Below are 56,188 nucleotides of genomic sequence, written 5' to 3' on the forward strand. Positions count from 1 at the left end.
CCGCCGAGGTGCGGCTGCGTGAGGCCCTCGAGGGCCGCCGGCGCGAGGAGTACCAGCTCGTCGCGCGCAACGGCCGTCACGGAGCGCTCCCCTTCGCCCCGGGCCCGGACACCTCCCGCGCCGGCCTCATGGCCGCGCTCGATGCGACGCTGGAGCGTCTTGGCACCGAGCACGTCGACCTGTGGCTCGTCGAAGGTGACGACGGCGTCACCCCGAGCGTCGAGGTCGCCTCGGCACTCGAGTGGGCCGTCACGACGGGCCGGGCGAGCGACGTCGGCCTGAGTGACGTGCCCGCCTGGCGCGCGGTCGACGTCAGTCACCTGCTCGCGGCGCGCGGCGTCCACCTCGTCGCGCACGCTGTGGAACATCACCTGCTGCGCGCCGACGCCACGGACGTCGTCGAAGCCGCCGCGGCGCGCGGCTACGGCGTCATCGCGGGCGCCGGGCTCGCGCGCGGCGTGCTGACGGGCAAGTACCGCCACGGCACGCCGGCCGATTCGCGTCGTGCCTCCGGCGATCTCGTGGCGAGCGGAGCCTCACGTGAGACGACGCGCGCCGTCGTCGAATCACTCGCGACGGCGGCCGACGGCCTCGGCGTCCACCCCGCCGAACTGGCCCTCGCCTGGTCGTTGCACGCGCCCGGCATCGACGCCGTCGTCGCGGGGTCTCGCACCGCGGCTCAACTGCGTGTCGCGCTGCGCGCCGGCGAGCTGAGTGTGCCGCGCGAGATCGTCGTGGCGCTCGACGAGGTCGCCGGCGCCTGACGGCGGGCGGCCTTGGTCGTCAGAACGCTCGGCCCCCGTGGCCGAGCGTTCGGCCCAATGGGGCGTTCGCCTCAGCCGCGGCCGCGCGCAGAGCGGTGCTTTTCGTCGCCGCTCGTCTCGTCGTCAGCATCGTCGAGGTCATCGTCGTCCTCGTCCTCGTCGTCGAAGTCGTCATCGAAATCGTCGTCGTCGAAGTCATCATCATCGAAATCGTCGTCGTCGAGCAGGACGAGCGGCGTCATCTCGTTGAACGCGTTGAGCAACGCGTCGTCGTAGGTCTCGAACGCGTCGGCCAGGGCGTCGGATGCCGCGATGACGGCGGGGTCGTCGTCACCGCGACGCGCTGAGCACGCCTCGAGGTGACGTTCGAAAGCGAGTGTGAGGGCTTCGAGGGCAGCGCGCGGGTCGGCGTTCATGTGGAAAACGCTACCCCGATCGCGCAAGAATGTGCAGATGGCCGAGTACGAATACCGCACGCTCACGTTCGCGCGTGACGCGAGCCGCAGCGACATCCGCCAGAGCCTCACCGACGAGGCCGAGTACGGGCACTGGGAGCTGGCCCGCACCCGCATCTACCTCGGTGGGGTCCGCCGCATCTGGTTGCGGCGCCGCATCATCCGCATGCGCCCGCAGGACAACGGCGGCTGGCTCTGATCAGCAGTCGGTGAGCAGACGCGCGAGCACCCGCTGCCCGAACTCGAGGCTTTCGACGGGCACGCGTTCGTCGATGCCGTGGAACATCGGCGCGAACAGCAGATCGGACGGCAGCCGCAACGGCGTGAAGCCGTAGCCGTTGATGCCGAGCTGCTTGAGTGCCTTGTTGTCGGTGCCCGCCGACAGGCAGTAGGGCAAGATCTCGCAGCCCGGGTCCTCGGTGCGCAGCGCGTCCTTCATCCGTTCTACGAGGTGGCCTTCGAACGGCGCGTCGAGCGCGATGTCGCGATGCAGCGTCTCGATCGTCACGTGTTCGCCGGCGAGTTCCGCGATGACGTCCATCAGCTCGTCCTCGTGCCCAGGCAGGAAGCGGCAGTCGACGTTGACCGACGCCGTCTGCGGGATGACGTTGTGCTTGTAGCCGGCGTCGAGCATCGTCGGGTTCGACACGTTCGCGAGGGCCCCCTCGACGAAGGTGCGCGCGCCGGGGATGTGCGCGAGCAGCGCGTCGGTGTCCTCGTCGGTGTAGGTCGTGCCCGTGATGTCCGCGAGACCGTCGAGCAGCTGGCGGACGCTCGCGACGTACTGGCGCGGCCAGACGTGGGCGTCGATGCGGCCGATCGCCGCGGCGAGGCGCGCGATGGCGTTCTCGTCGTTGGGGACGCTGCCGTGGCCGGCGCGGCCGTGGGCGGTGAGGCGGATCCAACGGATGCCCTTCTCCCCCGTCTGCAGCAGGTAGGCGCGCTGGTCGCCGCCGCCCTTCTTCGGCACGGTGACGGAGTAGCCGCCGACCTCGCTGATCGCCTCGGTGGCGCCCTCGAACAGTTCGGGACGGTGGTCGACGGCCCAGTGCGAACCCTTGACGCCGCCGGCCTCCTCATCGGCGAAGAACGCGACGACGAGGTCGCGCGGCGGAGTGACGCCGCGGCGGGCGAAGTCGCGGACGGTCGCGAGGATCATCGCGTCCATGTCCTTCATGTCGACGGCGCCGCGGCCCCAGACGCAGCCGTCCTCGACGTCGGCGGCGAACGGGTCGTGCGACCAATCGGCGGCGTCGGCTGGCACGACGTCGAGGTGGCCGTGGACGACGAGCGCGCCGCGTTCGCGGTCGGCCCCCGGGATGCGGACGACGACGTTCGCGCGCCCCGGCTCGCTCTCGAACAGTTCGGGTTCGAGGCCGACCTCCTGTAGCTGGCCCACGACGTACTCGGCCGCCTCACGCTCGCCGGGGCCCTCGGTGCCCGGGCCGTAGTTGCTCGTGTCGATGCGGATCAGATCGCGGCAGATGCGCAGGACGTCGGATTCGGAGGAGGTCTGAGAAGCCATGGCTCCACCTTTTCATTCCTGCGTGGGCAGCACGCAAGAACGCCCCGGTGGTATCTCACCGGGGCGTTCTCGTGAAGTGTGTCCGAGGGGGGACTTGAACCCCCACGTCCGATAAAGGACACTAGCACCTCAAGCTAGCGCGTCTGCCATTCCGCCACCCGGACAGGTGGTGTTTTCCGGCCGCTTTCGCGCCCTTCCAACGAGGAAGAACATTACCAGGCGTTCGCTTGGAGTGCACATCGGCTCGGCTCAGGCGTGGCCCGTCGGCTGCTCGCCGTCCTGCTCGGGGCGGTGCGGCAGACGGATCTGACGCTGCGGCTGCTGCTGGGTCTCGCGCGGAGCGTCGACCGGCTCGGGCTGCAGACCGGCGTCGGACCCGCTGGCGGGCCTCGTCTGCGCGCCGCGCGGCGCCTGCGGCATCGCCGATGCGCCGAGGGCGGGCACACCGTCGTCAGCGCCGGAAGGGTGCTGCGGGCGGGACGTCGAATCCTCCGCCTCGTTCGTTGCCTGGTCGACCTGGCCACGCGCGTTGGCGAGCGCGACCTGAGGGTCCTCGAGCTTCGTGTCGGCGAACGCGTTGTCGTCGTTCGTGCCGGGGTCGACCCATTCCTCGTCATCGTTGTCGCCCGGACGCCCGGCGTCGCCGCCGAGAGCGCTCGAGATGCCGCGCAGCGCGTCGGTGACCTCCGAGGGGATGACCCACATCTTGTTCGAATCGCCCTGCGCTAGCTGCGGCAGCGTCTGCAGGTACTGGTAGGCGAGCAGACGCTGCGTCGGCTTGCCGCGGTGGATGGCGTCGAACACCTGCTGGATGGCGCGCGCCTCACCCTGGGCCTTGAGGACGGCGGCCTGCGCCTCACCCTCGGCGCGCAGGATCTGGCTCTGCTTCTCACCCTCGGCCGTGAGGATCTGGCTCTGCTTGAAACCCTCGGCGTTCAGGATGGCTGCGCGGCGGTCACGCTCGGCGCGCATCTGCTTCTCCATCGAATCCTGCACCGACGCCGGCGGGTCGATCGCCTTGAGCTCCACACGATTCACGCGGATGCCCCAGCGGCCCGTCGCCTCGTCGAGCACGCCGCGCAGCTGCCCGTTGATCTGGTCACGCGAGGTGAGCGTCTGCTCGAGGTCGAGCGAACCGATGACGTTGCGCAGCGTCGTCACCGTCAGCTGCTCGATACCCTGGATGAAGTTCTCGATCTCGTAGACGGCCGACTTCGGATCCGTCACCGAGTAGTAGATGACGGTGTCGATGCTGACGACGAGGTTGTCGCTCGTGATGACGGGCTGCGGCGGGAACGTGACGACCTGCTCACGCAGATCGATGTTCGCGCGCACCCGGTCGATGAACGGCACGAGGATGTGCAGACCGTCCGTCAGCGTGCGGTTGTACGAGCCGAGACGCTCGACGATCTGAGCCGTCTGCTGCGGCACGATGCGGATCGTGCGCATGACGACGACGACCGCGAAGACCAGCAGCAGGATGACGACGATGAGTCCTGGGGACATGTTCCCTCCCTGTGGCCGGGCGAACCCGGCGTGATGCGCGGACGCTGGCGGGAGTGCTCGCTCAGCGCCGCTCGGTGGTGGTGGGGTCGACGAGCAGAGTCGCGCCCTGCAGGTCGATGACGTGGACGGGCGAACCGAGGGGCAGCGTCGTGCGCACGTCGGTGCGCGCGCTCCACAGGTCGCCGTGCACCTTGACGAGGCCCTGCGACTCGGAGACCGGCTCGACGACGAACCCCGTCTGACCGACGACCGAACGCGGCCCGATGTCGGTGTTGTCGCGCGTCGGGCGCAGACGGCGACGCAGCATCGGGCGCAGCGTGAACAACAACCCGACGGCGACGGCCACCGCGATCGGCGCACTGATGACGAAGTCCGCACCGAAGTACGACGCGATCGCGCCCGCGAGCGCGCCGAGCGCGAGCATGATGAACACGAAGTCGACCGTGACGGCCTCGACGGCGGCCATCGCGAGGGCGACGCCCAGCCACATCAGCCATGCACTGTTGTTCATGCTCGGTCCAGCTCCCCGCTTCGACGACTTCGTACCTGCAATCTACGTGGAACGCTCGTCCGGTTCGACCCGAGAACCTAACGATTACCTCACGGCGACGCGGCAGCGGCGTCGTCCCAGGCCGGCGGTTCGCCGGGCGTCAGCGCCGGATCGTCCACGGCGAAGGTACGCACCGGACCCTTCGGGGTGAGCGGGCCCTCGAACCGGACGGTGACGCGGCCACGCCCTGAACCCCACACCCAACCCGCGCCGAACTCGTCGTGATGCACGTCCATGCCGGGGCGCCACGACGGCGTCGTGCCGGGGCTGAAACGCGTCGTCAACTCCTGAGGCAGGGTCGACGGCGCCTCGTCGGCGTCGGGGTCAGCGTCGTCGCTGCTGGGGGTGGCGGCTGTCGACGACTCACCGACGGCCTCGGGAAAGGCCGGCGTGTCGACGGGAGCCTCGAGTTCGAACAGCCCCGACTGCGCGTGCGTGACGAAACCGCTGACGCCCACACCGATGAGACGCACACCCTGCGCGAGGTCGAGCCCGTCGAGCAGGCGCTGAGCCGTGCGGGCGATGACGTCGGCGTCACGGCTCGGGGTCGGTGATGTCGAGCTGCGCGTCAACGAACTGAAGTCAGGAAGGCGCACCTTGAGGTGCACGGTGCGCCCGAAGACTCCGGCCTTCTCGCAGCGAGCGGAGACGGCCTGCGCGATGCGCTCGATCTCGCGGCGCAGCACGGCGCGATCGTGGACGTCGCGTTCGAACGTCTCCTCGTGCGAGACGCTCTTCGCCTCGCGGGTGAGGGTGAGGTCCCGATCGTCGCGGGCGCGCGCCAGTTCGTGGAGGGAATGCCCGTGACGCTCACCGAAGATGCTGACGAGATCGACGTGCGTCATCGCGCGCAGCTGTTCGACCGTCTCGACACCGAAGGTGCGCAGCCGCGCCGCAGTCGCCGGGCCGACGCCGCTGATCGCGCGCACCGACATCGGCGCGAGGAACTCGAGCTCGCTGCCCGGTTCGACGACGGTGATGCCCGCCGGCTTGTTCAGGTCGGAGCCGATCTTCGCGAGCATCTTCGACGACGCCGCCCCCGCGCTGACGCTCAAACCGCCCGTTGCGTCGGCGACGTCACGGCGTAGGGTCTCGAGCACCTCGCGCACGTGCGCGGTGCTCGAGACCTCGAGGTCGGCGCCGCGCAGGTCGACGTACGCCTCATCGATCGAGACCTGCTCGACGAGCGGCGACAGCTCGCGCAGCACGGCCATGACGGCGAGCGACGACGCGCGGTACGCCTCGAACCGTGGCGAGAGGAACGCCGTGCCGGCCGGGCAGATGGCCCGTGCCTCGGCGGTGCTCATCGCACTGCGGGCGCCGAACGCTCGCGCCTCGTACGACGCCGTCGAGACGACGCCGCGCAGGCCGGTACCACCGACGATGACGGGGCGTCCACGTAGGCTCGGCTTGTCGCGCTGCTCGACCGAGGCGAAGAACGCGTCGAGGTCGACGTGGACGATGCTGGCGTCGTCTCTCACACCAGGTCGATGACCACCTTGACGTCGCCGTCGCGGCGCTCGAAGGCCTCGGCGAACTTCTCGAGCGGCACGCGTCGCGTGATGAGTCGCTCCAGCCAGGCGTTGTCGGCCTTCGCGAGCACCTCGGCCGCGCCCTGGTAGTGACGCAGGTTCGCGTTGACCGAGCCGACGACGACTCCGTTGTCGAGCACGAGGTCGCGGTTGATGTGGCCCAGGTCGACCTCTTGCTCCTTCGGCGCGGAGATGCCCGTCAGGCACACGATGCCGTAGGGCACGTTGTTGGCGAGCACGCCCGAGATGACGGGCACCGCGCCGGTGGCCTCGATGACGACGTCGGGGGCGATCTGCTGCATCTGTTCCACGACGTCGCCCGTGACGTAGGTGGCGCCGAGGTCGCGCACGAGCTCGGGCTTGAGACCGTCGGTGGGCCGGTCGAGGACGTAGACGTCGAGGCCCTTCTGGGCGCCGATGAGCGCGCCGAGCAGACCGATCGGCCCGGCACCGGTGACGAGTACCTTCTTCGGCGCGAACGTCGCGCGGGCGCCGATGCGCTCGACCTGCTCCCAGGCCTTCGTCACGACGGTCGTCGGCTCGAGCAGCACGCCGACCTTCTCCAGCGACGGGTCGAGCTTGACGGCGTGGTCGGCGGGGATGCTCCAGCGCTGCGAACCGAACCCGTGGATCTGCTTGATGCCGTGCTCGGTGTACTCGCCGTTGCGGCACATGTCCCACTCCCCCGCGGCGCACGCGACGCACGGCACGGTGTCGGGCATGCGGACGATGCCGACGACGAGGTCGCCCTCGGCGAAGTCGGAGCCCTCGGGAGCCTGCAGGACGCGCCCGAGCGACTCGTGGCCGAGGACGAGGCGCTCGGCGCCCTCGGGCGCCCAGCCGTAGGCACCGTCGGCGATCTCGTGGTCGGTGCCGCACACGCCGAGGGCGATGCCCTCGACGAGCAGGTCGCCGGGCCCGGGCGTCGGGTCGGGCATGTCGGTGACGGCGAGGGAATCCTTGCTCAGGGGCAGGACGGTGAGTGCGCGCATGACTCCAACTCTAGGCCCCGGGCAGGAGGTCATCCGACGCTTCGGTGGACCAGCAGCGGCAGGACGCAGACGGCGCCCGCCTCGCGTAGCGCGGCCGCGGCGACGGTGGGCTCCCACGTCGTCGACGAGGTGTCGACGACGAGCAGGACGCTCGCTCCCGCGACCTGCGGAGCGCTCCCGGCGAGGGCTTCGCGCCACGCGGTCGCCACCTCGGCGCCCGAGGCATCGCCGACGTTGGGCGGCACGACGTTCCACGTCGTGTGCGGCAGCTTGCCCGCGGCGCCGAGGTGCGCGGCCAGCGACTCGACCCGGGCGGTGCTGACCTCGCCCGAGCCGACCCGCGTCGGCAGCGCGACGATGCATGAGGGGCGCTGGCGCCACGTCTTCGACCAGGCCGCGAGCACGCGCACCGCGGATTCCTGCAGCGCCTGCGACGCCTCCTGCGTGCCCTGGGCGCGCCGATCCTCTCGCCGCTCGTCCTCCCACTCGGCTGCGTCGGCGTGGATGAGCACCCGCCCGGGGTCGGCGGCGAGGTTCGCGGGGATGCGCCCGCGGGTGCCGAACGCGCCACCGGGCCACATCTTGCGCGGTTCGAGGGTGATGGTCTCGGCGCGCAGCACCGCCGCGATGCGTTCGAGCGTCGCGGGGTTGATGTCCGTCGTCAGCGGCTCGGGCAGGTGGCCCAGGCAGACCGAGCACTGGCCGCAGTCGGCGGCCTCGGGGTCGTCGAGGGCCGTGCGCAGAAGCTTCATGAGGCACTGGGCGCCGGCGATGTAGCGGCGCATGATGTCGGCCTCGCGCTCCCGCGTCGCGATGACGCCCGCGTAGTGCTCCTCGTCGAAGCTCCACTCGACGCCGGTGGCACGCCAGCCGTCGGGGGTGCGCTCGACGACGCCGTCGACGGCGAGTTGCTTGAGCAGCAGCTCGACCCGGTTGCGTCGCAGGCCCGTCTCCGCGTCGAGGGCCACGACGCTCATCGGCTCGGCCGCGGCCTGCAGTGCGGTCAGGAGCGTCGCGACCTGCTCCTTCTTCGGGATCGTCGCCGTCGCGAAGTACTCCCAGATGTTCTCGTCGCCCGCGGCGGGCAGCAGCGCGACGACGGCAGAGTCGATGGCACGGCCCGCTCGCCCGATGTGCTGGTAGTACGACACCGGTGACGCCGGCGCGCCGAGGTGGACGACGAAACCGAGGTCGGGCTTGTCGTAGCCCATCCCGAGCGCTGACGTCGCGATCAGCGCCTTGACACGGTTGTGGCGCAGATCATCCTCGAGCTGTTCTCGCTGAGCCGCCTCGAGCTGACCGGTGTACGCAGCGACGGGCAGCTCGTCACCGTGCGCGGCCGTCACGGCCGCCGCGAGACGCTCGGCGTCCGCGACCGTCAGGGTGTAGACGATGCCACTGCCCGGCAGTGACGCGAGATGGTCGACGACCCACGCGTAGCGCTGCAACGCCGTCATCTCCGGCAGCACCGCGAGGTGCAGCGACGAGCGGGCGAGCGGCCCCCGCAGCACGAGGGAGGCCTCCCCCAGCTGCTGCGCCAGATCCTCGGTGACGCGCTCGTTGGCCGTCGCCGTCGTCGCGAGCACGGGTGTCGCCGGGTTGAGCGTCGTCAGGACGTCGGCGACGCGGCGGTAGTCGGGGCGGAAGTCGTGCCCCCAGTCGGACAGGGCGTGCGCCTCGTCGATGACGAGCAGCCCCAAATCACCCGCGAGCGAACGCATGACGCGTTCACCGAACGTCGGGTTCGCGAGGCGCTCTGGCGAGACGAGCAGCACGTCGAGCTGCCCGGCCGTCACGGCCTGCTCGATGGCGCCCCAGGCGTCGAGGTTGCCGGAGTGGATCGCAGCGGCCCGCAACCCCGCACGCTCGGCGGCGGCCACCTGGTCGCGCATGAGGCTGAGCAGTGGTGAGACGACCAGCGTCGGGCCCGCGCCGCGGCTGCGGGCGATCGCCGTCGCCACCCAGTAGACGGCCGACTTGCCCCACCCCGTCGCCTGGACGACGACGACGCGCGCGCCCGGCCGACCGAGCGCCTCGACCGCGACGCGCTGATCGTCGCGCAGGCGAGCGTCCGGCCCGGCCAGGGCGTGCAGCACGGAGGAGGCGACGGCGTCGAAGCCGGTGTCGTGTTCAGCGTTCATGGGACGAACTGTGGCACGAGACACCGACAACCCCAGAACGACGCGGATTCAGCCCTGCGACGAGGACGCCGCCGCAGCCTTCTCGGCACGCTTGCGACGCCGCTCGGCGGCGATGCGGGCGTCGTCGGCCTCGGCCTCCTCGAGCGTCGGCGCGGTGCCACCCATGGAGGCGGGCAGGAACTCGAGGTCGGCGCCGCTCAGCGTCGGGTAATTCGCGCGTGCCGCGTCGAGCAGCTTCTGCATCGCGTCCTTGACGCGCTGCGTGTTCTCCTCGGGGCTGAGCGTCTCGTCGTACGTCATCGGCTCACCGACGGCGACGGTGATCGGCGTGTTCGTGCGCCCGAGACGCTTCGGCTTGCCCTTCGTCCACACACGCTGCGAACCCCACAGGATCATCGGCACGATCGGCACCCCGGCCTCCTGCGCCATGCGCACGCCGCCGGTCTTGAAGGACTTGAGCTCGAATGAGCGGGAGATCGTCTCCTCCGGGAAGATGCCGACGAGCTCGCCGCGCTTCAGGGCAGCGACGGCGTCGCGGTAGCTCTGCGCGCCGTTGCCGCGCTCGACGGCGATGTGCTTCATGCCGCGCATGAGCGGGCCCGAGATCTTGTGGTCGAAGACCTCCTTCTTCGCCATGAATCGGATGACGCGGCGCTGCTTGATCGCCGGGAAGCCCGCGTACGTGAAGTCCATGTACGACAAGTGGTTCATCATGACGACGGCGCCACCGGAGCGCGGCAGGTTCTCGGAGCCGACGAGGGTGAACTTGAGCCCCTGCGCGGCGAAGAGGCTGCGCGCAATGGCGAGAACGGGAGGGTAGACGAGTTCCATGTCCACCAGCCTAATCCCGCTAGGCTGACGCGGTGCTGCAACAGATCGAGGCGACGCGCTTCGTCGTCCCCCTGCGTGAGGGCGGCTCGCTGCCCGGCGTCGTCGAGGGTTCCGACCTCGGCACGTGGGTCGTCAAGTTCCGCGGAGCCGGCCAGGGGCTCAAGGTGCTCGTCGCCGAGGTCGTCGTCGGCGAACTCGCCCGTGCGCTCGGCCTGCGGGTGCCCGAGCTCGAGCTCGTCGAGCTGCCGGAGGCCATCGCGAAGTACGAGGCCGACGAGGAGGTGCAAGATCTGCTGACGGCGAGCGTCGGGCTCAACCTCGGCGTCGACCTGCTGCCGGGCGCCTTCGCCTATGACGGCTCCATCCCGCCGCCCGCCGACGAGGCCGCCACGATCCTGTGGCTCGATGCGTTCACCGCGAACATCGACCGCACCCCGCACAACCCGAACCTCGTGCGCTGGCACGGGCAGACGTGGTGCATCGACCACGGTGCGGCGCTGTACTTCCACTACTCGTGGCCGTCGAAGGGCTCCCACCCGGAGCGTTTCGCGGCGCAGCGCTTCGATCTGGGCTCCCACATCATGGCCGGGGTGGTCGACCCCTCGCCCGCGGCCGCAGCGGCCGCACACGAGCGTCTTGCTGCGCTCGTCACCCCTGGCCTGTTGCGCGAGATCCTGACGCTCGTGCCCGACGAATGGCTCGAGACGAGTGAGTCGATGCCGCACGCCGACGACGTGCGCGCCGCCTACGTCGAGAACCTGCTCGCGCGCCTCGCCGCCCCGCAAGCATGGTCGCCGGCGTTCGCGGGTGAGATGCGATGAGCGTCGGCTACCAGTACGTCGTGCTGCGTCTCGTGCCGTCGATCGAGCGCGAGGAGTTCCTCAACGTCGGCGTCGCGCTCTACGCGCAGATGGCCGATTTCCTCGACGCCCGTTTCCACCTCGACGCAGCCCGCCTCGCCGCGTTCGCTCCGACGCTCGCCGCCGGAGACGTCGAGCAGTCGCTCGCCTCGCTGTGCGCCGATGTGCGCGGCGAGCCGTGCCCCGGGCGCCCTGACCTGCCGAAGCTGGGGCAACGCTTCGGCTGGATCAGCGCGCCGCGTTCGACGATCGTCCAGCCGGGCCCGATGCACGGCGGGGTCAGCAACGACCCGGGCGCCACCCTCGAACGTCTCGTCGGCCGGCTCGTGCGCTGAGCTGGCTCAGGCCCATACCCGCTCAATCCTGGTGCGCGGTCGGTAGGGTCGAACCATGAGCATCGAACGAGCCACTGCGCCCAACCCCTACGACCACCTGCCGGTGTTCCCGGCCCTCACCGTCACGAGCACGAGCTTCAGCGACGGCGGCGACCTCACCGAGGCGTATGTCTACGACGGCTGGGGCGTGAACGGGCAGAACGTCTCGCCGCAGCTGTCGTGGAGCGGTGCGCCGGAGACGACGACGTCGTACGTCGTCACCTGCTTCGACCCTGATGCGCCGACCCCGTCGGGCTTCTGGCACTGGGCGATCGCAGGCATCCCGGCGGACGTCACCGAACTCGCCGAGGGCGCCGGATCGGGTGACGCCGCGTTGCCCGAGGGCGCCTTCCACGTCGCCGGTGATGGCGGCGTCAAGGGCTGGATGGGGCCGTGCCCGCCCGGAGGTGACGGCAAGCACCGATACATGTTCGCGGTCCACGCGATCGAGGGTGACCCTCTCGCGATCGACGACTCGGTCACGCCCGCCGTCCTCAGCTTCAACGCCGTCTTCCAGACCGTCGCACGCGGCGTCACGACGGGCCTGTACGGTCACTGATCGTCCCGGCCACTGATCTCAGCGGCTGCCAGCCGACACAGCACGAGGCCCCGATGCCCACGAGTGGATGCTCGTCGACGTCGGGGCCTCGGCGCGCCCCGTCACACGCGTAGCGTGTACATCGCGACGGCGCTGGCGGCCGCGACGTTGAGCGAGTCGACGCCACCTGCCATTGGGATGCGGACGGTGACGTCGCACGCGGCGACCGTTCGCGTTCCGAGGCCGTCGCCCTCGGTGCCCATGACGAGCGCGAGGCGTTCGGGCTCACGCGCCGCGAGTTCGTCGAGCGTTACGGAATCGTCAGCCAGCGCCATCGCGGCGACCGTCCATCCGGCCTCCTGAAGTCGCGTCACCGAGCCGGGCCACGGGTCGATGCGCGTCCACGGCACCTGGAACACGGTGCCCATCGACACGCGCACCGAGCGGCGGTACAGCGGATCTGCGCAGCGCGGGGTGACGAGGACGGCGTCGACGCCGAGCGCCGCGGCCGATCGGAAGATGGCACCGACGTTCGTGTGATCGACGATGTCCTCGAGCACGACGACGCGCCGCGCGTCACGCAGCAGTTCTTCGGGCAAGGCCAGCGCGGGGCGGTTCATCGACGCGAGAGCCCCGCGGTGCAGATGGAAACCCGTCATCGACTCGATGACGTCGGCCTCCCCCACGTACACGGGGACGTCGGCGGCCTCGGCGTCCGCGACGATGTCGGCGAGGTCGTCGAGCCAGCGCTGGCCCATGAGGAAGCTGCGGGGACGGTCGCCGCGCGCGAGGGCGCGGCGGATGACCTTCTCGCTCTCGGCGATGTAGAGGCCGCGCTCGGTTTCGAGCTTCTTGCGCAGCGCGACGTCGGTGAGGCGGAAGTAGTCGGCGACGCGGTCGTCGTCGGGTGAGGTGATGCGGATCGGCACCGGCGATCAGGCCTGCGCGGCGCGGGCGCTCCAGCGCTCACCGTGACGATCGAGCTCGAGCGCGAGACCGAACGTCTCCGAGAGGTTCTCGGCCGTCAGTGTCGACTCGATCGGGCCGGCGGCGACGACGCGGCCCTCGCGCAGCATGAGGATGTCGGTGAAGCCCGGCGGGATCTCCTCGACGTGGTGGGTGACGAGCACGAGCGCCGGTGCGTCGACGTCCTCGGCGAGCGCGGTGAGGCGCTGCACGAGGTCTTCGCGGGCACCGAGGTCGAGCCCGGCGGCGGGCTCGTCGAGCAGCATGAGCTCGGGGTCGGTCATGAGGGCGCGGGCGATGAGGACGCGCTTGCGCTCCCCCTCGCTCAGCGTGCCGAAGCGACGCTCGGCGAGGTGCGCGGCGCCGAGTTCGTCGAGCAGTTCGCGTGCGCGTTCGTGGTCGAAGCTGTCGTACTTCTCACGCCAGCGTCCCACCATGCCGTAGCTCGCGGTGACGACGACGTCGGAGACCTTCTCACCGGCGGGGATGCGCTCGGCGAGGGCCGCCGTCGCGAGGCCGATGCGGGGGCGAAGCTCGAACACGTCGACGGCGCCGAGCACTTCGCCGAGGATGCCGGCGACGCCCGTCGAGGGATGCATGCGACCGGCGGCGACGTTGAGCAGTGTCGACTTGCCGGCGCCGTTGGGGCCGACGACGACCCAGCGCTCGCCTTCCTCCACCTCCCACGAGACGTCGTCGAGCAGCTTCTGCGCGCCGCGCGTGACACCGATCCCGGAGAAGGACAACACATCGCTCATACCCGTGACCCTACTGACTCGACGGGGTCGAATGCCACGCGACACGGCACGGATGACGTCGTGGACGCGCCTGGCGCCCAACCGACACGGGTGTAAGCTACAACTTGTATCTATGTTGCGTCGAACGCTTACCACCGTGGGCAGCAGATCGACCACCCGAACGAGGAGCGAGCATGAGCGAGCCGAAGATCTCCGCGGCCGACGCGGTCTACCGCGAGGTGAAGGGCCGCATCCTCGACGGCTCGATCGCCGGTGGTGCCCTCATCAGCGAGGGTGAGATCTCGGAACTGCTCGACGTCTCCCGCACCCCCGTGCGCGAGGCGTTCGTCCGGCTGCAGGCCGAGGGGTGGATGACGCTGTACCCCAAGCGCGGCGCGCTCGTGCGCGCCGTCGAACCGCGCGAGGTGCGTGACGTCGTCGAGGCGCGCATCGCGGTGGAGTCGCGTGCGGCGCGCAGCGTCGTCGAGGCGCAGGAGCACCGCGACGTCGCCATCGATCTCGGCGAGATCCTGCGCCGGCAGCGCCAGAGCCTCGAAACCGGCGACCACGACGACTTCACCGAGACCGACTGCGTGTTCCACACCCACCTCGTCGCGGCCGGTGGCAACGCCATCCTCACCGAGTTCTACGAGCGTCTCGGGGAACGTCAGCGCCGCATGGCCGCGCGCATCCTGTGGAAGGACGATCGCCGCTGCCGCGACGTCCTCACCGCCCACGCCCGTCTCGTCGACCTCGTCGCCGCGGGCGACGCGACCGGTTTCGAGCAGGAGCTGACGGCGCACCTGCACCACTCCTACGACGGGCTGCTCCCCTGAGCCTCTCGCCCACCCGAGTTCACCCCACTCACCCACACCCGACGAAAGGCCCCCGCGTGTCACTCGACACCCCGACCCGCACCACCAGCCACGAACGCGTCACGACGAGCGTCGACTCCCCCGAGCGCGCCGGCGCCGGGGGCGCGCGGGCCGCCTGGCTGCCGGTCGGGGCGGCGATGTTCACCGTCGCGTGGGGTGGCAACCAGTTCACGCCGCTGCTCGGGCTCTACCGTGACATCGACGCGCTCTCGACGGGCGCCGTCGACCTGCTGCTCGGTGCGTACGTGCTCGGCATCATGCCAGCGCTGCTGCTCGGCGGGCCGGCCTCCGACCGCTGGGGCCGTCGCCCGCTCATGCTGCCCGCGCCGATCCTCGCGATCATCGCGTCGGTGCTGCTCGCCGTCGGCTCCGGGTCGCCGGCCGTGCTCTTCGTCGGCCGCATCTTCTCCGGCCTGGCGCTCGGGCTCGCCATGGTTGTCGGCGGCTCGTGGATCAAAGAACTGTCGAGCCCGCCGTTCGACGCCGAGGCCGACGCCGCCGCGGGCGCGCGTCGCGCCTCCATCAGCCTGACGGCCGGATTCGCGCTCGGCGCCGCTACCGCCGCGGCGCTTGCCCAGTTCGCGCCGCTGCCCGCGGAGCTGTGCTACCTCGTCCACCTCGTCATCACGGCGGCGAGCTTCGTGCTCCTGACGCGCGCCCCCGAGACGCATGCCGCCCAAGAGATGCCGGGACGCTTCCTCGACGATCTGCGCGTGCCCGCTGCGGGCCACCGTCGCTTCCTGTTCGTCGTCCTACCGATGGCGCCGTGGGTGTTCGGCTGCGCGGGATGCGCCTATGCCGTGCTGCCCGCCGTCATGGGTGATCGCACCGGCTCGTTCGGCATCGCCTTCTCGGGCCTGCTGTGCCTCGTCGCGCTCGGCTGCGGGCTGTTCATCCAGCAGGTCGGCAAGCGCTTCGACGACGTCAGCTCCGCGCGCGCCATCATCATCGCCCTGACGATGACGCTGCCCGGCCTCGGCATCGCCGCACTTGCAGCGCGCCTCGTCAGCCCGTGGCTCGCGCTCGTCGCGGCCGCCGTCCTCGGTCTCGCCTACGGCATGCTGCTCGTCTCCGGCCTGCAGGAGGTGCAGCGCATCGCCGGTCCCGAGGACCTCGCGGGACTGACGGCTGTCTACTATTCGATCACCTACCTCGGCTTCTTCGTGCCCGCCGCGCTCGCCGTCGTCAGCCACTGGCTGAGCTACCCTGTGATGTTCATCGGTGGCGTCGTGCTCGCCGCGCTGAGCCTCGGTGTCGTCCTGATGTTCTCGCGCAAGCACCTTCCGTCGGCTCTGGCGCACTGACCTGTCGCCACTAGGCTGGGCGATCGTGTACGAACTGCCTGCCTCCGTGCGCCTCGCCCTGTGGGTCACGCACGCCATCGCCGCCGATCGCCCGCTCAGCGAGGCGCTCGGCGCCGCGCTGCCCGACGTCGACGCCGTCGAGGGTGGCCTGCCGCGCCTCGAACTGTGGCGAGACCTCGGCGAACGCATCGTCTGCGTCGACCTGCCCCGCCCGGGGCTCCACGGCGGTTTGCTGCCGCCCGGCGGACCCGCGACGCAGGCTGCGATAGAAGCCGGAGAATGCCTGTTCGTGCCGTCGCTCGGCGGGGTTCTCGTGCCGCGGCTGGAGTATTACGGGCCGGCCGGTGACGAGGGCCTCAAGCTCACGCTCGAACCGCACGACAGCGACCCGATTCCGATCCACCGCCTCGAGGCACTCGCCCTGGCCGACATCGACCGGCGCTTCCGCGAGGCGTTGCTGGCGCATGTCGGGGTGCTCGAATCCCTGCAGATCGCACCGTTCCTCGGCTCCTCGGCCCGCGAGCGCGTCGACGAACGCCTCGACGGCGCGCGCTGGGCGTTGCCACCGGGCCTGCACCCGCGGGCGCTGCGCATCATCACGACGGCCGGCCTCGTCGTCGCCGCCCTCGACGAGGCACTGACGACGAGCGGCGGCCTCGACGCGGGTAGCGTCGCAGCGCGCGAGCGCACGCTGCGCTCCCTGCTCGACGAGGCCGAACTCGCTCTCGCACAGGCCGCGACGGCGGCCGCCATCGGCCTCGCACACGACGCTGCCCGCCCTCGATGAGGACGGGCAGCGTTGATCGCGCGTTGCGGTGTGCTCAGAGCGGCGTGTCTCCGGCAATGACGTATCAGGCCGTACGGGAGCCTTCGAGCACCGTCGCGTAGACCTGCTGGGTGCGCTCGGCGATCGCGTCCCACCCGAAGTGCTCGACGGCGCGCTGACGCCCGGCTCGACCCCGTCGGCGGGCCTCTTCGACGTCGGAGGTCGCCTCGGTGAGGGCGCGCGCCAGATCGGCGACGAACGTATCGGGGTCGACGGGCGTACCCGTTCCGTCGTTCACCTGCTCGATCGGCACGAGCCAGCCCGTCTCGCCGTCGACGACGACCTCGGGGATGCCGCCCGTCGCGGTTGCGACGACGGCCGCTTCGCACGCCATCGCCTCGAGGTTCACGATGCCGAGGGGTTCGTACACCGACGGGCAGACGAACGTCGTGGCCTGCGACAGCAGCGCGACGACCTCCTCGCGCGGCAGCATGTCGGGAATCCACACGACGCCGTCGCGCTCTGCGCGCAGCTGGTCGATGAGGCCCTCGACCTCGGCGAGGATCTCAGGGGTGTCGGGCGCGCCCGCGCAGAACACGAGCTGCACGTTCGCAGGCACCTGACGCATCGCACGCAGCAGGAACGGCACGCCCTTCTGACGCGTGATGCGCCCGACGAACACGATGCTCGGACGCTCGGGGTCGACCCCATGACGGCGCGCGATCTCGAAGGCGGCGTCGCTGCGGTCGGGCGCCCAGGCCTGTGCGTCGATGCCGTTGTGGACGACATGGACCTTCGCCGGGTCGAGCTGCGGGTAGCTCGCGAGGACGTCCTTGCGCATGCCCTCGGAGACGGCGATGACGGCGGCCGCGCCCTCGTAGGCGGTGCGTTCGATGAAGGAGGAGATCGCGTAGCCGCCGCCGAGCTGTTCGGCCTTCCATGGCCGCATCGGCTCGAGGCTGTGCGCGCTCACGACGTGCGGGATGCCGTGGAGCATCGAGGCGAGGTGGCCGGCGAAGTTGGCGTACCAGGTGTGCGAGTGCACGACGTCAGCGCCGGCGACGGCGGGCACCATCGTCAGGTCGACGCCGAGGGTCTTGAGGGCGCCGTTCGCGTCGGCGAGTTCGGGAAGGTCGGGAAAGCCCTGCGTGCCCGGCTCGTCGATCGGTTCGCCGAATGCGCGGACCTGGGTGTCGATTCCGCTGCTGCGCAGCGCCTTGACGAGCTCGGCCACGTGCACGCCGGCCCCGCCGTAGATGTTGGGCGGATATTCCTTGGTCAGGATGTCGACTCTCACCCCATGAACGTTATCCGCGCCGGGGGGTGTGAGGGAAGCCACGTCGGGGCATATTGTCGTCACATGCCAAACCGTGGAGGCCCCAAGATTCTCGCCATCGTCCTCGCCGGCGGCGAGGGCAAACGTCTCATGCCGCTGACGGCGGACCGGGCCAAGCCCGCCGTGCCGTTCGGTGGCATCTACCGCCTCATCGACTTCGCGCTGAGCAACCTCGTCAACTCCAACTACCTGCACATCGTCGTGCTGACGCAGTACAAGTCGCACAGCCTCGATCGTCACGTCACCACGACGTGGCGCATGAGCTCCCTGCTCGGCAACTACGTGACGCCGGTGCCCGCGCAGCAGCGTGTCGGCAAGAACTGGTACCTCGGTTCGGCCGACGCGATCTTCCAGAGCCTCAACCTCGTCCACGACGAGAAGCCCGACTACGTCGTCGTCGTCGGTGCCGACCACGTCTACCGCATGGACTTCGCGGACATGGTTGATGCGCACATCGCCTCGGGTGCGAAGGCGAGCGTCGCCGCGATCCGTCAGCCGATCTCGCTCGCCGACCAGTTCGGCGTCATCGACGTCGACCCGCAGAACCCGGCGCGCATCCGCGCCTTCCTCGAAAAGCCCACCGACCCGCAGGGGCTGCCGGACAGCCCCGACGAGGTGCTCGCCTCGATGGGCAACTACGTCTTCTCCACCGACGCGCTCATCGAGGCGGTCACACGTGATGCCGACCTCGAGGACAGCAAGCATGACATGGGCGGCGACATCATCCCCGCCTTCGTCGAGCGGGGCGAGGCGTTCGTCTACGACTTCAAGGACAACGAGATCCCCGGCGCGGAGGATCGCGACCGCGGGTACTGGCGCGACGTCGGCACGATCGACTCCTACTTCGACGCCCACATGGACCTCGTCTCGATTCACCCGATCTTCAACCTCTACAACGACCGCTGGCCGATTCACACGACGTCCGGCATGAGCCTGCCGCCCGCGAAGTTCGTCCATGGCAGCCACGGGCGCACCGGCACCGCCGTCGACTCGATCGTCTCCCCCGGCTGCATCATCTCCGGCGCGACGGTCAGCCACTCGGTGCTCTCGCCCAACGTCGTCGTGCGCTCGTTCAGCGACATCGACTCCTCGATCCTGCTCGACGGCGTCAAGGTCGGACGCTCGTGCATCGTGCGCCGCGCCATCATCGACAAGGACGTGACGCTGCCCGAGGGCACCCACATCGGCATCGACCACGACGCCGACCGCGCCCGCGGCTTCACCGTCACCGACTCCGGCATCGTCGTCGTCGGCAAGGGCACCGTCGTGACCCCCTGATGGAGCTACGCCCCTGGGGGTGAGGCCGATTCGCGCTCGGGCGCGGGTCGGCCTCACGTCGTGAACACCGGATGCGAGCGCGGCGCCTTCACGCTATGAATGAGGGGTGAACAACGACGCGCGCCGCACCGACCTGTTGGGCCTGACGTTCCAGGGCACCGACTCCCCCGGGCTGTTCCACGAGCTCACCGACGCGATGACGAAGTTCGGCGTCGAGATCGTCGACGTCGGCCAGGCCGTCCTCGGCGGTGGCATCACGCTGTCGTTCCTCGTCACCGCAGCCGAACCCGACGAACTCGTCCTCGAGATGAAGCGCCTCGCCCGCCTGCGCTCGCTCGCCCTGACGCTCGCCGAGGGCATGAGCGACGACGTCGTGCGCCTGCCCGGACGCGCCGTCGTCACGCTGCTCGCACCGACGCTGCCCGCCGAGGCCCTCGCGGAGATCTCGGCCGAGGTCGTCCACCACGGCGGCAACATCGACCGCGTGCGCCGCCTCGCGCGCACGCCGGTCACCGCGATCGAGCTCGACGTCTCGGGCGTCGAGGTCGTCGAGCTTCGCCGCCGGGTGCTCGAGGCCTCGCACGAGACGGGGTGTGACGCGAGCGTCGCCGAGGCCGGGCTCGCGCGCCGTGGCCGCCGACTCGTCGTCCTCGACGTCGATTCGACGCTCATCCAGGACGAGGTCATCGAACTGCTCGCCGCCCGCGCGGGCCGCGAGGCCGAGGTGGCGGAGGTGACCGAGCGCGCCATGCGCGGCGAGATCGACTTCGCCGAATCGCTGCACGAACGCGTCGAGGCCCTCGCGGGGCTGCCCGCGAGCGTGCTCGACGAGGTGCGCGCCGAGATCCGCCTCACGCCCGGCGCCCGCACGCTCGTGCGCACCCTCAAGCGGCTCGGCTTCACCGTCGGCGTCGTCTCCGGCGGCTTCATCGAGGTCGTCGCGCCGCTCGCCGCCTCCCTCGGCATCGACCACGCGCGCGCCAACACCCTCGAGATCGTCGACGGCGCCCTGACCGGCCGCGTTCTCGGCGACGTCGTCGACCGCGAGGGCAAGGCACGTGCGCTCGCCGCGTTCGCCGAGGCCGAGCACCTGCCGCTGGAGCGCACCGTCGCGATCGGCGACGGCGCCAACGACCTCGACATGCTCGCCCTCGCGGGCCTCGGCATCGCGTTCAACGCCAAGCCCGTCGTGCGGGCGCAGGCGGACGCCTCTGTCAACGTCCCCTACCTCGACAGTGTCCTGTTCTTCCTCGGCATCAGCCGCGACGACATCGAGGAAGCCGACGACCTCGACGCGCTCGAGACGCCCGATGGAGCGACCGTCATGCTCGTCGCGACGGACGTGGACGCCGCTGCGGCGACGCAGCGTGACGCCTAACATATGGCGCATGCCTGAACGTAGCGACCCCCGACGCTCCCTGCTCATCATCGGCGGCGCCGAGGACAAGGTCGGCCGTGTGACCATCCTGCGCCGCTTCGTGCGCCTCGCCGGCGGCCGCAAGTCGAACATCGTCGTCATCCCGACGGCATCGTCGATGCCGGACGAGGTCATCGAGGTGTACTCGACCGTCTTCACACGCCTCGGCTGCCCGAGCGTGGGCAGCGTCGACCCGCAGTCGCGCGTCGACTCATCATCAGAAGAACTCGCCGAGCGCATCGACGCCGCGAGCGGCATCTTCATCTCCGGCGGCAACCAGCTCAAGCTGAGCCAGCTCATCGTCGGCACGCCCCTCGGCAAGGCCATCCTGCGCGCCCACGAGCGCGGCGCCGTCATCGCCGGCACGAGCGCCGGCGCGTCGATCATGAGCCAGTTCATGATCTCGATGGGCGAGGAGGGCGTGACGCCCCGTCAGCGCGCGAGCCAGCTGACGCAGGGCCTCGGCCTCGTGCCGGGCGTCATCATCGACCAGCACTTCGACCAGCGCTCGCGTTACGGGCGCCTGCTCTCCCTCGTCGCCGGCTCACCGAGCCTGCTCGGCATGGGCATCGACGAGGACACCGCCGCGGAGATCACGAACGGACGGGAGATGACGATCATCGGCTCCGGCGCCGTATTCGTCGTCGACGCGCGCATGGCGCAGACGGACGCGCACGAGGCACGCCGCGACGCGCCGCTGCTCGTCACCGGTGCCGTCGTGCACTCGCTGCCCTACGGGGCGACCTTCGACCTGGAGACGGCCACGCTGACCGACTTCGTCGAACGGCACGCCGACGTCGCGGTCACCGCGGCGAAGGACCAGCACGACACCGCGACCGCTGCCGCCGCGCTGCGTCACTGATCGCGTCCACGTCGTTTCGAGGGGAAGAACAGAACATGACCGTCATCGACATCCCGCAGGCACCGGGCCCCATCGAGCCGTCGCTGCGCATCGTCAGCACGCGCGTCTACCGCGGCCCGAACGTGTGGTCCTACGACCCCGCGATCCACCTCGTCGTCGATCTCGGTGTGCTCGAGTACTACCCGACGCACGCGATCCCCGGCTTCGCGGATCGCCTCGTCGAACTCTTCCCCGGCCTGCAGCACCACTCGTGCTCGCGCGGCAAGGAGGGCGGATTCGTCGAGCGCCTCCACGAGGGCACCTGGCTCGGCCACGTCGCCGAGCACCTCGCGCTGCAGCTGCAGCAGGAGGCCGGGCACGACGTGCGCCGCGGCAAGACGCGCGGAGTCAAGGGCGAGGAGGGGCGCTACAACGTCGTCTACGCCTACCTCGAGGAGAGCGTCGGCATTGCCGCCGGCCAGCTCGCCGTGCGCATCGTCAACCACGTCGTGCACCCCGAGGACGGCTTCGACGTCGAGGCCGCGCTCGAGACGTTCCACGCCCTCGTGCAGCGCCGCGCGTTCGGCCCGTCGACGCAGGCGATCATCGACGAGGCCGTCAGCCGCGACATCCCGTGGACGCGCCTCAACGGCGCCTCCCTCGTTCAGCTCGGCCAGGGCGTGCACGCCCAGCGCATCCGCGCGACGATGACGAGCCGCACGTCGGCGCTCGCCGTCGACATCGCGTGCGACAAGAGCCTGACGCTCGACCTGCTCGGCTCGGCCGGGCTGCCGGTGCCGAAGTCGGAGGTCGTGCGCACGCGTGAGGGCGCGATCCAGGCGGCGCGCGAAATCGGCTTCCCCGTCGTCGTCAAGCCGCTCGACGGCAACCACGGCCGCGGCGTGTGCCTCGACCTCACCGACGACGAGGCCGTCAGCGAGGCCTACGACATCGCGATGGCGCAGAGCCGACGCGGCGTGCTGCAGGTCGAGTCGTTCGTCACCGGCAAGGACTACCGCTGCCTCATCATCGACGGCAGGATGGCGGCCATCGCCGAACGCGTGCCCGCGCACGTCGTCGGTGACGGCGAGCACACCGTCGACGAGCTCATCGAACTGACGAACGCCGACCCGCGCCGCGGCTACGGGCACGAGAAGGTGCTGACGAAGATCAAGGTCGACGACGCCGCCCGCGAACTCGTCGCCGACCAGGGCTACGCGATGGACGCCGTCGTGCCCGAGGGCGAGACGGTGAAGCTCGCGCTGACGGGCAACATGTCGACCGGCGGCATCTCGATCGACCGCACCATGGACGCGCATCCCGACAATGTCGAGATCGCCGAGGAGGCCGCGCGCCTCATCGGCCTCGACGTCGCGGGCATCGACTTCATCTGCCCCGACATCACCGTCCCTGTGCGTGAGACCGGCGGCGCGATCTGCGAGGTCAACGCCGCGCCCGGTTTCCGCATGCACACCCACCCGACGGTCGGTGAGCCGCAGTTCATCGCCAAGCCGGTCGTCGACCTGCTGTTCCCGCCCGGCTCGCCTTCGCGTGTGCCGATCGTCGCCGTCACCGGCACGAACGGCAAGACGACGACGTCGAGGATGCTCGCGCACATCATGAAGGGCCTCGGCAAGAAGGTCGGCATGACCTCGACCGACGGCATCGTCATCGACGAACGCCTGCTCATCACGCGTGATGCCTCCGGCCCCAAGTCGGCGAAGATGGTGCTGCAGAACCCGCGCGTCGACTTCGCGGTGCTCGAGGTGGCACGCGGCGGCATCCTGCGCGAGGGCCTCGGCTACGACCGCAACGACATCGCCGTCGTCACCAACATCCAGAGCGACCACCTCGGCATGCGCGGCATCAACTCGCTCGAAGATCTCGCGAACGTCAAGCAGGTCATCGTCGAGGCCGTCCCGCGCGACGGGTTCGCCGTCCTCAACGCCGACGACGAGTACGTGCGCCGCATGCGACGCGTGTGCCGCGGCACGATCGTGTGGTTCTCGATGGAGGCGCCCGGTAGTCGCGTGCGCCAGTTCATCGACGAGCGCTGCGTGCGTGGCGACCGCGCCGTCGTGCTCGAGCCGACGGACAAGGGCGAGATGATCGTCCTCAAGCAGGGCCGACGCTCCATGCAGCTCGCGTGGACGCACCTGCTGCCGAGCACCTTCAACGGCGCCGCGCGCATGAACGTCGCCAACGCCCTCGCCGCGGCCGGCGCCGCGTTCGCCGCGGGCGCCCCGCTGCACGACATCCGCCAGGGGCTGCGCACGTTCACGACGAGCTACTACCTCTCCCCCGGCCGCCTCAACCGCATCGAGGTCGACCACGCCGAGGTGTTCGTCGACTACTGCCACAACCCGGCCGGCCTGCAGCTGCTCGGCGAGTTCGTCGACCGCTACGTCGCCGGCAAGAACAAGTCGACGCGCGTGCAGCGCATCGTCGTCGTCGGCGCCGCCGGGGATCGACGGGACCAGGACATCCGCGAGATGGGCGAACTGGCCGCGAAGTGGTTCGACCACGTCATCATCCGCGAGGACGACAACCTGCGGCGCCGCGCCCCCGGCGAGACCGCAGCCCTCGTTGCCGAAGGTGCCCAGCAGGCGATCGACTCGGGTGAGGCACGCGCCGCGAGCGTCGAGACCGTGCTCGACGAGCTCGAGGCGACGCAGGTGGCCATCGACTCAGCGCGCGCTGGCGACCTCGTCGTCATCTGCGCCGACAAGCACGCTCGCGTCATGGCCGCGCTCGAGGACCTGACGCACCTCGCGACGCCCGGCGCCCACGCCGACGAGGCCGCCCACCCCGGTGACCCCGACTTCAGCCGCGACGCCGTGTTCGAGTCGCCCGAGGACGACGTGATCGACGAACTCCTGCCCAACAGCTGACGCCGGCACACGACGAACCCCGGCCGCGATCCTGTGTGATCGCAGCCGGGGTTCGTCGTGTGGCGGGCGCTTGTCCGTGTTCCGGTCGCCCTAGGCAAGCGTGTCGTCAGGGCGACTCGAGCAGTGCCTTGAGGCTCGTCGCCATGTCGCCGAAGACACTCGGTGACGTGTCGTGCGACGCCGCTCGTTCGAGCGCGTCGATGGCGATACGGACGTCGTCGCGCGCCTCGTCGGGCACCGAATCGACGGGGGCGTCGCCGCTGCCGCGGGCGGCCCGCACCTTGCGGCGGATCTCGCGTGGGCCGTCCGTCGTCGCGCCGTGCTCGAGCAGCCACGCGTGCAGTTCGGCCTGGTGGCTGTGCGTCATGACGGCGACGACGTCACCGTCGTGGGCAACGTCGAGCAAGCCACGCAGACCGTCGAGTTCGGTCTCGTGGCTCGCCTCCGCGTGCGCGCCCACATGCGACAGTCCATCGCGCAGGTGCTTCTCGAGGTCCTCCATCGTGCGACCGCGCAGGTAGTGCTCCTTGTGCACGACGTGGACGACGTCGGCGCCGCGCCCGGCGAGTTCGCCGAGGGCGACGAGGATCTCGTCGCTGCGATCGCCTCCGGTGCCGAGGCCGAGCAGCAGCCGCGAGCCGGGCGCGACGAGGCCGCGGCCGACGTCGAGCAGGGCCTCGAGGCCACCTTCGTTGTGCGCCATGTCGATGATCACGCTCGCTTGCTGATCTGCCCCGAGCGGGAGGCTGTAGACGTTCATGCGCCCCGGGTTGAGCGTCGCGTCGGGCGCGAAGGTCTTGAGGCCCTGGACGACGGCGCTGCGCGGCAGGCCAAGCGCGAGCGCCCCCGCTGCTCCCGCGAGCGCGTTGGCGACGTTGTGGCGCGACAGCCCGGCGAGCGTCATCGGTACGTCGTCGAGGCTGACGAGCATGTCGATGCCGCCGTCCTCGATGCACGCGATGAAGCCGTCGATGACGGTGAACGCCTTGCCGCGCGCCGCGCGCACCTCGCGGATGCAGGGGGCGTTGAGGTCGAGAGTGAACGCGACGAGCTGGGCGGGGGTGCCGACGCGCATCGCCCACACGCGCGGGTCGTCCCCGTTGAGCACGCACCAGCCGGAGGGTCGCGTCACCTTCGTGATGATCGCCTTGACCTCGGCGAGCTGGTCGACGGTGTTGATGCCGCCGCTGCCGAGGTGGTCGGACGTGACGTTCGTGACGACGCTGACGTCGTTGTACGGCACGCCCATGCCGCGGTTGAGCAACCCGCCGCGCGCGGTCTCGAGCACCGCGACCTCGAGCCCCGGCGTCGCGAGGACGGCCTGCGCGCCGGCCGGGCCGGAGTAGTCGCCGTGCTCGATGTGCTCACCCATGACGAGGACGCCGTCCGTCGAGCTCCACGCCGTCGTGCGCCCGGCCGTCATCGCGATGTGCGCGACGAGGCGCGTCGTCGTCGTCTTGCCGTTCGTGCCGGTGATCGAGATGACGGGGACGCGCGGCCGCGGCAGCGTCTCGCGCGGTCCCTGCTCGGCGTCCCGCACGTCGGCGGCGGCGCGCACACAGGCGCCGTTCGCGCGCTCGGTGTCGAGCAGATCGTCGAGGGCACGCGCGATGGCGCGTCCCAGTGCACGGCCACGTTCGCGCCGATTCCACGGGAAGGCGACGACGTACTCGCCCGGCTCCTCCCCGTGGCGCACGCGCACGCCAAGACGGCCCGTGCCGCTCAGTTGAGCGATCTGACGCGTCACGACCTCCGCGAGGCGCATGACGCACCGCTCGCGCACGGGCCCGCCCGGTTCGCCGATCTTCGGGCGGCGGGAATCGAGGGCCCGAAACGCAGCGGAGACTGTCTCCTCGGGGGCCGCGCACCACGCCCCCAGGTCGAGGGTCGTCTTGATCGCCTGACGGGTGAAGTAGAGGTTGGGGCCATCGAGAACACGGTTACCGAGCAACTCGACTCGCGCGTGCGCCGGTTCAGGAGTCATGGGCGAAAGCGTAGGCGTCCGGCGAGCGGGGCGCACCCACGGGACACGGGTTGGACGAGGCCTGCCCCGGTGCTACTGCCCCATCGCGTGCACGCCGCCGTCGACGTGGACGATCTCGCCGGTGGTCGCCGGGAACCAGTCGGACAGTAGCGCCGCGCAGGCGCGCGCGGCGGGCACCGGGTCGCCGACGTTCCACCCGAGCGGCGCGCGCTCGTCCCAGGTCTGCTCGAACTGCTCGAAGCCCGGGATGGACTTCGCGGCGGTTGTACGAATCGGGCCGGCAGCGACGAGGTTGCTGCGCAGCCCCTTGGGGCCGAGGTCGCGCGCGAGGTAGCGGTTGGTCGACTCGAACGCCGCCTTGGCGACGCCCATCCAGTCGTAGACGGGCCAGGCGAACTTCGCGTCGAACGTCAGCCCGACGATCGCGCCCCCCGGCGACATGAGGGGTTCGCAGGCGGCGGCGAGGTCCTTGAGCGAGTACGCGGACGCGTGCAGCGCCGTCGAGACGTCCTCCCACGTCGCGCTCATGAAGTCGAACGCGCCCTGGGGCGCGAAGCCGATCGAGTGCAGCACGCCGTCGAGTTCGCCGACGAGGGGGCGCAGACGCTCGGCGAGCGTGTCGAGGTGCTCGCTGTTCGTCACGTCGAGTTCGACGACCTCGACGGGTTGCGGCAGGCGCCGACTGATCGTCTGGGTGATCTTCATCGTGCGACCGAAGCTCGTGAGGACGACGTGCGCGCCCTCCTCCTGCGCGATGCGCGCGACGTGGAACGCGATCGAGGAGTCCATGAGGACACCGGTGATGAGGAGCTTCTTGCCTTCGAGCAGACCCATGGCCGGCCTTTCGTGATGGTGCGGAAGTGGGGGCGTGCGTGCGCGGGTGACGGGCGGGTGGCCGCCGGTCAGTGACCCATGCCGAGGCCACCGTCGACGGGGATGACGGCGCCGTTGATGTAGGCCGAGTCGTCGGAGGCGAGGAACGCGACGGCCGCGGCGACCTCGTCGGGCTGCGCGAACCGACCCGCCGGGATCGTCGCCTTGTACGCCGCCTGACGCTCCTCGGGCAGTGCGGCCGTCATGTCGGTCTCGATGAAGCCGGGCGCGACGACGTTCGCGGTGATGCCGCGCCCGCCGAGCTCACGCGCGATGGAGCGGGCGAGGCCGACGAGCCCGGCCTTCGACGCGCTGTAGTTGGTCTGGCCCGCGGAGCCGAACAGGCCGACGACGCTGGAGACGAAGATGATGCGCCCGCCCTTGCGCCGGATCATGCCCGTCGACGCCGCACGAGCGCAGCGGAAGGCGCCGGCGAGGTTGGTGTCGACGACGTTCTCGAAGGAGGCGTCGCTCATGCGCATGAGCAGGCCGTCGTCGGCGATACCGGCGTTGGCGACGACGACCTCGATCGGCCCGCCGGCGATCTGCGCGGCCTTCGCGAACGCCGCGTCGACCGATTCGGAGTTCGTCACGTCACCCGTGACGGCCGGGATGCCCTCGACGTCCTCACCGGAGCGCGACATGATGACGACGGCGTCCCCCTGCGCCTGGAAGCGCCGCGCGATGGCGAGCCCGATGCCGCGGTTGCCCCCGGTGACGAGGACGGTGCGGCGGCGCGACGGGGCGCTGGTGGTCTCGGTCGAGGTGGTCATGCGGACCTTCCGGGATGGGGCGGTGTGTTCTTCGTCGCACGCTATCGACTACCCCTGGGTAGACCAATCCGGGGCGTTTCGGGCGAGCCGGGGGCCCTCGAATACAGTGAGGGCATGGCGGATCAGGGGCAGCGACGGCTCTCGGCCACGAGCCTGCCCGAATCGGCGCAGGACGATCAGCGCCGCCGCATTCGCGGCTATCTCATCTCGATGGGCATCAGGACGGTGTGCTTCATCGCCGCCGTCCTCACCTGGTCACCCCTTCGCCCTCTCAGCCTCGTGTTCTTCGCCCTCGCCGCGATCCTGCCGTACGTCGCCGTCGTCTTCGCGAACGCGACGGGCAAGCGTCGCATCGACACGATGGGCGCCGTCACACCACCACCGGTGCCACACAAGGAGATCCATGGATCTGCGCGCGAACCTCGCTGATTCCGCCCCCGGTGACGAACCCGGCACCGCATTTCCGGCGCTGCGCTGCAGCGCCAAGGGCTGCCGCGCCGAGGCAACTTGGGCGCTGCGTTGGAACAACCCGACGCTGCACACGCCCGAGCGGCGCAAGGTGTGGCTCGCCTGCGACGAGCACGAGCCGACACTGCGCGAGTTCCTGTCGATGCGCGGTTTCCACCGCGACACCGTGCGGCCGGCCGAGCTGCGCGCCACCGACGGCTGAGGCGGCCGCCCACGCGACGTTCAGCGCCCGTCGATAGGCTGGTGCGGTGCTGAGACTTCTCACGACCCGACGTTGGCTGACCTGGCTCCTCGTGGCCACGTTGTGGGCGACGTTGTGCGTCATTGCCGGGTTCTGGCAGTGGGGGCGCTGGGAGGACAAGAGCACGATCCAGAACCGCATCGACGCCAACTATGACGCGACCCCCACCCCGATGAGCCGCGAGCTGAGCACCTCGCGGGCGCCGGCGAAGTCGGACGAGTGGAAGCAGGTCACCGGGCGCGGCCACTACGTCGGCGAACCACTCTTGGTGCGCAACCGCCCCGGCCCCGGCGGCGATTTCGGCTACGAGACGCTCGGCGTGTTCGAGGTCGACGGGATGAAGGTCGTCGTCGACCGCGGGTGGGTCGCGAACGGCGAAACCGCGGCGCGTCCCGCGTCGATCCCGCAGGCACCGAAGGGCGAGGTGACGCTGACGGGCTGGGTCCGCCCGAGCGAGAAGTCGTTGGGCCGCGCCGAGGTGAACGGTCAGGTCTCGTCGATCTCCGTCGCGGACGTGCAACGTGCCACCGGCGCGACGCTCGCGCAGGGGTACGTCCGAATGCGTTCGGAGAAGCTGGCCGACGGCTCGACACCGCCGCGGCCCGCCGCGCTCGACCGGCCGTCGCAGGGTTCCGCGGCCGGCATCAACCTCAGCTACGCGCTGCAGTGGTGGCTCGGTGCGATCGCCGGGTATGCCTTCGTCCTGCTGCGTGCACGCCGTGAGTACCTGGACTCGCTGGATTTGGCGGACGAGGCACGGGTGGCGCATGACACCGAGGCAGGCGGTGACAGCGCCTCAGCGACAGGTTTGACAGAGACCGGATCCACGACACCCGTGCGCCCGACGAAGCCCGCGAAGAAACCCCGCCCGCGCAAGCAGCGCATCTGGGACGAGGAGGACGCCTGAGCGCGTCCCCCTCACGACGGGCGGGCGGCGTGTTCCGCACACGCGCCGGACGTGCCACGATGGTGACATGGATTGTGGACTGAACGGCCGTAGCTACATCGTCACGGGTGCCTCGTCGGGCCTGGGCTTCGCCAGCGCGCAGGCGCTGGCCGCTGACGGTGCCGACCTCGTCATCGCCTCCCGCGATCAGGAGCGCATCGACGACGCCGCCGCGCGGCTCGACTCGCCCGCGGGGGTGCGCGCCGTCGTCGCCGACCTCGCGGACGAGTCTGCTGCGCAGCGACTCGTCGCCACGGCGCAGGAAGCCTACGGACGCCTCGACGGCGCCGTCATCTCCGTCGGCGGCCCGCCCGCCGGCCGCGTCGAGGACACGAGCGAACAGCAGTGGCGTGACGCGTTCGAGAGCGTCTTCCTCGGAGGGCTGCGCATGGCCCGCGCCGTGCTCGACACGCCCTTCGACCCCGCCTCAGGCATGGCGGTGACGCTCGTGCTGTCGTCGTCAGTGAAGTCGCCCATCCCGGGCCTCGCCATCTCCAACGGGCTGCGTCCCGGCCTTGCGATGGCGGCCAAGACCCTCGCCGACGAGTACGGCCCGCGCGGCGGGCGCGTCAACGTCCTTTTGCCGGGGCGCATCGACACCGACCGCGTCAAGAGCCTCGACGCCGGTACGGGAGATGCGGAGGCGTCGAAGGCGAAGGCCGAGGCGGTCATCCCACTGGGGCGTTACGGCACGCCGGAGGAGTTCGGCCGCGTCGCCGCGTTCGTCACGAGCCCGGCCGCGTCCTACCTCACGGGCATCGCGATCCCCGTCGACGGCGGGGCGCTGCGCACGCTCTGAAGCGCGCTCAGTCCTCCTTGAACTGGGTCGCGTGCAGCTGGGCGTAGAGCCCACCGGCGGCGAGCAGCTCCCGGTGCGTGCCGGTCTGCACGACGCGGCCGGCCTCGAGGACCACGATGACGTCCGCGTCGCGCACGGTCGAGAGGCGGTGGGCGATGACGAACGACGTCCGCCCGACGAGCGCGTTCGCGAGTGCCGCCTGCACCGCGGCTTCTGACTCGCTGTCGAGGTGCGCGGTCGCCTCGTCGAGGATGACGACGTCGGGCGCCTTGAGCAGCAGCCGTGCGATGGCGAGGCGCTGCTTCTCCCCGCCGGAGAGGCGGTGTCCGCGATCGCCGACGACGGTGTCGAGCCCGAGCGGCAGCCGCTCGACGAGGCTCCACACGTGGGCGGCACGGAGGGCGCTTTCCAGGTCGTCGTCGGTGGCGTCGGGGCGGGCGTAGAGCAGGTTGGCGCGCACGGTGTCGTGGAACATGTGCGCCTCCTGCGTCACGACGCCGATGCGGTCGCGGACGGAGGCGAGGCTCGCCTCGCGCAGGTCGAGCCCGCCGACGCGCACGGCACCGGACGTGGGGTCGAACAGACGCGGCACGAGGTTCGTCAGCGTCGTCTTGCCTGCGCCACTGGGCCCGACGAGCGCGACGAGCGCCCCGGCGGGCACGTCGAGGTCGATGCCGCTCAGCACGTCCTCTCCCCCGCGTCTGTCCCCCGTCACGTTCGCCTCGAGTGATTCGAGCGAGACGACGTCGGCGTCCGGGTAGGCGAAGGTGACGTCGTCGAACCTCACGCCCAGTGGCCCGTCAGGAAGCGCCCGGGCGGAGGGTGATTCGCGCACGAGCGGTTCGAGATCGAGCACCTCGAAGACGCGCTCGAACGAGACCATCGCGGCCATGACGTCGACGCGGACGTTCGACAGCGCCGTCAGTGGTGCGTAGAGGCGCCCGAGCAGCGCTGCGAGCGCGAGCAGGGTGCCGACCGTCATCGCGCCGTCGACCGCGAGCACCCCGCCGAGGCCGTAGACGAGCGCGGTCGCGAGGGAGGCCATGAGGGTGAGCGCGACGAGGAACATGCTCCGCTGCGCGGCGATCGAGACACCGATGTCGCGCACGCGTGCGGCGCGGGCGTCGTACTGCGCCGATTCCTCCTCCGGGCGCCCGAAGAGCTTGACGAGCAGCGCACCCGCGACGTTGAACCGCTCCGTCATCCGCGCGCCGAGTTCGGCGTTCAACGTCATCTGCTCGCGCGTCAGACCCGCCAGACGGCGGCCGAGGAAGCGCGTCGGCAGCAGGAACAACGGCACGAGGACGAGGGCAGCCAGCGTCAGCTGCCATGACAAGGACGTCATCGCGACGAGCAGCACGACGAGGCTCACGGCATTGCTGACGACCGTCGACAACGTCGTCGTGAACGCCTGCTGCGCACCGACGACGTCAGAGTTGATGCGCGTGACGAGGGCACCCGTCTGCGCCCGCGTGAAGAACGCGATGGGTTGGGCGAGCACGTGGCGGAACACGTCGGCGCGCAGGTCGAAGATGAGACCCTCGCCGAGGCGCGCCGACAGCCAGCGCTGCGTGATCGTGACGCCCGCGCTGAGCACGGCGACGAGCGCGACGGCGAGTGAGAGCCACACGACGACGTCGCGATGTCGCGGCACGACACCGTCGTCGATGATGTGCTTGAGCAGCAGCGGTGACGCGACGACCATGACGGCGTCGAGCACGACGAGGACGAGGAACGCCGCGATCGTGCGGCGGTAGCCGCGGGCGTAGCCCGCCACGCGGCGCACCGTGCCGGGGGCGAGACGCTGATCCTTGACGCTCGAGTCGCGTGACATCGAGCGCATCATCTGCCAGCCGGCGCCCATGGACATGTGAGCTCCTCAGGCCAGCGAGATGAGGTCGGCGTAGTCGGGGCCCCACAGATCCTCGACGCCATCGGGCAGCAGCAGGATGCGTTCGGGTTCGAGAGCCTCGACGGCGCCGTCGTCGTGGCTGACGAGGACGACCGCGCCCTCGTAGCCGCGCAGCGCGCCCAGGATCTCCTCGCGGCTGGCCGGGTCGAGGTTGTTCGTCGGTTCGTCGAGCAGCAGGACGTTGGCCGCGGACACGACGAGCAGCGCGAGCGACAGACGCGTCTTCTCACCACCGGAGAGCACGCCGGCTGGCTTCTCGACGTCGTCGCCGGAGAACAGGAACGAGCCGAGCACCTTGCGCACCTCGGTCTCGCCGAGATCGGGCGCGGCGGACTTCATGTTGTCGAGGACGCTGCGCTCGACGTCGAGGTTCTCGTGCTCCTGCGCGTAGTAGCCGATCTTCAGCCCGTGGCCGGCGATGATCCGGCCCGTGTCGGGTGCGTCGACGCCGGCGAGCATCCGAAGCAGCGTCGTCTTGCCCGCACCGTTGAGACCGAGGACGACGACCTTCGAGCCGCGGTCGATGGCGAGGTCGACGTCGGTGAAGATCTCGAGCGATCCGTACGAGCGCGAGAGCCCCTCGGCCATGAGCGGCGTCTTGCCGCACGGCGACGGCTTCGGGAAGCGCAGCTTCGCGACCTTGTCCTGCTGACGCTCGCCCTCGAGGCTGCCGAGCAGGCGCTCGGCGCGCTTGGCCATGTTCTGCGCCGCGGTCGCCTTCGACGCCTTCGCGCGCATCTTGTCGGCCTGCGCCATGAGCGCTCCGGCCTTCTTCTCCGCGTTCTGACGCTCGCGCTTGCGACGCTTCTCGTCCTGCTCACGCGCCTGCAGGTAGGCCTTCCAGCCGACGTTGTACTGGTCGAGCTCGGCGCGGTTGGCGTCGAGGTGGAAGACCTTGGTGACCACGGCGTCGAGCAGTTCGACGTCGTGGCTGATGACGATGAGCCCGCCCTTGTACGCCTTGAGGTAGTCGCGCAGCCAGTGGATCGAGTCGGCGTCGAGGTGGTTGGTCGGTTCGTCGAGCAGCAGCGTCTGCGCGCCGGAGAACAGGATGCGCGCGAGTTCGATGCGGCGTCGCTGACCACCCGAGAGCGTGCGCAGCGGCTGGGTGAGGATGCGCTCGTCGAGGGCGAGGCTGCTCGCGATCGACGAGGCCTCCGACTCCGAGGCGTACCCGCCGGCGGCGGTGAACTCGGCGTCGAGGCGCGTGTAGCGCTTCATCGCCTTCTCGCGCACGGCGTCGTCCTCGGAGGCCATGTTCGTCTCGGCGGTGCGCAGGTCGCGCGCGATGGCGTCAAGGCCGCGCGCGGACAGGATGCGGTCGCGGGCGAGGACGTCGAGGTCGCCGGTGCGTGGATCCTGCGGCAGGTAACCGACCTCGCCGGAGGTGACGACGCGGCCCGCTGCAGGGATGCCGTCTCCGGCGAGCACCTTCGTCAGCGTCGTCTTGCCGGCACCGTTGCGCCCGACGAGGCCGACGCGGTCGCCCGGGGCGACACGGAACGTCGCGTTCTCGAGCAGGATGCGCGAGCCGGCGCGCAGTTCGATGCCTTCGGCGGTGATCACGGGTGAAATCGCTCCTTCAGGGGCGGCAGGTGCGTCGAGGTGGGCCGACGGCGGTGTGGGGCGGCGTCGGGACGCGCAGCGGCGAGGGCGCTGCGGCGGGGAGCCAACCCACGTATTCTACGAGAGATGGTGGGAGGCGGACGCAGCGTCCGCCTCGACAGACGGAGGCTCTCTTGACGTTCAACGACAACGCGCAGCTCGACACCTCGCAGGTGACCTCGGGCGGCTCAGGTGGCTTCGGTGGCGGTGGCATGGGCGGGGGCCCGGTCGTCGGCGGCATCGGAGGTCTCATCCTCATGCTCATCTTCGCCCTTTTCGGCGGAAACCTCACCGGCGGGTCGGACAGTTCGGGCGGCGGCAGCACCGGCGCATCGGGCAGTTCGTACGGCTCAGGCCTCAACGGCTACGCCCAGGACACGCAGGACGTGTCGGGTTCGAATGACTCCGTCGCGCAGGCGATCGAGCAGTGCAAGACGGGTGCGGACGCCAACCGTGACGACACCTGCCGCATCGTCGGCACCGTCAACGCGGTGCAGGACTACTGGGGCACCGCGCTGCCGCAGTTCACGAACGGCCGGACGCAGTACGAGAACGTCCCGACCGTGATCTTCAGCGGGCAGACGTCCTCGGGCTGCGGTACGGCGAGCTCGCAGATGGGCCCGTTCTACTGCCCGAGCGACCGCAAGGTCTACATCGACGCCGCCTTCTTCCAAGAACTGACGAACAAGTACGGTGCCGATGGCGGCGCCCTGGCGAAGGAGTACGTCGTGGCCCACGAGTACGGCCACCACGTGCAGGACCTGCTCGGTGCGCTCGGTCGCGCACAGCAGGATCCGAAGGGTGCCGAATCGGGTTCGGTGCGTACCGAACTGCAGGCCGACTGCTACGCCGGCATCTGGGTCGCCCACGCGACGGAGTCGAAGGACAGGAACGGCAACACGCTGCTCAAGCCGGTCACCGACGACGACATCAAGTCAGCGCTGTCGGCGGCGTCGGCCGTCGGTGACGACCGCATCCAGCAGAAGGCCCAGGGTCGCGTCACGCCGGAAAGCTGGACGCACGGTTCGTCGGAGGCTCGGCAGAAGTGGTTCATGACCGGCTACGAGACGGGCGACCTCAACTCGTGTGACACCTTCAACGTCGACAGCGTCGAGTGAGGTCGTGAAAACGCTCGGACGGGTCGGAAAATTGACGAAAAGTGATTGCACGCTCAATTTGTTCCGACCGTGAGCCGACGGTAATCTTGCAGGGTCGCACCGACGTCGGTGCGGCCCTGCTTCGTCGCTGAGTCCCGTCACGAAGGCCAGGTATCACCGCATTGCGCGGAGCGACGGGAGCGGTGCACCCAGCATCCGAGCCACCCTGGTGGCTCTTGGGGTGAAGCCGGCTCAGGCCGGCCGAGAATCTAGGATCTCGAACCCGACAGGTCATGCCTCGTAAGCGCTCCTGGAGAGATCCGACATGAAGAACATGTCCCGCCGCTCGTTCCTGGGCAACACGTCCAAGGTCGCCGTCGGCACCGCCCTCGCCACCTCCGCGCTGGGCGCGGTCTCGGTCGGCGCCGCCTCGTCCGCCAGCGCTTCCGTCACCTCGGCGAGCGCTCGCCGCGTCGTCTCCAGCGCCTCGTCCCGACGCGGCGCCCCCTACGTCTACGGTGCGGCCGGCCCGTGGCGCTTCGACTGCTCGGGTCTGACGAGCTGGAGCTACCGCCAGGTCGGTCGCTCGATCCCCCGCACCGCCAACCAGCAGTACCGTGCCTCGTACCGCGTCTCGCGCGCTTCGGCTCGCCCGGGTGACCTTGCGTTCCTCACCTCCGGTGGCTACGCCTACCACGCGGCCGTCTACGCCGGCAACGGCATGGTCTGGCACGCACCGCGACCCGGCTCTCGTGTGCAGCTCGCGCGCGCCGGTTCCTCCTACCGCTTCGGCCGCGTCTGATCCGTTCGACCCTGACGCACGCCGCACAGCGCGACGAAGCCCGCCACCTCCATCGAGGTGGCGGGCTTCGTCGTACGGTAGCGGTGGCTCAGACGTTGAATCCGAGGGCGCGAAGCTGCTCGCGGCCGTCGTCGGTGATCTTGTCCGGGCCCCACGGCGGCATCCAGACCCAGTTGAGGGAGTGGCCGGCGACGACGTCCATGAGCGCCGTCGCGACCTGCTCCTCGATGACGTCGGTCAGCGGGCACGCCGCGGACGTCAGGGTCATGTCGATGACGGCGTGCTTGGAGTCGTCGACGGTGATGCCGTAGACGAGGCCGAGGTCGACGACGTTGATGCCGAGCTCGGGGTCGACGACGTCGCGCAGGGCCTCCTTGACGTCCTCGACGTCCGACTCGACGGGCGGGGTGGTTGTCTCGCTCATGCCGTGATCTCCTTGTCGCTGCTGGCGGTGGTGTCGCTGTTCGTGCTGTTCGCGGCGCTCCCGGCGAGGTCGAGGCCGAGCTTGCCGAGCGAATCCTGCAGGGCCGACCACGACAGCAGCGCGCACTTGACGCGCGCCGGGTACTGCGAGACCCCGGCGAGCGCGATCGCGTCACCGATGACCTCTTCGTCGCCGGCGTCCTTGCCCTTGCTCGTCAGCATGCTGCGCGTCGCGCCGAAGACGTCCTGCGCCTCGCGCAGCGTGTGCCCGACGAGGTTGTCGGCGAGCATCGACGCGGACGCGACCGAGATCGAGCAACCGATCGAGTCGTAGCTGACGTCCTTGATGACGGCGTCGTCACCCTCGCCCTCGACGTCGACGCGCAGAGTGATCTCGTCGCCGCACGAGGTGTTGACGTGGTGGCTCTCTGCCCCGAACGGCTCGCGCAGCCCCGCGTGCTGCGGGTGCTTGGAGTGATCGAGGATGAGTTCCTGGTACAGATCCATCTCAGACCTCCAGTCCGAAGATGCTCGGCACGCGATCGAGCGCCGCGAAGAACGCGTCGATGTCCTCGCGGGTCGAGTACACGTTGAAGCTGATGCGGCTGCTCGCGACGGCCTTGAGACGCCGGTGCAGCGGCCACGCGCAGTGGTGGCCGGTGCGGATGGCGACCCCGGCGTCGTCGACGATCTGGCCGACGTCGTGCGGGTGCACCTCGTCGACGGTGAACGCGACGGCGCCCGTGCGGGAAGCGGCATCGAGGGGGCCGAGGACGGTGGTCCACGGCCGGGCCGCGAAGCCCTCGAGCGCGTAGGTGATGAGATCCTGCTCGTGCGCGAAGACGTTCGCCATCCCGAGCGCGTCGAGGTAGTCGCACGCTGCGGCGAGACCGATGGCCTGTGCCGCATTCGGCGTGCCCGCCTCGAAGCGCTGCGGTGCGGGCGCGTATGTCGAGCCTTCGAGCCGGACGATCTCGATCATCGAACCGCCGGTGAGGAACGGCGGCATGGCGTTGAGCGTCGTGTTCTTCGCCCACAGCACGCCGATGCCGGTGGGGCCGAGCATCTTGTGGCCGGAGAAGGCGAGGAAGTCGACGTCGAGCTCGCGCACGTCGACCGGCATGTGCGGCACCGACTGGCACGCGTCGAGCACGACCCACGCACCGACCTCACGGGCGATCGCGCTGATCTCGTCGACGGGGTTGATCGTGCCGAGCACGTTCGACACGTGCGAGAAGGCGACGATCTTCGTCTTCTCGCCGACGCTCGCCCGCATCGAGTCGAGGTCGATGCGGCCGTCGTCGGTGATCTCGCACCAGCGCAGCGTGGCGCCCGTGCGGCGCGCGAGCTCCTGCCACGGCACGAGGTTGGCGTGATGCTCCATCGGCGTGATGACGATCTCGTCACCCGGGCCGATGCGCAGCCGCTCGGCCAGCTCCGGGTCGACGCCGTCGAGCGCGCCGTCGAAACCTGCGTTGCTGAAGGCGTACGCGACGAGGTTGAGCGCCTCCGTCGCGTTCTTCGTGAACACGATCTCGTCCGCCTCACCACCGATGAAGCCGGAGATCGTGGCACGAGCCGCCTCGTAGGCATCCGTCGCCGCCTCCGACAACTGGTGCGCACCGCGGTGCACCGCGGCATTCACCGTCCGGTAGAAATCACCCTCGGCCGTGATGACGGCTTCGGGGCTCTGCGACGTCGCGCCGGAGTCGAGGTAGACCAGCGGCTTGCCGTCGCGGATGCGGCGCGCGAGCACGGGAAAATCCTCTCGCACGCGCGCCGCGTCGAACGAAACGTCAGTCATGATCAGGCCTTGACCTCGCTGCCGACCGCCGCGTTGACGTACCGGTCGTAGCCCTCGGCCTCGAGACGGTCGGCCAGCTCGGGGCCACCCTCCTCGGCGACGCGGCCGTTCACGAACACGTGCACGTGGTCGGGCTTGATGTAGCGCAGGATGCGCGTGTAGTGCGTGATGAGCAGGACGCCGCAGTTCGTCTCCGCCTTGGCGCGGTTCACGCCTTCGGAGACGATGCGCAGCGCGTCGACGTCGAGGCCGGAGTCGGTCTCGTCGAGGATCGCCATCTTCGGCTTGAGCAGCTCCATCTGAAGGATCTCGTGGCGCTTCTTCTCGCCACCGGAGAAGCCCTCGTTGACGTTGCGGTCGGCGAACGCCGGATCCATCTTGAGGTTGCCCATGGCGTCCTTGACGTCCTTGACCCACGTGCGCAGCTTCGGCGCCTCGCCGTCGACGGCTGTCTTCGCGGTGCGCAGGAAGTTGGAGACGGTGACGCCGGGAACCTCGACGGGGTACTGCATCGCGAGGAAGACGCCGGCGCGGGCGCGCTCGTCGACGCCCATCGCGAGAACGTCCTCGCCGTCGAGCGTCACGGTGCCGGAGGTGATCGTGTACTTCGGGTGACCCGCGATCGAGTACGCGAGGGTCGACTTGCCGGAGCCGTTCGGGCCCATGATGGCGTGCGTCTCCCCCGAGTTGATCGTCAGGTTGACGCCCTTGAGGATCTCCTTCGTCCCGTTCTCCGTCTCGACGGTGACGTGGAGGTCGCGAATCTCAAGCGTAGACATGGTGTTTCGTCCTTCGTTCGAAAAGTTGGTGGGTGCGCCGGCGCCAGGCTCAGGCGGGGATGCCGACGAACACGGCCGAGCCGTCGATCTTCGTCGGGTAGACGTTGACGGGCTGCATCGCGGGAAGGCTCATCGGCTTGCCCGTCTCATAGTTGAACTTCGAGCCGTGCAACCAGCACTCGATGCCGTCGTCGTCGACCTCACCCTCGGACAGGGACACGGCCGCGTGCGTGCACGTGTCATCGAGCGCGTGGATGACGCCGTTCGAGTCCTTCGCGAGGCAGATGACGAGGTCGTCGACGTCGACCTTGATCGCGCCGGGCTGCGGGATCTCCTCGACGCTCGCAAGGTTGACCCACTCGACGTTCTCACTCATGCCTGCTCCTCGACGATCTCCTGCGTCGCCGCGAGCTCGGCCTCGATGGCCTGCATGAGCGGGTCGACGACCTCGGGGACACCGATCTTGTTGATGATGTCCGCGAAGAAGCCACGCACGACGAGACGACGCGCCTCGGCCTCGGGGATACCGCGTGCTTGCAGGTAGAACAACTGCTCGTCGTCGAAACGGCCCGTCGAGCTCGCGTGGCCAGCGCCCTCGATCTCGCCGGTCTCGATCTCGAGGTTCGGCACGGAGTCGGCTCGGGCGCCGTCCGTCAGGACGAGGTTGCGGTTGAGCTCGTACGTCTCGATGCCCTCGGCCTCGGCGCGGATCAGCACGTCACCGACCCAGACGGTACGGGCCGTCTCGCCCTGCAGTGCGCCCTTGTACGTGACGAGGGAGGTGCAGCGCGGCGCGTTGTGGTCGACGAACGAGCGGTGCTCGAGGTGCTGACCGGCGTCGGAGAAGTAGACGCCGAGCAGCGTCGCCTCGCCGCCGGGGCCCGCGTAGCGGACGTTCGAGTTCATGCGGACGATGGCGCCACCGAGCGTCACCGCGATGTGGCGGTATGACGCGTCACGACCGACGAGGGCCGTGTGATCGGCGAGGTGCAGCGCGTCGTCGTCCCAGCGTTGGACGGAGACGAGCGTGAGATCGGCGCCGTCCTCGGTGATGATCTCGACGTTGGCCGTCACCTGCGCGGAGCCGGTGTGATCGAGGATGACGAGAGCCTTCGAGTGGTGCTTGGCCTCGATGACGACATGGCCGTTGGCGCGCTTGTCGGCGCCCTCACCGTGGATCGTCAGGCGCACCGGCTGCGTCAGCTCCGCCTCGGCGGGGATGACGAGGTGGCTCGCGTCCTGCGTCAGCGCGTGCGCGAGCACCGACGCGCGGTCGCCCGGCGTCAGGACGGTGCCGCGCGGGGCCTCGCCGATCGCGAGCGTGCCGGTCTCGAAACCCTCACCCTCGATCGTGACGGTGAGCGCGTCGTCGTCCGTGACCTTCTCGGCCAGCAGCGGCGAGAGGCGGTCGACGGGGGTGAAGCGCCACTCCTCCTCGCGCCCGCTCGGCACGCCGAAGTCGGCGACGTCGAACGACTTCTTGCGCTCGGCGCGCGACTGGTCCGGCACGAACCCGCCGTCGGTGTGCTGGCCTGCGAGGGTGGCCTGGGAGGTCTTGCCCAGTTCAGAGATCTCGGCGGTCATCAGCCGACGGCTCCTTCCATCTGGAGTTCGATGAGACGGTTGAGTTCGAGCGCGTATTCCATCGGCAGCTCGCGGGCGATCGGCTCGACGAAGCCGCGGACGATCATCGCCATCGCTTCTTCCTCGGACAGGCCGCGGCTGCGCAGGTAGAACAGCTGGTCCTCGGACACCTTCGAGACGGTCGCCTCGTGGCCCATCTGCACGTCGTCCTCACGGACGTCGACGTAGGGGTAGGTGTCGGAGCGGGAGATCTGGTCGACGAGCAGCGCGTCGCAGACGACGGAGCTCTTCGAGTGTTCGGCGCCCTCGAGCACCTGCACGAGACCGCGGTACGACGTACGGCCACCGCCACGGGCGACGGACTTCGACACGATCGTCGAGCTCGTGTTCGGGGCGGCGTGCACCATCTTGGCGCCGGCGTCCTGGTGCTGGCCCTCGCCGGCGAACGCGATCGACAGCGTCTCGCCGCGCGCGTGCTCGCCCATGAGGAAGACGGCCGGGTACTTCATCGTCACCTTGGAACCGATGTTGCCGTCGATCCACTCCATCGTCGCGCCCTCCTCGCAGGTGGCGCGCTTCGTGACGAGGTTGTAGACGTTGTTCGACCAGTTCTGGATCGTCGTGTAGCGCACGCGTGCGTTCTTCTTCACGACGATCTCGACGACGGCCGAGTGAAGCGAGTCGGTCTTGTAGATCGGCGCGGTGCAGCCCTCGACGTAGTGAACGTACGAGCCCTCGTCGGCGATGATGAGCGTGCGCTCGAACTGGCCCATGTTCTCCGTGTTGATGCGGAAGTAGGCCTGCAGCGGGATGTCGACGTGGACACCCTTCGGCACGTAGATGAACGAGCCACCCGACCACACGGCCGTGTTGAGCGCGGCGAACTTGTTGTCACCGGCGGGGATGACGGTGCCGAAGTACTCGCGGAAGAGTTCCTCGTGCTCACGCAGGCCCGTGTCGGTGTCGACGAAGATGACGCCCTTCTCCTCCAGGTCCTCACGGATCTGGTGGTAGACGACCTCAGACTCGTACTGCGCGGCGACGCCCGCGATGAGGCGCTGCTTCTCAGCCTCCGGGATGCCGAGCTTGTCGTACGTGTTCTTGATGTCCTCGGGAAGCTCGTCCCACGTCGTGGCCTGCTTCTCCGTCGACTTCACGAAGTACTTGATGTTCTGGAAGTCGATGCCCGTGAGGTCGCTGCCCCAGTTCGGCATCGGCTTCTTCTCGAAGAGGCCGAGCGACTTCATGCGCAGCTTCTTCATCCACTCCGGCTCGTTCTTGCGGTCCGAGATGTCCGCGACGATGTCGGGGTTGAGGCCACGCTTCGCGGATGCGCCGGCGGTGTCGGTGTCCGCCCATCCGTACTCGTAGCGGCCGAGGTCGGCAAGACCCGGGTTGAGCTCTTCGATGGTGCTCATCGCTGCTCCTTCTTCTGGTGGGCGTCGGTCTGGTCTGGGGTGTCGAGGTGGCGGCTTACGCCGGGCGCGGCGTGCGGTCCTGGCGGGCCGGCGTCCTGCGCTCGTGGCACGGCGGGCGTCGGGATGAACGTCGTGCAGACGTGGTCACCGTGCGCGAGGGAGGCCAGGCGCTGCACGTGCACGCCCAGGACCTCGGAGAACGCGGCACGCTCGGCCTCGCAGAACTCGGGGTGGCTCGCCGCGACGTGCTGCACCGGGCAGTGCCCCTGGCACAGCTGTACGCCGGCGAGCGGGGTTCCCTCCGCGACGGGACGCGTCGAGGCGGCAAAGCCCTGACGGGACAGGGCGCGTGCGAGGGCGTCGGCGCGGGCGTCGGGGTCGTCACCGGCGGCCTCGACGGCGGGACGGACGCTGTGGGCCAGCTCGCGGGCGCGTTCCTGGGCGACGGCGACGAGTGCCTGCTCTCCCCCGAGCTCGATGAGGTGCTCGATGACCTGCGAGGCGAGAGCGTCGTAGCCGTCGGGCATCGCGCCGTGGCCGGCTTCGGTGAGGACGTAGGCGCGCGCAGGGCGACCGCGCCGGCGTGCACCTGTCGTCGGGGCCCCGCGTTCGGCGATGAGGCCGTCAGCGAGCAGAGCGTCGAGGTGACGGCGCATGGCCGCGGGCGTGAGGTTCATCCGCTGCCCCAGCTCGGCCGCCGTCACGGGGCCGTGCTCGGAGACGGCCGTACGGACGCGTTCGCGGGTCGAGGTGGCCGGTGCCGTTGCGTTCGAGGCCGCCTGCTGCGTGCTCACGTTCGTGGGCGTGTTCATGGTCGACCTCCTTCGCGTGAACGGCTCACACCTAAATTAACAACACCAATGTTGCGTAATTCCCTCGGAGAGTGAAACTGAGGTTCACCTCACCTCGACGCGGGAGTCGACGCGCCCGGGCCCGGCGCCGGGTCGCGCGTAGACTTCACGGGTGCCGAAACTGCCCGCAAGCCCCGACGACGGCGCCGCGAGGGCTGCCGTCGACATCCGCGACGTCACGCACGCCTACTCCGGCAACCCCGCCCTGCGCGGGCTGTCGTGGAGCGCTCCCGCCGGTCGAGTGACGGCCGTCCTCGGCCGCAACGGCGCGGGCAAGACGAGCGTCATCGAGATGGCAGAGGGGCTGCGGCGCCCCGATTCGGGCAGCATCCAGGTGCTCGGGGTCGAACCGTGGAACGCCGATGCCGATCATCGCGCGCGCGTCGGTGTCATGCTGCAGGACGGCGGGCTGCCGATGGGAACCAAGCCGATGGCGCTGCTGCGTCACCTCGCGTCGTTCTACCGCGCCCCCCGCGACGTCGACGAGCTCGCCGCGCGCCTGGAGATCCCGTCGTTCAACCGCACGAGCGTGCGACGCCTGTCCGGGGGCCAGCGCCAGCGGGTCGCACTCGCGGCGGCGATGGTGGGGCAGCCCGACCTGCTGTTCCTCGACGAACCCACCGCCGGCCTCGACCCGCACGCCCGCCGCGAGGTGTGGGCGATCATCAGCGACGAACGCGACCGCGGCGCGAGCGTCGTCGTCACGACGCATTCGTTCGAGGAGGCTGAACGCCTCGCCGACCACGTCGTCATCATGAACGCGGGAACGTGCGTGGCGCAGGGCACGCTGGATGCGGTCACCCACGGGCGTGACCTCGAGGACGTCTACTTCGACCTGACGGAGGCCGCGCGATGACCCGCCCCGATTCGACCCCGGCGACGTCGGCGTCCTCGACGACATCGATGGCCGAGGTGCCCTCCAAGCGCTCGATGGCTGCTGACGCAACGACCCGGGCGGCTGCGCCCGGCCGACGGATGCGCGCCCAGGCGGCGTTCGAGGGCCGCACGTTGCTCGCGAACGGCGAGCAGCTGCTCGTCTCCTTGCTGCTCCCGGCGATGGCCCTGCTCGGACTGCACTTCGCCTCGACGCCGGATCTCGGCCCGGGGCGCCGGATCGACCTCGCGACGCCGGGCGTCCTCGCCCTCGCCATGGTGTCGACGGCGTTCACCGGCCAGGCCATCGCGACGGGCTTCGACCGACGCTACGGCGTGCTGCGACTGCTCGGTGTGACACCCCTCGGCAGCCGCGGCTTGCTCGTCGCCAAGGCGGTGGCGGTCGCCGGTGTCGTCGCGGTGCAGACGCTCGTCCTCGGCGGGCTCGGGCTCGTGCTCGGCTGGCACCCGCACTGGGCGGGCGTGCCGCTCGCCATCGTGTTCCTGCTGCTCGGGTGCTGGGTATTCGTCGCCCTCGCTCTCGTCGTCGCGGGCCGGATCCGCGCCGAGGGTGTCCTCGTCGTCGCAAACCTGCTGTGGGTCCTGCTCGCTGTCGGCGGTGGCCTGCTGCTCGCGACCACGCAGTACCCGTCGTGGTGGGAGCCGATCGCGCGCTTCCTGCCCACCGGCGCGCTCGGCGACGGTCTGCGCTCGGCGCTCACCGGCTCGGGAGCGCTGGCGCTCCCCCTCGTCGTGCTCGTCATCTGGGGTGCTGTGCTGACGTTCGCCGCGTCGCGGTTGTTCCGCTGGTCCGACTGAAATTTTCCCTGCTGCGTGGCAAGCGAGCCTGTGCCTAGCGCCCACGTGGCTCCGGCAGGTGGTGACGAAGGTCCCCGCCCCAGGCGCGCCCGGGCGTCCGATCTGTGATGGGCGCCCACTACGCTTGGATGTCGTGACTCACTCCTCCCCGATGACGTCCGACGCGGCCGTTGGCGCCGCGCCCGTCGCGCCTCCTGAATCTCGTCCCGTCAACCCGTGGTTGAAGCGGCTGTTCTGGCTCAACCTGGTCGTCGAGATCGGCATCGTCGTGACGGGTGGGCTCGTGCGTCTCACCGGTTCGGGGCTCGGGTGCCCGACATGGCCGCAGTGCGTTCCCGGCTCGTACACGCCGGTGCCGGAGCAGGAACAGTCCTGGCACAAGTACATCGAGTTCGGCAACCGGACGCTGACGGGCGTCGTCGGTATCGTCGCCATCGCGCTGTGCCTGGGCATCTTCTTCTGGGCTCGCACGCGTCGTCGCCTGCTCCTGCCCGCCGGGTGCGTTGTCCTCGGCATCGTGCTGCAGGCCGTCGTCGGTGGCATCACGGTTCACATGGATCTCAACCCGTTCATCGTGGCCTTGCACTTCATGCTGTCGATGCTGCTCGTCACGGCGTCCGCGTGGCTCGTGTGGCGTGGGCGTGAGGGCGACGGGCCGAAGCGACCGCTCGTGCCGACGCCCATCGCCGTCGTCGCGAAGATCGCCGCCGTTCTCGCGTTCGTCGTTCTCGTGCTCGGCACGATGGTGACCGGTTCCGGTCCGCACAGCGGTGATGCCGACGAGCCCGCCCGCACCGGGTGGGACGCGCGGAGCGTCGCGTGGCTGCACGCCGACACCGTCATGCTGTTCTGCGGGCTCGTCGTCGCCGTCCTGCTCTCGCTGTTCGTCCTGCGCAGCCCTGCCACCACGCGACGCACCTGGATCGGCCTGCTCGTCATCACTCTGCTGCAGGGCGTGCTCGGCTACGTCCAGTACTTCACGGGCGTGCCGTGGGTGCCGGTGCTGTTCCACATGCTCGGCGCGTGCCTGCTCGTCACGTGGATGACCTGGGCCCTCTGCTGCCTGCGCGAGCGCCCCTGAGACGCCTGCTCCGCCGACTTCCCCTCCACCACGACCCGTCTCATCGCTGGCGGCGGCAATCGTCGGACCTGACCAGGTGGCCGCAAATGTGGACGAAAATCGCAGGGGTGGACATGAATCGCGAGTGTGTCCACCGGACGACGAAGCGGGCCTCACCAGATGGTGGGGCCCGCTTCGTCAGTGAGTCGATGCGTTTCGGTGACTCGGTGTGATCAGCGGATGACCGCGTAGTACCAGATCGGGTCGAGGGCGACGCCGATGAACAGCAGCGTCAGGTAGCTGATCGAGTAGTGGAACAGGCGCATCGGCTTGAGCACCGAGTACGGGGCGCCTTCCTTTGCGCGCTTGAGCAGCATGTGCGCCTCGAGCAGGAACACGGCGCCGGAGACGACGGCGATGACGGCGTAGATCCATCCCATGGGCGCGATCGGGATGAGCGCGAGCGACGTCAGCACCGTCACCCACGAGTAGGCGACGATCTGCTTCCCGACGGTCACGTCCTCGGCGATGACGGGCAGCATGGGGACGCCGGCGTTCGCGTAGTCGTCCTTGAACCGCATCGACAGCGGCCAGTAGTGCGGCGGCGTCCAGAAGAAGACGACGAGGAAAAGCACGAGCGCCGACCACGACACCGAGTTCGTGACGGCGGACCAGCCGATGAGCACCGGCATGCATCCGGCGACGCCGCCCCACACGATGTTCTGCGACGTGCGGCGCTTCAGCAGGATCGTGTAGAAGCCCACGTACAGCACGATGGCGCCGAGCGAGAGCCATGCGCTCAGCCAGTTGACGAGCAGCCCCAGCCACAGTGTCGCGGCGACGCCGAGCACGAGGCCGAAGATCAGCGCGGCCCGCGGCGTGATCGCCCCCGTGACGAGCGGTCGCCCCTCGGTGCGGTGCATGAGCTTGTCGATGTCTCGATCGAGGTAGCAGTTGAGCACGTTCGCCGAGGACGCCGACAGCGTGCCGCCGACCAGCGTCGCGACGATGAGCCATGCCTCCGGTACGCCGCGCTCGGCGAGAAACATCACCGGGAACGTCGTGACGAGCAGCAACTCGATGATGCGCGGCTTCGTCAGCGCGACGTAGTCGCCGATCTTCGCCTTGAGCGAGCGGTCACCGACGGGGCCTGTGGCCTCGCGGTTCGGCACGGTCGTGTCCTGTTCGAGCGCTGTCACGGTGTCCTTCATCGGTGCGATCGGGGCAGACGGACGAGGGTCCGTCTCAGGCCAGTCTACTCAGGGTGACTCGCGACCTCGACGAGGACTAGGCTCGCCTCGAGTTCGATTCCGACACGAAGGAGCCAGACCCGTGACCACGGATCAGTCCACCCCCGAGCGTTCCGACGCACTCGCCCTGCCGAAGGCTGACAAGGCCGGCTGGAGCGACATCGACGTCCGGGCCGTCGACACGGCCCGCCTGCTGGCCGCCGACGCTGTCCAGAAGGTCGGCAACGGCCACCCTGGCACCGCGATGAGCCTGGCACCCGTCGCCTACCTCATCTACCAGAACCTCATGACGTACGACCCCACCGACACCGAGTGGATCGGCCGCGACCGTTTCGTCCTGTCCTGCGGTCACTCCTCGCTCACGCAGTATGTCCAGCTCTACCTGTCCGGTTCGGGCCTCGAGCTCGACGACCTGAAGGCGCTTCGCACGTGGGGTTCGAAGACCCCCGGCCACCCCGAGGTGCACCACACCAAGGGCGTCGACATCACGACGGGCCCGCTCGGATCGGGCCTCGCCTCCGCCGTCGGCATGGCGATGGCGCAGCGCCGTCAGAAGGGCCTGTACGACCCGAAGACGCCGGCCGGCGAGTCGCCGTTCGACCACCACGTCTACGTCATCGCCTCCGACGGCGACATCATGGAGGGTGTGACGGCCGAGGCCAGCTCCCTGGCCGGTCACCAGCAGCTCGGCAACCTGACCCTCGTCTATGACGAGAACTACATCTCGATCGAGGACGACACGAACGTCTCCTTCTCCGAGGACGTCGCCAAGCGCTACGAGTCGTACGGCTGGGACGTGCGCGTCGTCGACTGGCGCGCCTCCGCGAAGGACGGCGGCAAGTACACCGAGGACGTCGACGCGCTGTTCGAGGCGATCGAAGAGGGCAAGAAGGTCACGGACAAGCCCTCCATCGTCATCCTGCGCACGATCATCGCCTACCCCGCGCCGACGAAGCAGAACACGGGCAAGGCCCACGGTTCCGCGCTCGGTGACGACGAGATCAAGGCGACGAAGGAGCTGCTCGGCTTCGACCCGGAGCAGACCTTCGAGGTCGACGACGCCGTCATCGCGCACACCCGCAAGGCGATCCAGCGCGGACAGGCCGCTCACGCCGAGTGGACGAAGAAGTTCGACGCGTGGAAGTCGGCCAACCCCGAGGCGGCGAAGCTGCTCGAGCGCGTCCAGGCCAAGAAGCTGCCGGCGAACTTCGACGAGGCCCTCCCGGTCTTCGAGGCCGACGCCAAGGGCATCGCCTCCCGCGCCGCGTCCGGCAAGGTGCTCAACGCACTCGCCGACGTCGTGCCCGAGCTGTGGGGCGGTAGCGCCGACCTCGCCGGCTCGAACAACACGACGATGGACAATCAGCCGTCGTTCATCCCCGAGGAGCGTTCGACGAGCACGTGGAAGGGCAACCCGTACGGCCGTACGCTGCACTTCGGCATCCGCGAGAACGCCATGGGCATGATCCTCAACGGCATCGAGCTCGAGGGCCTGACGCGCGCCTACGGCGGCACGTTCCTCGTGTTCTCCGACTACATGCGCCCCGCGGTGCGCCTCGCCGCCATCCAGCAGATCCCGTCGACGTTCGTGTGGACGCACGACTCGATCGGCGTCGGTGAGGACGGCCCGACGCACCAGCCGATCGAGCACCTGAGCGCGCTGCGCGCCATCCCGAACCTCAACGTCGTGCGCCCCGGTGACGCGAACGAGACGGCTCAGGCGTGGAAGAGGATCCTCGAGACGACGGATGCCCCGACCGGCCTCATCTTGAGCCGTCAGGAGCTGCCGACGCTCGACCGCTCCGAGTTCGCATCCGCCGAGGGCACCACCAAGGGCGGCTACGTTCTCGCCGACAGCGAGGGCGAGCCGAACGTCATCCTCATCGCCACGGGGTCGGAGCTGTCGCTCGCCGTCGAGGCGCGGAAGGAACTCGAGGCCAAGGGTGTTGCCACCCGTGTGGTCTCCATGCCGTGCCGCGAGTGGTTCGACGCACAGGACGACTCCTACAAGGAGAGCGTGCTGCCGAAGAACATCAAGGCGCGCGTCGCCGTGGAAGCCGGCCACCCGATGAGCTGGTACGACATCGTCGGCACGGACGGTCGTGTCGTCGGCATCGACCACTTCGGCGCCTCGGCCGACGCCAAGACGCTGTTCACCGAGTTCGGCTTCACGCCCGCGAAGGTCGTCGAGGCCGCCGAAGCATCCATCGCAGCTGTCGAAGGAAAGTGATTCATCCATGACTCAGAACGCCAACACCCAGGCCTTGTCCGACGCGGGCGTCTCCATCTGGCTCGACGACCTCAACCGTCCGATGGTCACCGGTGACGAGCTGTCGAAGCTCGTCGAGACGAACAACGTCGTCGGTGTCACCTCGAACCCGACGATCTTCGCGACGGCCCTGTCCGACGGCTCCGCCTACAACGAGCAGGTCGCCGAGCTGGCAGCAGCCGGCCAGGGCGTCGACGAGGCCGTCTTCGGGATCACGACGAAGGACGTCATGGCCGCGTGCGACATCCTGCGCCCCGTCTACGACGCGACGAACGGTGAGGACGGGCGCGTCTCCATCGAGGTCGACCCGCGCATGGCGCGCGACACCGAGGGCACCGTCACCATGGCGAAGCAGCTGTGGGAGACGATCGGGCGCGAGAACTGCATGATCAAGATCCCGGCGACGGTCGAGGGTCTGCCCGCGATCAGCGCCGTGCTCGCCGAGGGCATCAGCGTCAACGTCACGCTGATCTTCTCCCTCGACCGCTACCGCGGCGTCATGAACGCCTTCCTCACCGGCCTCGAACAGGCCCGTGAGAACGGCAAGGACCTGTCGAAGATCCGCTCCGTCGCCTCCTTCTTCGTCAGCCGCGTCGACACCGAGTTCGACGCGCGTCTCGACGCCGTCGGCACCGACGAGGCGAAGGCCCTCAAGTCGAAGGCCGGCATCGCCAACGCGCGCCTCGCCTACCAGGCGTTCGAGGAGGTCTTCTCGACGCCGCGCTGGCAGACCCTCGCCGACGACGGCGCGCACGTGCAGCGTCCCCTGTGGGCCTCGACGGGCGTCAAGGACCCGAGCCTGCCGGACACGCTGTACGTGACCGAGCTCGCCGCGCCGAACACGGTCAACACGATGCCGCCGAAGACGCTCGCCGCGCTCGCCGACCACGGCACGGTCGAGGGCGACCGCATCTCCGGCACCTACGACGAGGCGAAGGCGACGATGGACGCCCTCGAGCACGCCGGCGTCTCCTACGCCGACGTCGTCGACAAGCTCGAGACCGAGGGCCTCGACAAGTTCGAGAAGTCCTGGGAAGAGCTGCTCGGCTCCGTCCGTTCCGAACTCGAGAAGGCAGGCGAGAACAAGTGACCTCCTCCGGTGTCAGCCTCGGCACCGTGGGTGCCGGGGCGGCAGCGATCGACGCTGCCGTCCCGGCGCTCGTCGCCGAGAAGTTCGCGAGCCGACTCTTCGCGCAGGATCCCACGCTGTGGGGTTCCGACGCCGAGTCCGAAGCCGCGAAACGACTGTCCTGGGTGGGCCTCGCCAACTCATCCCGTCCTCTCGTCGGTGAGATCGCCGCGCTGCGCGAGAAGTTCACCTCCCAGGGCCTGACTCGCGTCGTCCTGTGCGGCATGGGCGGTTCGTCGCTCGCGCCGGAGGTCATCTGCGCGACCGCGGGTGTTCCGCTCGTCGTGCTCGACTCCTCCCAGCCCGACATGGTGCGCACCGCCCTCGCCGAGGACCTCGAGCACACCCTCGTCGTCGTCTCGTCGAAGTCGGGCTCGACGGTCGAGACCGACAGCCAGCGTCGCGTGTATGAGCAGGCGTTCGAGGACGCGGGCATCGACCCGACCGAGCGCATCGTCATCGTCACCGACCCGGGTTCGCCGCTCGACGAGAGCTCGCGTGCCGGCGGCTTCACCGTCGTCAACGCCGACCCGAACGTCGGCGGGCGCTACTCGGCTCTCACCGCCTTCGGTCTCGTCCCCTCCGGCCTCGCCGGCGCGGACGTCGAGGCCCTGCTCGACGAGGCCGAGTCCGTCACGGACCTGCTCGCCGAGGACGACGGGGCCAACCCGGGCCTACAGCTGGGCGCCGTGCTCGGGGGCACCTCTCCCCTGCGCGACAAGGTGATCCTCGCCGACGCCGGGACGCAGATCCCGGGCTTCGGTGACTGGATCGAGCAGCTCATCGCCGAGTCGACGGGCAAGGACGGCAAGGGCCTGCTGCCCGTCGTCGTCGGGCGTGACGAGCCCTCGAGCCTCGCCGCGGACGAGAACCTGGTCCTGCTCACGGCCGAGGACGACGAGCGCACCCCTGAGGGCGACTCCGTCACGACCGTCTCGGGTTCGCTGGGCGCGCAGATGCTGCTGTGGGAGGTCGCGACGGCCGTCGCCGGCCGCCTCATCGGCATCAACCCGTTCGACCAGCCGGACGTCGAGTCGGCGAAGGCCGCGGCGCGCGAACTGCTCGACGCGGGCATGGGCGCCGCTGATGCTCCTGCGTTCGTCGACGGCGCCGTTGAGGTTCGCACGGCGGGCCCCGACTTCCTCGCGGGCGCCGACACGCTCGATGCGGCGCTCCAGGCGCTCGTCGCACAGCTGACGCCGACGGGTTACCTCGCCGTCATGGCCTACCTCGACCGTCTCGCCGACACCGAGCTGGCCGCGACGCGCGCGCCGCTGGAGAGTGCGCTGGAACGACCCGTCACCTTCGGGTGGGGCCCGCGCTTCCTGCACTCGACCGGCCAGTACCACAAGGGCGGCCCGGCGAACGGTGTGTACCTGCAGATCACGACCGTCCCCGGCGAGGATCTCGCCGTGCCCGGGCGCGACTTCACCTTCGGGCAGTTCTGCGATGCGCAGGCCGGTGGTGACGCCTCCGTCCTCGCCGACCACGGCCGGCCTGTCCTGCGGCTGCACCTCGCCGACCACGACGCGGGCCTGAAGCAGGTCGTCGCGGCCCTGACGAAGATGTCCGGAGGCGAGGCCCGGTGACGCCGCCGACGGAGATCTCCAAGGGCCACAACCCCCTGCGTTCCAAGGAGGACAAGCGCCTGCCCCGCATCGCCGGGCCCTGCAGCGTCGTGCTCTTCGGCGTCACGGGTGACCTCGCCCGCAAGAAGCTCATGCCGGCCATCTACGACCTGTTCCACCGCGGTCTGCTGCCACCCGGTTTCTCCCTCGTCGGCTTCGCCCGACGTGACTGGGAGGACCAGGACTTCATGCAGATCGTCAAGGAGTCGGTCAAGGAGCGTGCGCGCACGGGCTACGACGAGGAGGTCTGGACCAACCTCGCCGACGGCATCCGTTTCGTCCAGGGCACCTTCGACGACGCCTCCGCCTTCGAGAACCTGGCGAAGACGCTCAAGGAACTCGAGGACAGCCGCGGCACCGAGGGCAACACGGCCTTCTACCTGTCGATCCCCCCGGGATCGTTCGCGCAGGTCTGCGAGCAGCTCGAGACGGCCGGCCTGACGAAGCCGAGCGAGACGAAGCCGGACGCGTGGCGCCGCGTCGTCATCGAGAAGCCCTTCGGGCACGACCTCGAGAGCGCGCGCGAGCTCAACGCGATCGTCGAGAGCGTCTTCCCACCCGACTCGATCTTCCGGATCGATCACTACCTCGGCAAGGAGACGGTGCAGAACATCCTGGCGTTCCGTTTCGCCAACCAGATGTTCGAGCCGATCTGGAACAACAACCACGTCGACCATGTGCAGATCACCATGGCCGAGGACATCGGCATCGGTGGCCGCGCGGGCTACTACGACGGCATCGGGGCGGCGCGCGACGTCATCCAGAACCACCTGCTCCAGCTGCTCGCCATCACGGCGATGGAGCAGCCGCTCACCTTCGACGCGAAGGATCTACGCACGGAGAAGGAGAAGGTGCTCGCCGCGGTGAAGCTGCCGCAGGATCTCGCGGCCTCGACGGCTCGCGGGCAGTACGCCGAGGGCTGGCAGGGCGCGGAGAAGGTGCCCGGCTTCCTGCAGGAGGAGGGCATCAAGCCCGACTCGCAGACCGAGACGTACGCCGCCGTCAAGCTCGGCATCAACACGCGGCGTTGGGCGGGTGTGCCGTTCTACCTGCGCACCGGCAAGCGACTCGGCAAGCGCGCCACCGAGATCGCCGTCGTATTCAAGAACGCGGTGACCCCGTTCGACGAGAACCAGACCGAGGAGCTCGGCCGCAACGCCATCGTCATCCGGGTGCAGCCCGACGAGGGCGTCACGATGCGGTTCGGTTCCAAGATTCCGGGCTCGAACGGCTTCGAGGTGCGCGACGTGACGATGGACTTCGGCTACGGCTCGGCGTTCACCGACTCGAGCCCGGAGGCGTACGAACGTCTCATCCTCGACGTGCTGCTCGGCGATCCGCCGTTGTTCCCGCGGCACGAAGAGGTCGAGTTGTCGTGGAAGATCCTCGACCCGATCGAGAACTTCTGGGCCTCGCTGGATGCGCAGCCCGATCAGTACGAGTCGGGCACGTGGGGGCCGCAGAGCTCTGACGACATGATGGCCCGCGACGGACGCCACTGGAGGATGCCGTGATCGTCAACCTGGACAAGACGTCGACGACGGAGATCTCCAAGAAGCTCGTCCAACTGCGCAACGAGGTCGGCTCGATGACGATCGGGCGTGTCATGACGCTCGTCGCCGTCTGCCGCGGTGAGGACGTCGAGGAGTCGCTGCACGTCGCGGCGGAGGCCACGCGTCTGCACCCGAGTCGCATCATCGCGCTCGTCGCCGACCCGGATGCCGCCGACGCGTGGCTCGACGCCGAGATCCGTCTCGGCGGCGACGCCGGTGCATCCGAGATCATCGTGCTGCGTCTGCACGGTGACCTCGCGCAGCACGGCGCGTCGGCCCTGACGCCACTACTGCTCGCCGACTCCCCCGTCGTCGCGTGGTGGCCGATGGAGGCCGACGAGAACATCGGTGAGACCCCGATCGGTCGGATGGCGCAGCGTCGCATCACCGACGCGTCGCTGTCGGCCGACCCGCGCAGCGAGATCCTGCGCCGCGCGATGCACTACACCGCCGGCGACACGGACATGGCGTGGGCCCGGACGACGCGCTGGCGCGGCCTGCTCGCGGGGGCACTCGACGTGCCGCCGTACGAGCCGGTCACGAAGGTCATCGTCACCGGAGCGAGCGACTCGGCCTCCACCGACCTGCTCGGCGGCTGGCTCGGCGTCGAACTCGGCTGCCCGGTCGAGCGTCGACTCGGTGAACCCGGTCTGGGCCTCATCAGCGTCGAGCTGGAGCGTGCTTCCGGCCCGATCCTGCTGACGCGTCACGGTGAGCAGGCGATCCTGAGCCAGCCCGGCCAGCCGGACCGTCAGATGGCGCTGCAGCGCCCGGACGCGGTCGCATCCCTCGCCGAGGAGCTGCGGCGCCTCGACAAGGACGAGGTCTACCGTGACGCCCTCGTGCGCGGCCTGCCGAAGCTCGCCGCCGAGGACGACGCGTGAGCGCTGCGAACGTCGAACGACGCGTGGCGGCGACGAAGGCTGATCTGGCCGACGCGATCGCCGAACGCCTGCGGGAGGTCATCGCCGACGCGGTGGCCTCCCGGGGCGTCGCCCACGTCGTCCTGACGGGCGGGTCGATGGGTGAGGCGAGTGCGCGAGCTCTCGCCTCCCTCGACGACATCGACTGGGCGCACGTGCACCTGTGGTGGGGCGACGAACGGTTCCTGCCCGCGGGGGACGCCGAGCGCAACGAGACGCAGGCTCGGGTGGTGCTCATCGACGTCGTCGGCGTGCCCGCGGCGAACGTGCACGCCATGGCGGCGTCGGACGGCCCGGACGGTGACGACCTCGACGCGGCCGTTGCGCGTTACCGCGACGAGCTGGCCACGGTGGCGCCACGGTTCGACGTCGTCATGCTCGGGATGGGTCCGGACACGCACGTGGCGTCCCTGTTTCCCGGGCACGCGACGACACGCGTCGACGACACGAGCGTCGTGGCGGAGAACGACTCCCCCAAGCCGCCGCCGCAGCGCATCAGCCTCACCTTCCCTGCGCTCAACGCGGCGCGCGAGGTGTGGCTCATGATCGCAGGGGCCGACAAGGCAGACGCGGTGCGCGCCGCGTCGACTTCGACGGATCGAACCGCTCACCCGGCCTCCGGCGTACACGGACGCGAACGCACGATCTGGTGGCTCGACGAGGCGGCAGCCGGGCCCGGCGCCTGAAGCACCCATCCAACGCGACGAAGCTCGTCACCTCCCGCTGGAGATGACGAGCTTCGTCGCGTCGGCGCTCATGGGCGCCGATGGAATCCGTCAGTTGAAGCGTTCGACGAGCCCCAAGCCGATGATGGCGAGGATCCAGATCGTCGCAGCGCCGACGGTGATGCGGTTGAGGTTGCGCTCAGCGCGCGAGGATCCGCCGAGGTTGGCGCCGGAGCCACCGCCGAACATGTCGGACAGACCGCCGCCGCTGCCCTTGTGCATGAGGATCAACAGCACGAGAAACAGGCTGCTCAGCACGAGCAGGCCCTGCAGCAGGATCTTGACAATGTCCACGAAGAAATCTCACCTCACGACGGGGCGGGCGTGAGCCCGCGCGAAATCAGCCCCCAGCGTACCGCGTGCCCGAGCCTCAGGCGTTCTGGTAGGTGCAGATGCCGATGAAGTCGTCAGCGACGAGCGACGCGCCGCCGACGAGGGCACCGTCCACGTCGTCCCCGGCCATGATCTCCGCGACGTTGCCCGGCTTCACCGAGCCGCCGTAGAGAACGCGGACCTTGTTCGCGAGTTCCTGGTCGAACGCGTCGGCGAGGGCGACGCGGACGGCGGCGCACACCTCCTGAGCGTCGGCGGGCGTCGCGACCTCGCCGGTGCCGATGGCCCACACGGGCTCGTAGGCGACGACGAGCGTCGACGCCTGCTCGGGCGTGAGACCGGCGACGGCGGCGCGCACCTGGGCGACGCAGTGCTCGACGTGCTCGCCCGCCTGACGGACCTCGAGCGGCTCACCGACGCACAGGATCGGCGTGAGGCCGTGACGGTACGCGGCCTCGACCTTCGCGCGGACGATCTCGTCCGTCTCACCGTGGTACTGACGGCGCTCGCTGTGACCGACGCACGCGTAGGTGCAGCCGAGCTTCGCGAGGAATGCGCCCGAGATCTCACCGGTGTACGCGCCCTCGTCATGCTGCGACAGATCCTGTGCGCCGTAGACGAGCTTGAGCTTGTCGCCGTCGACGAGCGTCTGCACCGAACGCAGATCGGTGAACGGCGGCAGGATGGCGACCTCGACGGCCCCGAAGTCGTGGCGCTTGTCCTCCAGGCCCCACGCGAGCTTCTGCACGAGGTGAGTGCCCGCGAGGTGGTCGAGGTTCATCTTCCAG

The 56,188-nt window shown here is 69.7% G+C and carries 54 protein-coding genes, 1 tRNA gene and 1 riboswitch (1 of these 56 cut by a window edge); of the genes, 27 read left to right on the plus strand and 28 right to left on the minus strand.

The features are described from left to right. The coding region (locus HMPREF0321_RS07045; RefSeq protein WP_050786514.1) for an aldo/keto reductase at positions 1–764 on the plus strand (764 nt) is incomplete at its 5' end. 71 nt (positions 765–835) lie between these two features. On the opposite strand, the gene HMPREF0321_RS16450 is transcribed toward HMPREF0321_RS07045, so the two are convergent. After that, positions 836–1,180 carry a hypothetical protein gene (locus HMPREF0321_RS16450; protein ID WP_006945469.1) on the minus strand — a complete coding sequence of 115 codons (345 nt, stop codon included), beginning with the start codon at positions 1,178–1,180 and terminating at the stop codon, positions 836–838. A gap of 37 nt (positions 1,181–1,217) precedes the next feature. Between HMPREF0321_RS16450 and HMPREF0321_RS07055 the strand changes: the two genes are divergently transcribed. Beyond that, positions 1,218–1,418, plus strand: a complete 201-nt coding sequence (locus HMPREF0321_RS07055) for a DUF5703 family protein (RefSeq protein WP_038568187.1) — start codon at positions 1,218–1,220, stop codon at positions 1,416–1,418. Here HMPREF0321_RS07055 and HMPREF0321_RS07060 read toward each other — a convergent pair whose 3' ends face one another. From HMPREF0321_RS07060 to HMPREF0321_RS07095, 8 genes are all read right to left on the minus strand, one after another. After that, entirely contained in the window at positions 1,419–2,744 is a 1,326-nt protein-coding gene (locus HMPREF0321_RS07060; protein ID WP_006945438.1) for a M20/M25/M40 family metallo-hydrolase, read from the minus strand. A 79-nt stretch (positions 2,745–2,823) separates the two neighbouring features. Next, positions 2,824–2,908 (minus strand) — tRNA-Leu (locus tag HMPREF0321_RS07065). A gap of 85 nt (positions 2,909–2,993) precedes the next feature. After that, positions 2,994–4,250: an SPFH domain-containing protein gene (locus HMPREF0321_RS07070; protein WP_006945464.1), complete on the minus strand. Its 1,257-nt coding sequence runs from the start codon at positions 4,248–4,250 to the stop codon at positions 2,994–2,996. A gap of 61 nt (positions 4,251–4,311) precedes the next feature. Next, positions 4,312–4,761 carry an NfeD family protein gene (locus tag HMPREF0321_RS07075; RefSeq protein ID WP_006945462.1) on the minus strand — a complete coding sequence of 150 codons (450 nt, stop codon included), beginning with the start codon at positions 4,759–4,761 and terminating at the stop codon, positions 4,312–4,314. Positions 4,762–4,850: 89 nt separating this feature from the next. Further along, a complete protein-coding gene (locus tag HMPREF0321_RS07080) occupies positions 4,851–6,281 on the minus strand; it encodes a DNA polymerase IV (protein ID WP_006945471.1) in 1,431 nt (476 codons plus the stop codon). Then, entirely contained in the window at positions 6,278–7,324 is a 1,047-nt protein-coding gene (locus HMPREF0321_RS07085) for a glucose 1-dehydrogenase (protein WP_006945434.1), read from the minus strand. Before HMPREF0321_RS07085 ends, HMPREF0321_RS07080 begins: the two co-directional genes overlap by 4 nt. A 29-nt stretch (positions 7,325–7,353) precedes the next feature. Continuing rightward, complete coding sequence (locus tag HMPREF0321_RS07090; protein WP_006945432.1) at positions 7,354–9,465, minus strand: ATP-dependent DNA helicase RecQ; 2,112 nt, start codon at positions 9,463–9,465, stop codon at positions 7,354–7,356. Between the two features lie 48 nt (positions 9,466–9,513). After that, positions 9,514–10,296 carry a 1-acyl-sn-glycerol-3-phosphate acyltransferase gene (locus HMPREF0321_RS07095; RefSeq protein WP_040014654.1) on the minus strand — a complete coding sequence of 261 codons (783 nt, stop codon included), beginning with the start codon at positions 10,294–10,296 and terminating at the stop codon, positions 9,514–9,516. A 32-nt stretch (positions 10,297–10,328) separates the two neighbouring features. On the opposite strand from HMPREF0321_RS07095, the gene HMPREF0321_RS07100 reads away from it, so the two are divergent. From HMPREF0321_RS07100 to HMPREF0321_RS07110, 3 genes are read left to right on the plus strand one after another with little or no spacing between them, the layout of a single operon-like run. Continuing rightward, positions 10,329–11,117 (plus strand): HipA family kinase, encoded by a 789-nt coding sequence (locus tag HMPREF0321_RS07100; protein WP_006945433.1) that lies wholly within the window; start codon positions 10,329–10,331, stop codon positions 11,115–11,117. Then, positions 11,114–11,491 (plus strand): DUF3037 domain-containing protein, encoded by a 378-nt coding sequence (locus HMPREF0321_RS07105; RefSeq protein ID WP_006945422.1) that lies wholly within the window; start codon positions 11,114–11,116, stop codon positions 11,489–11,491. The genes HMPREF0321_RS07100 and HMPREF0321_RS07105 overlap by 4 nt, the downstream gene beginning before the upstream one ends. A 55-nt stretch (positions 11,492–11,546) precedes the next feature. Beyond that, positions 11,547–12,089: a YbhB/YbcL family Raf kinase inhibitor-like protein gene (locus tag HMPREF0321_RS07110; RefSeq protein ID WP_006945378.1), complete on the plus strand. Its 543-nt coding sequence runs from the start codon at positions 11,547–11,549 to the stop codon at positions 12,087–12,089. Positions 12,090–12,190: 101 nt separating this feature from the next. On the opposite strand, the gene HMPREF0321_RS07115 is transcribed toward HMPREF0321_RS07110, so the two are convergent. Both HMPREF0321_RS07115 and HMPREF0321_RS07120 read right to left on the minus strand, forming a co-directional pair. After that, positions 12,191–12,997 (minus strand): RNA methyltransferase, encoded by an 807-nt coding sequence (locus tag HMPREF0321_RS07115; RefSeq protein ID WP_006945348.1) that lies wholly within the window; start codon positions 12,995–12,997, stop codon positions 12,191–12,193. Between the two features lie 6 nt (positions 12,998–13,003). Then, complete coding sequence (locus tag HMPREF0321_RS07120) at positions 13,004–13,792, minus strand: ABC transporter ATP-binding protein (protein ID WP_040014655.1); 789 nt, start codon at positions 13,790–13,792, stop codon at positions 13,004–13,006. Between the two features lie 173 nt (positions 13,793–13,965). Here HMPREF0321_RS07120 and HMPREF0321_RS07125 point away from each other — a divergent pair, with 173 nt between their 5' ends. From HMPREF0321_RS07125 to HMPREF0321_RS07135, 3 genes are read left to right on the plus strand one after another with little or no spacing between them, the layout of a single operon-like run. After that, positions 13,966–14,607, plus strand: a complete 642-nt coding sequence (locus HMPREF0321_RS07125) for a GntR family transcriptional regulator (RefSeq protein ID WP_006945364.1) — start codon at positions 13,966–13,968, stop codon at positions 14,605–14,607. A gap of 56 nt (positions 14,608–14,663) precedes the next feature. Then, positions 14,664–15,950, plus strand: a complete 1,287-nt coding sequence (locus HMPREF0321_RS07130; RefSeq protein ID WP_006945424.1) for an MFS transporter — start codon at positions 14,664–14,666, stop codon at positions 15,948–15,950. A 25-nt stretch (positions 15,951–15,975) separates the two neighbouring features. Further along, positions 15,976–16,737 (plus strand): hypothetical protein, encoded by a 762-nt coding sequence (locus HMPREF0321_RS07135; RefSeq protein ID WP_040014656.1) that lies wholly within the window; start codon positions 15,976–15,978, stop codon positions 16,735–16,737. Positions 16,738–16,801: 64 nt separating this feature from the next. Here the strand turns inward: HMPREF0321_RS07135 and glgA are convergent, their stop codons facing one another. Then, positions 16,802–18,013, minus strand: a complete 1,212-nt coding sequence (gene glgA / locus HMPREF0321_RS07140; RefSeq protein WP_006945445.1) for a glycogen synthase — start codon at positions 18,011–18,013, stop codon at positions 16,802–16,804. Between the two features lie 63 nt (positions 18,014–18,076). Between glgA and glgC the strand changes: the two genes are divergently transcribed. The 4 genes from glgC to cphA all read left to right on the plus strand — a co-directional run bounded on the left by glgC (position 18,077) and on the right by cphA (position 24,479). Further along, complete coding sequence (gene glgC, locus HMPREF0321_RS07145; protein ID WP_006945446.1) at positions 18,077–19,330, plus strand: glucose-1-phosphate adenylyltransferase; 1,254 nt, start codon at positions 18,077–18,079, stop codon at positions 19,328–19,330. A gap of 106 nt (positions 19,331–19,436) precedes the next feature. Then, entirely contained in the window at positions 19,437–20,708 is a 1,272-nt protein-coding gene (gene serB, locus HMPREF0321_RS07150) for a phosphoserine phosphatase SerB (RefSeq protein WP_006945412.1), read from the plus strand. Between the two features lie 10 nt (positions 20,709–20,718). Beyond that, positions 20,719–21,609: a cyanophycinase gene (locus HMPREF0321_RS07155; RefSeq protein WP_006945459.1), complete on the plus strand. Its 891-nt coding sequence runs from the start codon at positions 20,719–20,721 to the stop codon at positions 21,607–21,609. A gap of 35 nt (positions 21,610–21,644) precedes the next feature. After that, on the plus strand, positions 21,645–24,479 hold the full coding sequence (cphA, locus tag HMPREF0321_RS07160) for a cyanophycin synthetase (protein ID WP_006945418.1): 2,835 nt from the start codon (positions 21,645–21,647) through the stop codon (positions 24,477–24,479). A 106-nt stretch (positions 24,480–24,585) separates the two neighbouring features. Here the strand turns inward: cphA and HMPREF0321_RS07165 are convergent, their stop codons facing one another. The 3 genes from HMPREF0321_RS07165 to fabG form a co-directional block, all read right to left on the minus strand. Beyond that, the gene (locus tag HMPREF0321_RS07165; protein WP_139023588.1) at positions 24,586–26,463 is read right to left on the minus strand and encodes a Mur ligase family protein; all 1,878 of its coding nucleotides are present in this window, start codon (positions 26,461–26,463) and stop codon (positions 24,586–24,588) included. 72 nt (positions 26,464–26,535) lie between these two features. Next, entirely contained in the window at positions 26,536–27,297 is a 762-nt protein-coding gene (gene fabI / locus HMPREF0321_RS07170) for an enoyl-ACP reductase FabI (RefSeq protein WP_006945338.1), read from the minus strand. A 68-nt stretch (positions 27,298–27,365) separates the two neighbouring features. Beyond that, positions 27,366–28,109, minus strand: a complete 744-nt coding sequence (gene fabG, locus HMPREF0321_RS07175) for a 3-oxoacyl-ACP reductase FabG (protein ID WP_006945345.1) — start codon at positions 28,107–28,109, stop codon at positions 27,366–27,368. 114 nt (positions 28,110–28,223) lie between these two features. On the opposite strand from fabG, the gene HMPREF0321_RS07180 reads away from it, so the two are divergent. The 4 genes from HMPREF0321_RS07180 (at position 28,224) to HMPREF0321_RS07195 (ending at position 30,563) form a co-directional block, all read left to right on the plus strand. Further along, a complete protein-coding gene (locus HMPREF0321_RS07180; RefSeq protein ID WP_006945365.1) occupies positions 28,224–28,538 on the plus strand; it encodes a DUF3099 domain-containing protein in 315 nt (104 codons plus the stop codon). Continuing rightward, positions 28,513–28,779, plus strand: a complete 267-nt coding sequence (locus HMPREF0321_RS07185; protein ID WP_006945337.1) for a hypothetical protein — start codon at positions 28,513–28,515, stop codon at positions 28,777–28,779. The genes HMPREF0321_RS07180 and HMPREF0321_RS07185 overlap by 26 nt, the downstream gene beginning before the upstream one ends. Positions 28,780–28,825: 46 nt before the next feature. Next, a complete protein-coding gene (locus HMPREF0321_RS07190) occupies positions 28,826–29,725 on the plus strand; it encodes an SURF1 family protein (RefSeq protein WP_006945369.1) in 900 nt (299 codons plus the stop codon). 67 nt (positions 29,726–29,792) lie between these two features. Further along, positions 29,793–30,563: an SDR family oxidoreductase gene (locus tag HMPREF0321_RS07195; RefSeq protein WP_006945419.1), complete on the plus strand. Its 771-nt coding sequence runs from the start codon at positions 29,793–29,795 to the stop codon at positions 30,561–30,563. 7 nt (positions 30,564–30,570) lie between these two features. On the opposite strand, the gene HMPREF0321_RS07200 is transcribed toward HMPREF0321_RS07195, so the two are convergent. Together HMPREF0321_RS07200 and HMPREF0321_RS07205 are read right to left on the minus strand one after the other, a co-directional pair. Next, complete coding sequence (locus HMPREF0321_RS07200) at positions 30,571–32,433, minus strand: ABC transporter ATP-binding protein (protein ID WP_040014657.1); 1,863 nt, start codon at positions 32,431–32,433, stop codon at positions 30,571–30,573. 9 nt (positions 32,434–32,442) lie between these two features. After that, entirely contained in the window at positions 32,443–34,041 is a 1,599-nt protein-coding gene (locus HMPREF0321_RS07205) for an ABC-F family ATP-binding cassette domain-containing protein (protein ID WP_006945441.1), read from the minus strand. A gap of 173 nt (positions 34,042–34,214) precedes the next feature. Between HMPREF0321_RS07205 and HMPREF0321_RS07210 the strand changes: the two genes are divergently transcribed. Next, positions 34,215–35,198 (plus strand): neutral zinc metallopeptidase, encoded by a 984-nt coding sequence (locus HMPREF0321_RS07210; protein WP_006945427.1) that lies wholly within the window; start codon positions 34,215–34,217, stop codon positions 35,196–35,198. 115 nt (positions 35,199–35,313) lie between these two features. Further along, a riboswitch (cyclic di-AMP (ydaO/yuaA leader) is annotated at positions 35,314–35,499 on the plus strand. A 3-nt stretch (positions 35,500–35,502) separates the two neighbouring features. Continuing rightward, entirely contained in the window at positions 35,503–35,979 is a 477-nt protein-coding gene (locus tag HMPREF0321_RS07215) for a C40 family peptidase (RefSeq protein ID WP_006945468.1), read from the plus strand. A gap of 88 nt (positions 35,980–36,067) precedes the next feature. Here HMPREF0321_RS07215 and HMPREF0321_RS07220 read toward each other — a convergent pair whose 3' ends face one another. From HMPREF0321_RS07220 to HMPREF0321_RS07255, 8 genes are read right to left on the minus strand one after another with little or no spacing between them, the layout of a single operon-like run. After that, the gene (locus tag HMPREF0321_RS07220) at positions 36,068–36,403 is read right to left on the minus strand and encodes a metal-sulfur cluster assembly factor (RefSeq protein ID WP_006945372.1); all 336 of its coding nucleotides are present in this window, start codon (positions 36,401–36,403) and stop codon (positions 36,068–36,070) included. Beyond that, positions 36,400–36,909: a Fe-S cluster assembly sulfur transfer protein SufU gene (gene sufU, locus HMPREF0321_RS07225; protein WP_006945375.1), complete on the minus strand. Its 510-nt coding sequence runs from the start codon at positions 36,907–36,909 to the stop codon at positions 36,400–36,402. Before sufU ends, HMPREF0321_RS07220 begins: the two co-directional genes overlap by 4 nt. A 1-nt stretch (position 36,910) precedes the next feature. Further along, positions 36,911–38,206 (minus strand): aminotransferase class V-fold PLP-dependent enzyme, encoded by a 1,296-nt coding sequence (locus HMPREF0321_RS07230; RefSeq protein WP_006945394.1) that lies wholly within the window; start codon positions 38,204–38,206, stop codon positions 36,911–36,913. Between the two features lie 2 nt (positions 38,207–38,208). Next, on the minus strand, positions 38,209–38,985 hold the full coding sequence (gene sufC, locus HMPREF0321_RS07235; protein WP_006945408.1) for a Fe-S cluster assembly ATPase SufC: 777 nt from the start codon (positions 38,983–38,985) through the stop codon (positions 38,209–38,211). Positions 38,986–39,034: 49 nt separating this feature from the next. After that, positions 39,035–39,361: a non-heme iron oxygenase ferredoxin subunit gene (locus tag HMPREF0321_RS07240; protein ID WP_006945472.1), complete on the minus strand. Its 327-nt coding sequence runs from the start codon at positions 39,359–39,361 to the stop codon at positions 39,035–39,037. Continuing rightward, positions 39,358–40,569: a Fe-S cluster assembly protein SufD gene (gene sufD, locus HMPREF0321_RS07245; RefSeq protein ID WP_006945352.1), complete on the minus strand. Its 1,212-nt coding sequence runs from the start codon at positions 40,567–40,569 to the stop codon at positions 39,358–39,360. The genes HMPREF0321_RS07240 and sufD overlap by 4 nt, the downstream gene beginning before the upstream one ends. Then, positions 40,569–41,987: a Fe-S cluster assembly protein SufB gene (gene sufB, locus HMPREF0321_RS07250; protein ID WP_006945377.1), complete on the minus strand. Its 1,419-nt coding sequence runs from the start codon at positions 41,985–41,987 to the stop codon at positions 40,569–40,571. The genes sufD and sufB overlap by 1 nt, the downstream gene beginning before the upstream one ends. After that, the gene (locus HMPREF0321_RS07255) at positions 41,984–42,799 is read right to left on the minus strand and encodes a metalloregulator ArsR/SmtB family transcription factor (RefSeq protein ID WP_006945371.1); all 816 of its coding nucleotides are present in this window, start codon (positions 42,797–42,799) and stop codon (positions 41,984–41,986) included. Before HMPREF0321_RS07255 ends, sufB begins: the two co-directional genes overlap by 4 nt. Positions 42,800–42,950: 151 nt before the next feature. Here HMPREF0321_RS07255 and HMPREF0321_RS07260 point away from each other — a divergent pair, with 151 nt between their 5' ends. The 3 genes from HMPREF0321_RS07260 (at position 42,951) to HMPREF0321_RS07270 (ending at position 45,611) form a co-directional block, all read left to right on the plus strand. Then, positions 42,951–43,694, plus strand: a complete 744-nt coding sequence (locus HMPREF0321_RS07260) for an ABC transporter ATP-binding protein (protein ID WP_006945449.1) — start codon at positions 42,951–42,953, stop codon at positions 43,692–43,694. Next, positions 43,691–44,530: an ABC transporter permease gene (locus tag HMPREF0321_RS07265; protein WP_006945421.1), complete on the plus strand. Its 840-nt coding sequence runs from the start codon at positions 43,691–43,693 to the stop codon at positions 44,528–44,530. Before HMPREF0321_RS07260 ends, HMPREF0321_RS07265 begins: the two co-directional genes overlap by 4 nt. Positions 44,531–44,663: 133 nt before the next feature. Then, positions 44,664–45,611, plus strand: a complete 948-nt coding sequence (locus tag HMPREF0321_RS07270) for a heme A synthase (protein ID WP_240742493.1) — start codon at positions 44,664–44,666, stop codon at positions 45,609–45,611. A gap of 212 nt (positions 45,612–45,823) precedes the next feature. Here the strand turns inward: HMPREF0321_RS07270 and HMPREF0321_RS07275 are convergent, their stop codons facing one another. Beyond that, positions 45,824–46,801 carry a heme o synthase gene (locus tag HMPREF0321_RS07275; protein ID WP_006945342.1) on the minus strand — a complete coding sequence of 326 codons (978 nt, stop codon included), beginning with the start codon at positions 46,799–46,801 and terminating at the stop codon, positions 45,824–45,826. 121 nt (positions 46,802–46,922) lie between these two features. Here HMPREF0321_RS07275 and tkt point away from each other — a divergent pair, with 121 nt between their 5' ends. From tkt to pgl, 6 genes are read left to right on the plus strand one after another with little or no spacing between them, the layout of a single operon-like run. Next, on the plus strand, positions 46,923–49,070 hold the full coding sequence (gene tkt, locus HMPREF0321_RS07280) for a transketolase (protein ID WP_006945425.1): 2,148 nt from the start codon (positions 46,923–46,925) through the stop codon (positions 49,068–49,070). Between the two features lie 7 nt (positions 49,071–49,077). Continuing rightward, the gene (gene tal / locus HMPREF0321_RS07285; RefSeq protein ID WP_006945373.1) at positions 49,078–50,199 is read left to right on the plus strand and encodes a transaldolase; all 1,122 of its coding nucleotides are present in this window, start codon (positions 49,078–49,080) and stop codon (positions 50,197–50,199) included. Further along, positions 50,196–51,827, plus strand: a complete 1,632-nt coding sequence (locus tag HMPREF0321_RS07290) for a glucose-6-phosphate isomerase (protein ID WP_006945381.1) — start codon at positions 50,196–50,198, stop codon at positions 51,825–51,827. Before tal ends, HMPREF0321_RS07290 begins: the two co-directional genes overlap by 4 nt. Further along, positions 51,824–53,380: a glucose-6-phosphate dehydrogenase gene (gene zwf, locus HMPREF0321_RS07295; protein WP_006945366.1), complete on the plus strand. Its 1,557-nt coding sequence runs from the start codon at positions 51,824–51,826 to the stop codon at positions 53,378–53,380. Before HMPREF0321_RS07290 ends, zwf begins: the two co-directional genes overlap by 4 nt. After that, complete coding sequence (locus HMPREF0321_RS07300) at positions 53,377–54,303, plus strand: glucose-6-phosphate dehydrogenase assembly protein OpcA (protein WP_006945474.1); 927 nt, start codon at positions 53,377–53,379, stop codon at positions 54,301–54,303. Before zwf ends, HMPREF0321_RS07300 begins: the two co-directional genes overlap by 4 nt. Then, positions 54,300–55,028 carry a 6-phosphogluconolactonase gene (pgl, locus tag HMPREF0321_RS07305; RefSeq protein WP_006945379.1) on the plus strand — a complete coding sequence of 243 codons (729 nt, stop codon included), beginning with the start codon at positions 54,300–54,302 and terminating at the stop codon, positions 55,026–55,028. Before HMPREF0321_RS07300 ends, pgl begins: the two co-directional genes overlap by 4 nt. Positions 55,029–55,118: 90 nt before the next feature. Here pgl and secG read toward each other — a convergent pair whose 3' ends face one another. Beyond that, the gene (gene secG / locus HMPREF0321_RS07310; protein WP_006945467.1) at positions 55,119–55,361 is read right to left on the minus strand and encodes a preprotein translocase subunit SecG; all 243 of its coding nucleotides are present in this window, start codon (positions 55,359–55,361) and stop codon (positions 55,119–55,121) included. A 76-nt stretch (positions 55,362–55,437) separates the two neighbouring features. Further along, positions 55,438–56,188: the 3' portion of a triose-phosphate isomerase gene (tpiA, locus tag HMPREF0321_RS07315; protein WP_006945363.1), read on the minus strand. Its footprint extends 44 nt past the window's final position; 751 of the gene's 795 nt are visible here — the last part of the coding sequence; its start codon lies off the right edge, out of view; it ends in the stop codon at positions 55,438–55,440.

It is taken from the genome of Dermacoccus sp. Ellin185 (assembly GCF_000152185.1).
Classification (GTDB): Bacteria; Actinomycetota; Actinomycetes; order Actinomycetales; family Dermatophilaceae; genus Dermacoccus; species Dermacoccus nishinomiyaensis.

Excerpts from the sequence above, each read along its gene's own strand:
- HMPREF0321_RS07180 (WP_006945365.1), top strand. The coding sequence starts at position 28,224 with ATGGCGGATCAGGGGCAGCGACGGCTCTCGGCCACGAGCCTGCCCGAA.
- HMPREF0321_RS07165 (WP_139023588.1), bottom strand. The coding sequence starts at position 26,463 with ATGACTCCTGAACCGGCGCACGCGCGAGTCGAGTTGCTCGGTAACCGT.
- sufC (WP_006945408.1), bottom strand. The coding sequence starts at position 38,985 with ATGTCTACGCTTGAGATTCGCGACCTCCACGTCACCGTCGAGACGGAG.
- HMPREF0321_RS07070 (WP_006945464.1), bottom strand. The coding sequence starts at position 4,250 with ATGTCCCCAGGACTCATCGTCGTCATCCTGCTGCTGGTCTTCGCGGTC.
- HMPREF0321_RS07055 (WP_038568187.1), top strand. The coding sequence starts at position 1,218 with ATGGCCGAGTACGAATACCGCACGCTCACGTTCGCGCGTGACGCGAGC.
- tal (WP_006945373.1), top strand. The coding sequence starts at position 49,078 with ATGACTCAGAACGCCAACACCCAGGCCTTGTCCGACGCGGGCGTCTCC.
- HMPREF0321_RS07125 (WP_006945364.1), top strand. The coding sequence starts at position 13,966 with ATGAGCGAGCCGAAGATCTCCGCGGCCGACGCGGTCTACCGCGAGGTG.
- HMPREF0321_RS07240 (WP_006945472.1), bottom strand. The coding sequence starts at position 39,361 with ATGAGTGAGAACGTCGAGTGGGTCAACCTTGCGAGCGTCGAGGAGATC.
- HMPREF0321_RS07195 (WP_006945419.1), top strand. The coding sequence starts at position 29,793 with ATGGATTGTGGACTGAACGGCCGTAGCTACATCGTCACGGGTGCCTCG.
- HMPREF0321_RS16450 (WP_006945469.1), bottom strand. The coding sequence starts at position 1,180 with ATGAACGCCGACCCGCGCGCTGCCCTCGAAGCCCTCACACTCGCTTTC.
- HMPREF0321_RS07215 (WP_006945468.1), top strand. The coding sequence starts at position 35,503 with ATGAAGAACATGTCCCGCCGCTCGTTCCTGGGCAACACGTCCAAGGTC.
- HMPREF0321_RS07220 (WP_006945372.1), bottom strand. The coding sequence starts at position 36,403 with ATGAGCGAGACAACCACCCCGCCCGTCGAGTCGGACGTCGAGGACGTC.
- HMPREF0321_RS07255 (WP_006945371.1), bottom strand. The coding sequence starts at position 42,799 with ATGAACACGCCCACGAACGTGAGCACGCAGCAGGCGGCCTCGAACGCA.
- HMPREF0321_RS07075 (WP_006945462.1), bottom strand. The coding sequence starts at position 4,761 with ATGAACAACAGTGCATGGCTGATGTGGCTGGGCGTCGCCCTCGCGATG.
- HMPREF0321_RS07105 (WP_006945422.1), top strand. The coding sequence starts at position 11,114 with ATGAGCGTCGGCTACCAGTACGTCGTGCTGCGTCTCGTGCCGTCGATC.
- HMPREF0321_RS07095 (WP_040014654.1), bottom strand. The coding sequence starts at position 10,296 with ATGGAACTCGTCTACCCTCCCGTTCTCGCCATTGCGCGCAGCCTCTTC.
- HMPREF0321_RS07120 (WP_040014655.1), bottom strand. The coding sequence starts at position 13,792 with ATGAGCGATGTGTTGTCCTTCTCCGGGATCGGTGTCACGCGCGGCGCG.
- HMPREF0321_RS07155 (WP_006945459.1), top strand. The coding sequence starts at position 20,719 with ATGCCTGAACGTAGCGACCCCCGACGCTCCCTGCTCATCATCGGCGGC.
- HMPREF0321_RS07200 (WP_040014657.1), bottom strand. The coding sequence starts at position 32,433 with ATGTCCATGGGCGCCGGCTGGCAGATGATGCGCTCGATGTCACGCGAC.
- HMPREF0321_RS07185 (WP_006945337.1), top strand. The coding sequence starts at position 28,513 with ATGGATCTGCGCGCGAACCTCGCTGATTCCGCCCCCGGTGACGAACCC.
- HMPREF0321_RS07275 (WP_006945342.1), bottom strand. The coding sequence starts at position 46,801 with ATGAAGGACACCGTGACAGCGCTCGAACAGGACACGACCGTGCCGAAC.
- HMPREF0321_RS07085 (WP_006945434.1), bottom strand. The coding sequence starts at position 7,324 with ATGCGCGCACTCACCGTCCTGCCCCTGAGCAAGGATTCCCTCGCCGTC.
- fabG (WP_006945345.1), bottom strand. The coding sequence starts at position 28,109 with ATGACCACCTCGACCGAGACCACCAGCGCCCCGTCGCGCCGCCGCACC.
- sufD (WP_006945352.1), bottom strand. The coding sequence starts at position 40,569 with ATGACCGCCGAGATCTCTGAACTGGGCAAGACCTCCCAGGCCACCCTC.
- HMPREF0321_RS07110 (WP_006945378.1), top strand. The coding sequence starts at position 11,547 with ATGAGCATCGAACGAGCCACTGCGCCCAACCCCTACGACCACCTGCCG.
- fabI (WP_006945338.1), bottom strand. The coding sequence starts at position 27,297 with ATGGGTCTGCTCGAAGGCAAGAAGCTCCTCATCACCGGTGTCCTCATG.
- glgC (WP_006945446.1), top strand. The coding sequence starts at position 18,077 with ATGCCAAACCGTGGAGGCCCCAAGATTCTCGCCATCGTCCTCGCCGGC.
- HMPREF0321_RS07265 (WP_006945421.1), top strand. The coding sequence starts at position 43,691 with ATGACCCGCCCCGATTCGACCCCGGCGACGTCGGCGTCCTCGACGACA.
- HMPREF0321_RS07090 (WP_006945432.1), bottom strand. The coding sequence starts at position 9,465 with ATGAACGCTGAACACGACACCGGCTTCGACGCCGTCGCCTCCTCCGTG.
- sufU (WP_006945375.1), bottom strand. The coding sequence starts at position 36,909 with ATGGATCTGTACCAGGAACTCATCCTCGATCACTCCAAGCACCCGCAG.
- HMPREF0321_RS07230 (WP_006945394.1), bottom strand. The coding sequence starts at position 38,206 with ATGACTGACGTTTCGTTCGACGCGGCGCGCGTGCGAGAGGATTTTCCC.
- HMPREF0321_RS07060 (WP_006945438.1), bottom strand. The coding sequence starts at position 2,744 with ATGGCTTCTCAGACCTCCTCCGAATCCGACGTCCTGCGCATCTGCCGC.
- sufB (WP_006945377.1), bottom strand. The coding sequence starts at position 41,987 with ATGAGCACCATCGAAGAGCTCAACCCGGGTCTTGCCGACCTCGGCCGC.
- cphA (WP_006945418.1), top strand. The coding sequence starts at position 21,645 with ATGACCGTCATCGACATCCCGCAGGCACCGGGCCCCATCGAGCCGTCG.